Consider the following 57149-nt stretch of genomic DNA (forward strand, 5'->3'; position numbering starts at 1 on the left):
CACGACGCCAGCAATTTTGGCGGCCATGCCCGGCAGTTGCGCGCATCGCCTCGCCACCAGCCCACCCATGGAATGCGTCACCAGAATCACCTGCTGGCAATTGCGACCGTACTGGTGCATCAGCTCATCGATGCGCTTGGCCAGCCTGGACGCGGCCTGTTCGTTGGAGTCCAGCCAGTTGTAACCACAGGCATGCACCGGCATGCGGTAGCCGCCACGCGCTATCAGCTCGTCCGAAAGTATCGACGGCAACTGGCTGGCAAGGTTGGCGCCCAATCCCGGCATGGCGATGGGGATTTCAGGTTTTAACCGGGTGATGTGCGTAGGCCCAGGCTCGACGGCGACGGTGTGCAAATGCTCCGGCCGGATGTCGAATTGCGGCCATTGGTGGGGCAGGAATTGGCTGTTCAGGGTGTCTTCCAGCCAAAGCAGAAAAGCGTGATAACTGGTTTCGCTGACTTCGCCCCAGCCACGTTCTTCGTAGCGTTTGGTCAGGGCCGAGAGGGTCTTTTTTCTGTCCAATCCTGGCAGAGCGATCACCGAGCCAGCGGGGCGTTTAGGTACTGCGCCTTTGTTATCAACAGCAGTCCTTAGCGGGTGCAGCTTTTTTTGTCTAACACCCGCTGACTTTCTAATCCAGTTTGTAGCCAGCCACATATTCTTACCGAGAAATCCAGCATCCAACCTCCAGACAGGGACGCCCTCAACCTCCAGATTTTCAGTCTTACTCTTCAAATTCGACCCCATGATCCCCGGCACGAAAATCACCGGCAGCACCCCATCCGGCGGCAATATGCAGTGCACCGGGTCGGTGATATGGCTGGGCGTCAGGGTCCAGGTATGCACAGGGTTACCCCGGGCGTTGTAGGTCATCGGGGCGACGCGCGGTGTCGACGGGTTATCAGTCATCAAAGGTCTCCTTGCTCGAGCCATTCCAGTACAAGCCCTTCCAGCGTCATGCCCTGTTGCAGGGTGACGAAGCCATCACCATCGGTACGGCCTTCGAAACGTGCGCCGTCTTTACGCACCAGGGCGTAGGCACGGTTGCGGATGGGTTGACCGTCCGGGAAAAAGGTTTGGAAGCGCTCGTTGAACGAGGTGGTGGGCCAGCTATTGAATTGCACGGAGGCATGGCTTGGGTCGAGGAAGCGCTTGTTCGCAGCCTTCACCGTGAAATTGCCGGGCATGCCCAACTCGATATTGCCGCCCTGCATCTTGATATAAGCCCCACCGCACAACAGGGTGATGTGCTTGTCTGCCGCCACCAGCACATGTTGCTGGCTGGCGATGATTTCCACGCTCTGGTCGGCCTGCATCTGGATGCTGTTGTGCTGGGCCTGCAACAGCAGTTGCCCGTTATGGGCGATATGGCGCATGTCGCCCCCATGGGCGAACAGGCCGAGCTCATCGCCTGCATTGATCACCACTTTCCTGCCGGCGGTGAGTTGCTGATTTTGTTGCGCCACGCTATCGATGTGCTCGCCTGCAACCATGGCAATACTGCGGGACGTCGCGGCAGCGATGCCGGCAGGCCCACTTAACGCAATGATGGGTTGCGTGCCATTGCCGGAGCCATTGGTCTGATCATTGGCACCATGGCCCAACGCATTCACGGCATCAGTCAGGGACTGTTGCGGCTGCGAATCCTGGGCAATTCCTTGGGCATTTTCGGCAGATGCTCCCAGCTGTTTGGCCAATGTCAGGGCGGCTTGCAACACCTCGATCACCTGCTGGCGTTCCAGTTGACCCGCACCGGCCTTCAGTTGAGCTTCAGCGGTCAGCAATAAACCTTTTGCTGCGCGCAATGCGCCGTGACCATCCGTACGCAACTCAAAACCTTCCCCTCTAGGTTTACCGCCACCATAGTGGCGTGGATGAGTGAGGTAACCCAGATGCAGCGCGCTATGTTCGTGATCACTCATTAGCGCCGCGCTGATTTGCGCAGTGGTGTCGTCAATGCGCAACTCGTTGGCTCGTGTACCCTTGAACTCGCGACTTTTGGTCGTCGCTACGGTGTTGAGCTTAGGCAGTTCATAGGGCGGCAGATTGGTCTCGCGGTAGGTGCGGCCCGTGGCGATAGGCTGGTCAGGGTCGCCATCCAGGAAGCTGATGATCAGTTCCTGATTGACCCGCGGCACGGCCATGGCGCCCCAGGTCGCACCCGCCCAGCCTTGGGCCACACGAATCCAGCACGAACTCTGATCGTTGTTCTTGTCCGAACGGTCCCACGGGAACTGCACCTTGACCCGGCCCCATTCATCGCAATAAATCTCTTCCCCCGGCGGGCCGACCACGGTGGCGATCTGCGGGCCGTCGATGCAGGGTTTGTCACGTAGCGGGGCTTTCCAGTCGGAGGTCCAGCGAATGGCGCTGGCGGTCATTTCGTAAGAGGTGCCGTGGTCGCTGCCGAAGGCTTCCTCCTCCAGGCTACTGTGCTGTTTGCCTGCGTGACTGATGGCGATGGTGCGCCAACGATCATTGAAATCCTCACGCGGGTGCTCGCTGAGGTCGAAGGCCAGCCCCGGTTGCAGGCGCGCATCGTCGCCTGCCAGATGGGCCAGCTTGGCGTCGTTGCGCAGCGCGGCCAGGCGGGTCTTGGTAAAGGGCTTGCCGGCGATGTCGCGCTTGTAGCGGCCGGGATAGTCGTAACGTTCGTAGTCCTGGTGCTGGTTGTTCAGGTCCTGGTCGCCGGTGGCGGTGTGCTGCTGGTTGTAGTACGGATGGGTGAAGGTGTAGTCGCGCTGTACCTGGCGCGCAGTACGGACTTGTTCGGTGTAGTGGAAGCGGTTCAACGCCGGTTCCATGGAGTCGCCGCCAGCCATCGGTTGGTAGAGCACCGGGCAATCGGTGTGGGTGCCAATGGTGCCCAGGCCACCGACGCGGTCGGTGAGGACGAGGGTGTGGCCGTCGGCGCGGTGTTCGAAGGTGTAGAGCAGGCCTTCCTCGGCGGCGAGGCGGGCGATGAAATCGAGGTCGGTTTCACCGGCCTGCACGCAGTATTCGCGGGGTTGGTGCTCGAAGCAGATTTCAGTGCGGATGTCAGTCAGCTTCTGCTCGGCCAGTACGCTGGTGATGATGTCGGGCACGGTCTGGCCCTGGAAAATCCGCCAGTTGGAACGCAGGTCGAAACGCGCCAGGGTCGGTTCGACCACGGCGGTGTAGCGGGTGCGGCGAAAGCCGGTGTCGCCCTGGGTAAACAGGCTGACCAAACCGTGGACGTAGCGCACCGGAGTCTCGCCACGCCAGAGGGTGAACAGCCCCGCCAGATCGAGCACCCGATTGAAGTCGATGGCGGCGTTGTGGCTGACCAGTTCCAGTTCGAGTTTGAACGGCCGGGACAGGCCTTCTTCGAGGGTGAACGAGACCACGTCGAAGGGATCGCCTTTCAGGGGGGCGAAGGTGAAACGCAGGTCGCTTTGGCGGGGCATGACGGCTAGTCCTCAGTTTCATTGATAACGGCTGCCACCTTCATGTACAGCTCCGGCTCCCAGCCCTGCGCTGTGGTTTCGCGCATCAGCCGCGCAACACTGGCGTACAGGTCATCCGCCAGCCATGACAGACCGCGGGATGCGAGCAGATCGGCGGCAATCACCGTGGCGTAGCTGCGCTGGCGCGGGGCGTCATGGGTGGCGTGCAGGTCCTGCAGGCGCAGCAGCACCACTTCCACGCCTTCGGTATTGAGCTGGCTGGCCAGTTCGTCACGCAGGCCGGCGTATTCCTGCACCGGGCTGCTGGTGGTTTGCGCCTGATCGGCGCCGGTGATCCAGGCCTGGGTTTGCGCATCCACGAACGGCGTGCCGTCGCTGAAACACAACTCCAGTAGTGCCGGCAAACGGCAGACAAAACGCTCACAGGTCTGACGAATGGCTGCGGCCACTTCCTCCATCGCCAGGCGCGAGGCGACGTGGGCGGCCAGGTAACTGCCGCGCAGCCAATACGGCGAGGCGCAGACGCTTTTTTCGATACGCAGCAGCAGGTTCGGGTCAATGGCGTTGTGGTTCAGCGCGTCCTGGTAGCCGTCGACGATGTCCTTGGGCACGGCGGTCAATTCGGTGCGACGGTCGCGGGTGATGGGCGGCGCGGTGCGCAAATGCGACCACAGGCCGAAGCGTCGCAATTGGTAGCCGGTAGGGTCGTAAGGGTCTTGCTGGTTGATCTGCTCGGCCATGTTCAACACGGCGCGGCGTTGTTCGCGCTCATTGCTCGGCGCTTGCGGTTTGGGGCTGGAAAAAAAGGCTGAATCCAGAACGCTGCCGGAGGTGGCCGCACGAGTGGGCTCAATGGCGACGACTGGCTCGCTGTATTTATCCAACTGGCGTTGCAACGCATCCAGTGGCGTGGGGTCGAGCTTGGCGCTTTCGGCACAGCGTTGCAGATTGGCCAGGGCCAGTTCCGCCGCGGCTTGATAGGCCGCTTCAAAACTGCTGCGCTCCAGGGTCGGCAACACCTGCGCCAGGTCGCTCAACAGACGCTGTACCTGCTTGCGTTTGTTCAGGTAGCCGGTGGGGCCGGGCTTGGGGTAGGCACTGTCCCAATACAGTTCCACCATGCCGGCCAACAAGCCCAAGGCATCGGCCCAACGTGCCCATTGCCGGGTGCGCAGCCAGACCACATGCAGATGGGCGACGATGCGCCAGTGCTTGCACTGGATCGCCAGGTATTGACGGGAGGCTTCGTCGATATACGGCCAGTCGATATCGCTCTCGCGCAAGCCGCCGAGCTTGACCATTTCCTGGTCGATGGCCTGGTAGGTTTCGTCCTCCACATCGAAATGGCCGGCGGGTTGCTCGGGCTCGATGGGTGTCAGCAACAGCTTGACGGTGTCCGCCGGCACGTCGATTACCAGCGACATACTTGACGCTCCTGCTCGATCAGTTCGCCCAGGCCTTCGGCGTCAAACACCAAGCCGTGCAGCCTGGGATAGTCGCTCTCGAGTCGAAGGCGCTGGCCGCCGCCCATATTGCGCAACAACGAGATGGCCTGCAGACCTCGCCCGGCATCGACCACCAGGCCGGCGTCGTCCAGCACCTGCCATTGATAGGCGTCGGAGACCGGGCGCTCATCCTTGAACAACTGGATACGAATTCTGTTGGGCTTGGCTGGCTCATCCAGCACCAGTTGCAAGCGGGAGATTTTCGATTCGCAACTGATGGCCAGGTAAGGCCGAGGCGGCAACGCGCCCAACGCCGGGGCTGAGATCACCATGCGTTGTTGCTGGTCGTTGTCCGGCTCTGGGAACGACGACAGCAGGAAACGCTGATCCTCGGGTGGACGCTTGGCTTCATTGCGTTGGACCAGATCGACAATCGGCAGTGCCCGGTCAAGCGCGCGTGGTGCCGCTGGTGCGTGATGGATGGGCGTACCAGCGGCCAAATCAAAACACTCCAGGCGCTTCAAGGGGGAGACGATGGAAGGGCAATCTTGTGTCGCCGCCTGCGCGTCCATTACGGCCATAGCCGTCAGGCAGAGCCCCCATTTCCATCCTCGCCATCCGTTGCGCATCAACGCCTCCTGATATGCCTCGCCGAAATCCAAACCGGACAATCTTCTTAAGTTTTCGAACTAACGCTTTTTAACCTGCGAGTTCAACGATTAACTCTAAGAGCATCACCTTAGTTCGACGGATAGGCAATTAAAAGACGAATAACACACCACTAAAACCGAATAGGAAGAGGCATCTATCAGATATTTCCACGGAGCCTGTAGGAATAGTGGAAGTAAGTACAGCTTCCTACACCCATAACCTACGAATCGCGTCCACATCGGACTACATGACAAACCTTGCAATAGCCGGCTCTAATACGCCGACCTTACGAAAAGGATTCTTCCCATGTCGAAAACTCAGGGTTCTGTCGCCCCCAAAGAACGCGTCAACATCAAGTACGTCCCGGCCACGGGCGACCAACAGACTGAAGTTGAGCTACCTCTGAAGTTATTAATCACCGGCGACTTCAAAGGCCACGGCGAACTAACCGCCCTGGAAGACCGGCAATCCGTTCGAATAGATAAAGACACGTTCAATGAAGTACTGACCAAAGCCGAAGTTTCTCTGGTCATGGCGGTTCCGTCTGTTCTCAACAACGACCAAGACACCGACTTGAACGTGCAACTCCAATTCAAAAACATCAATGACTTCGGCCCCGACGCGCTCGCCCGCCAAGTACCGGAGCTGAACAAGTTGCTGGAACTTCGTGAAGCCTTAGTTGCGCTCAAAGGCCCTATGGGCAACGTCCCCGCCTTTCGCAAACACCTGCAGAACATGCTGACCGATGAAGCCGCTCGCCAACGCCTGGCCCGCGAGTTGAACCTGGTGCTCGAAGCGCCAACAAATTGACTTGAACGCCCTTCTCAACGGAGTACTCCCCATGCCTATGGAAAGCGCCGTCGCCCAAGTATTGGTGGCTGACGAACCAACGTCGTTGCTCGACCAACTGCTGGCCAATACCACCATTCGCCCCTCCCAGGAAGGCTACGCAGTCGCCCGCCAAGGCGTGGCTGTGTTCATCAGCGAAATCCTGCAAAGCGGCGACCATCAGCAGCCGGTCAACAAGCACCGGGTTGACCAGATGATTGCCGAAATCGACCGCGCCTTGAGCAAGCAGATGGACGTGATCCTGCATCAGCCGCAGTTCCAGCAACTGGAGTCGGCGTGGCGTGGGCTGAAGCTGCTGGTGGATCGCACGGATTTTCGCGAGAACATCAAGCTGGAAATGCTGCATGTCACCAAAGAAGAGCTGCTGGACGACTTCGACAACGCCGGCGACATCACCCGCAGCGGCCTGTACAAGCACGCCTACACCTCCGGTTACGGCCAGTTCGGTGGCGAGCCGATCGCGGCGATGATTGGCAACTACACCTTCGGCCCGTCGTCCCCGGACATGAAGCTGTTGAGCTACGTCGCCTCCGTGGGCGCCATGGCCCATGCCCCTTTCGTCATGGCGGCCGGTCCTGAGTTCTTCAACCTCAAGAGCTATCAGGACCTGCCGTCGGTCAAGGAAGTCAGCGACATTTTTGAAGGGCCCGGCCATACCAAATGGCGCAGCCTGCGTGAAATGGAAGACTCCAAGTACATCGCCGCAACACTGCCGCGCTTTCTGCTGCGCTCGCCCTACGACGGGCTGGAGAACCCGATTCGCAGCTTCTGCTACAACGAAACCGTCGACGGTAACCACGACAATTACTTGTGGGGCAACACCGCGTTCCTGATGGCCTCGCGCATCACCGACAGCTTCGCCCGCTACCGCTGGTGCCCGAACATCATCGGCCCGCAGTCCGGCGGCGCGGTGGACGATTTGCCGGTGCACCTGTACGAATCCCTCGGCCAATTACAGGCGAAGATTCCTACCGAAGTGCTGATTTCCGATCGCAAGGAATTCGAGCTGGCCGAAGCCGGTTTTATTCCCCTGACCATGCGCAAGGACAGCGACAACGCCGCGTTCTTCTCCGCCAATTCAATACAGAAACCGAAAAACTTCCCCAAGACCCGAGAAGGCCAGGAAGCCCAGACCAACTACAAGCTCGGCACCCAGTTGCCCTACCTGTTTATCGTCAATCGCCTGGCCCACTACATCAAGGTGCTGCAACGCGAGCAGATCGGCAGTTGGAAGGAACGCCAGGACCTGGAACGTGAGTTGAACACCTGGCTCAAACAGTACATCGCCGATCAGGAAAACCCGTCGTCCGATGTGCGCAGCCGTCGCCCCTTGCGCGCCGCGCAAATCGTCGTGCAGGACGTGGCGGGCGATCCAGGCTGGTACCAGGTGTCGTTGGCGGTGCGCCCGCACTTCAAGTACATGGGCGCCAACTTCGAGATCTCCCTGGTCGGTCGGCTGGACACCCAATAGGTGCGCGGCACCAGCCTGTTCGAGCGCCTGGAAGCCGACGCACCGCGCTACCGCCCCGGCAGTGCGGATGAACAAGCGCGCCAGCGTGTCGAGGCGATCAAGCGCCACCTGGAACAGGTGCTCAACTCACGCCAGGGCTGCTCGCAAAGCAGCCCTGGACTGGGCCTGCGCGATTTCAATGGGGCCACCCAGGCCAGCAGTGATTTGGTGGTGGCCATCAGCGCCGATATCCGGCGCTCGGTGGAGGCGTTTGAACCGCGCATCAAGGTCACGGGCGTGCGTTATCAGCCCGACCCGGACCTGCCGCTGGAGCTGAACTTTCGCCTCGATTGCCAGGTGCAGGTCAACCACAAGGAAGAACAGGTGCAGATCGAGGTGGCCATGCATGGCCGCGACGGCTACACCCGGGTGAAATGAGGATGCCATGGACTTGAAACAACGTTTTGCCGAGGAGTTGCGCTACCTGCGCGAGCTCGGCCGCGAGTTTGCCGAGGACAATCCACAGTTGGCGCAGTTTCTCGGCGACGAGGCCGGCGACCCAGACGTGGAGCGACTGCTGGAGGGCTTTGCCTTCCTCACGGCCAAGCTCGGCATGAAGATCGACGACGACTTGCCGGAGCTGACTCATCCGCTGTTGCAGATGCTCTGGCCCAACTACCTGCGGCCCTTGCCCAGCGCAACCATCATCCGCTTCGAGCCACGGCCCAATGCGATCAGTCAACGCAAGGTGATTCCCAAAGGGACGCGGCTGTTTGCCAAACCCGTGGACGGCATCTCCTGCGAGTTTCGCACCTGCACCGACGTCAACCTGTACCCGTTGGCTTTGGCGCACGTCAGCGATGCCCACAGCCGCGAAGCCTCGACACTGCGCATCGACCTCAATGTGTTGACCCCACAACCGCTCGACAGCCTCGAGTGCGACCAGTTGGATTTTCACCTCGGCGGCGACAATGCCACCGCACTGACCCTGTACCTGTGGCTAGCCCATTACCTCAAAAGCGTCACGCTGTACGTCAACAACGCCCCTTATCGTCTGAACCCCAGCGAGTTGGGCTTCCCCGGTTTCACCGCCGAAGAAGCACTGCTGCCCTACCCGCGCAACGTGTTCGATGGCTACCGGATCCTGCAGGAATACTTTGTGTTCCCCCAGCGGTTCCACTTTTTCAGCCTGACCCGACTAGCCAAGGTCTGGCCGGCCGTCAGCACTGGACAGATTCGCTTCGAATTTCAGTTTTCCCGGCCGATGCCGGTCAATACGCATTTGCGCACATCAGACCTTCACCTGTTCTGTGCGCCGGCGGTCAATCTGTTCCGCCACGATGCCGAGCCCATCGCGCTGGACGGACGCAGCCAGGAACGGCGTATCAGCCCCAGTGGCAACCGCCACGATGCCTTTGAGATTTTCAGTGTCGACCAGGTGGCCGGCTGGGACGCCGCCGACAAGGAGCGCAAGGGCGATCCGTTACGGCGCTTTACTCCGTTCGAGTCGTTCCAGCATGAGATCGAACATGCGCGGGGCCGCACGGCACTGTACTTCCGCACGCATATCGAGCAATCCCATGGGCGTGAGGGTTTGCGTCATCGCATCGCTTTCGTGCGCGGCGATGAAAGCCTGTACATCGGCGAACGTGAAGCAGCCTCGATTGAGCTGACCTGCACCAACCGAGACCTGCCGCAGTTGCTGGGGGTGGGTGATGTGTCGCTGTCCACCGAAGCCACACCGTCGTTTGCCACCTATACCAATCTGATTGCGCCGACCCGTTCCTACCGGCCGGTGCTGGATGCCAGCCTTCACTGGACGCTGATTTCCAACCTGTCGCTGAACTACCTGTCGTTGCTGTCGGCCGAGCCGCTCAAGGCGGTGATCCGCGCCTATGACTTCGCCGCTTTGCACGACCTGCAACAGGCCCGCGCCACGCGCAAACGCCTCAACGGTATCCAGGATGCCGTGACCACCCCCATCGACTGGCTGATGAAAGGCCTGCCCGTGCGCGGCGTGCAGACCCGTTTGCAATTGGACCAGAACGCCTTCCTCTGCGAGGGCGAGCTGTACCTGTTCGCTAGCGTGCTTTCGCACTTCTTCGCCCTCTACGCCAGCATCAACTCCTTCCACCGTTTGGAAGTGATCAATACCACCAACAACGAGTGCTATGAATGGCCACTGTTGACCGGCAGACAACCCGTGATCTAGCCGACCGGCTGCTGGCTGACGCGCGGAACTATTCGTTTCACCGTTTGCTGGAGCATTTGCACGCCTTGCATGGCGATGACCTGGAAGCGCGGCCCCTGAGTGCGGCGGCGCGCCGTCGCGTGCGCCTGCAAAGCCATGCAGGGCTGGGCTTTCCGGCCTCCGACGTGGTGTTGGCTGGCCGCGTAGAGGATGGGGGCGACGAAGTGCGCTACCGCTTGCAGACCAGCTTCTTTGGCCTGCACGGTACCGACTCGCCTCTGCCCGGTTACTACCTGGACCGCCTGGCTTACGAACAATCTCAAGAGCGCGGCATTCGTCCGGCGTTCATGGACTTTTTCAACCATCGCTTGCTGACCCTGCTGCACACCAGTTGGCGCAAGTACCGCTACTACATTCGCTTCCAGGCCGAGGCGAACGACCGTTTTTCGCGTTACGTATTCTCCATGGTCGGGCTGAACGACAACGACCTTCGCGGTACGACGTCGCTGCCGTGGGGCCGCCTGCTGAGCTTTGCCGGCTTGATCGCCAACCGCAGCCGCTCCCCCTCGGTGGTGTCCGGCATCGTCGCGCATTGCTTCGACCTGGACGGCGTACATTTCCGTGAGTTCGAGGCTCGCTCAGTGAGTTTTCCGCAACGCCAGCGCCTGGCGTTGGGCAAGGCCAACGGCACCCTGGGCAGTAACTTTGTGGTGGGTGATCGCAGCAAGACCCGCGCCAGCAAGTTCACCTTGGTGATTCCTGAATTGACTCAAGCGCGCTTTCGTCAGTTCTTGCCCAGCGGCGATCAGTTCGGGCGATTGCGCCAGTTGATGGATTTTCTGCTGCGCGATGCCACCGCCTACGACCTGGAACTGGGGCTGCGCGAAGAAGACGTACCGCCGTTCAACCTGCAACGCACCGGCGGCAGCCACCTGGGTTGGACCAGTTTCATCGAGCATCAGCAACATCGTAATCCCGCCGTGGTGCGGATTCGGGGGCGCGCATGAAGCTGAACCTGGTTATCAGCAATCCTGCACAGTTGCTGCACGGCTATCTGCCCGGTCATCAATTTGGCCCACAGGGCGGAAGCATCGGCAGTGCCGCGGTGGACTGGCGCCTGGAAGATCGCCACAACAGCGTGCGGCCCAACCACTGCGACATCCGCGTCATCGAAGGGCGGTTCTGCGTGATCGACCGCAGTGGTAGAACCTACGTCAACGGTCACGATCTGCCGCTTGAGCGTCATATTGCGATCAGCCTCAACGACGGTGATCGGTTGCAGATTGGTGCGTATCAGGTCGCGGTGCAATTGGGCGAGCACGCCCCAGGGCAGCGTTCGCTGGATGAGCTGCTCGGCGACCACCCTGAGGGCATGCACGTGTGGCACCAGGAAGACCTGCCGAGTAGGCCACTGGCTGATAGGCGACCTGCCACTTGCCCGGAATTCGAGCGCCTTTGCCGGCTCGTGGATTTGGCCGAGCAAGGCGACCCGCTGCGAGCGATGAATGAAGCGCCGCCACCAAAGCCGCTGGCTGATATTTACGCGACCGCACCCCAGCGCACCGTTTGCCTGTTCAGCAACCTGCGTCTGGCCACCTTGTTGCTCGCCTGCCTGACCCTGGGCGGCTGCACCATGCTCGGCAAGGTCGGCCAAGTGATCTGGACCCCATCGATTTCGGTCGGCGGCCCCGACAATCAGCCCAGCCGCTACTCCCTGAGCCTGTACGCCAGCGACGACGTCAACCCGCGCCTGATCAGCACCGGCACGGCACCGGGCGAGGACGCGAGCCGTTCGCCTTACACCCTCAACGTGCAGGCCACCAGCCCGCAGGCCCTGACGGATAAAGTACAAACGCTGCTCAGCCACCTTTACGAAAGCGTGCCGGCCCAGTCGCCACTGAGTTTGGAGCCAGCGCCCGTCGTGCCGATGTCGCCCATCGAAGACGCGCTGCTGGGTGACTACGACGCTCAGGGGGTCAGCCTGACCACCCCGTGGGGCAACCCGGCCATGCAGCACGTCGCCACGCCGATCGCTTTCAAGGTGTTGCAACTGACCGACGACTCGCTGCTGGTCAACGCCAGCCCTCAGGCCTTGGCCGACGACCTGAAAAAGACCCTGGGCAGCACCTATATCCGCGCCGACGACTACCTGCTCAACCCAGGCCAATTCAAATTCATCGACCTGCGCGCGCTTGATGAAGACACCCGTTTCATCGCGGTGATCGCCAACTACCACAGCAGCGATATCGGACAGTGGAAACAGCGCCTGCGCGTCGAGCCCAGAGGCCGGCAGTACGCGGTGCTGGTGCAGTTGAACGCCGCCCAGGTCAGCCTCAAAGGAGAAACCCGATGACGCCCTTTTCAGCCGCTTTTGCCCCGAGTAATTACCGATGAGCTCACGCAACCCCGTCATCTGGCATGAAGGTTTGTTCGTCAAACCCCAGCACTTCCAGCAACAGGCCCGAGCCGCCGAGGCCGCCGTGCATCAGCGCCTGCACAGCCTCAACGACGCGCTCTATGGCTTCAGCGAGCTGACGCTGAACAGCGAGTACCTGAGCTTCGGCAAGGTTGCCATTACCCAGGCGCGCGGGGTCATGCCCGACGGCAGTGTCTTCGATATTCCCCACGACCTGGCGCCGCCCTCCCCGCTGGAAATCGCCGACAGCAGCGCAGTCAACCAGATTGTCTATCTGGCCCTGCCGCTGCGCTCCAACGGCGCTCTCGAAGTGCGCTGGCCCGACCAGTACGGCAACAGCCGCTACATCGCCCGCCGTGAAGAAATCCGCGATACCCACAGCGATGACGGCGATCAGGTCGGCATGAACCTGGCCGTGCCCAACCTGCAACTGATGCTCGAACGCAGCGACCGCAGTGCCTTCACCGGCATCGCCTTGGGCAGGATCAAAGACAAGCGCCCGGACGGCAGCCTGGTAATGGACGAGCATTTCTATCCCACCAGCCTGTCCCTGCAAGCGGTGCCGGCGCTGCACCGCTACCTCGGTGAGGTGGCCGGGCTGATGCGCGAGCGCGCCAAAAACCTGGCCCAGCGTATCGGTTCACCGGGGCAGTCGGGGGTGGCAGATGTCACCGACTTCAACCTGCTGCAAACCCTCAACCGCTTGTTCCCGCTGTTCCAACACCTGGCTCGCCAGCGCCAAGTCCACCCGGAACGGCTGTACATCGCCCTGGCCCAGGCCTGCGGCGAACTGGTGACTTTTACCGATGAAGGCCACCTGCCCCAGGAATACCCGGCCTACCAGCACGACAACCTGCGCGAGTGGTTCCAGATTCTGGAGCACACCTTGCGCCGCGCCTTGGGCACGGTGCTGCAACCGCGTGCGGTGTCGTTGCCGATTGTCGAGCAGCGGTACGGCGTGCGCAGCGCCGCATTGAACGACAAACGCCTGCTGGACAACGCTGAATTCATCCTCGCCGTGCGCGCCGAACTGCCCGCGGAAACCCTGCGTCAGCAACTGCCCAAGCAGATCAAGATCACCTCCACCGAAGGCCTGGAGCAACTGGTCAGCCTGCAACTGCCGGGTATTCCACTGCGGCCGCTGCCGGTGGCGCCGCGGCACCTGCCGTTCCATGCCGGTTTCAGCTACTTCGAACTCGACCGCCATCACCCCGCCTGGCAAAGCCTGAGCAGTGGCAGCGGGTTTGGTTTCCATATTGCCGGTGAATTCCCGAAGCTGGAATTGCAGTTCTGGGCGATCAGGAGTGAAAAAGATGATTAAAACGACACCCGACTCATGGCGTCACGAGGAGATCTCCGGCGCCATCGACTTTGACGGCGAAACGATCACTGCCAGCGGCCAAACACACTTGGCCGACCCTGAATTCGACATGCGCGGCCTGGCCTGGAACCCGCTGTGCGATGCCGCCACGCCGCTGATCGGCCTGGTCATTCGTCTACGCCGCCTGGACCAGCACGATGACGTACCTGCGCTGTACCTGAGCGTCAGCAACCAGATCACCACGATCATGGAAGAAGTCAGCCAGCTCGACTACGACGCCGGCATGCTCAAGGCCTACTCCTACAGCCTGTGCCTGTTGCTCGACGAAGTGGTCATGAGCACTTCCTGGGGCAAGTCTTCCACATGGAGCGCACGCTCGCTGCTAAGCAAGTTTCATCAAGAAACCTGGGGCGGCGAAAAATTCTTCACCGTGATGAACAACATGATCCCCGAAGCGGCCAGGTACCAGCATGTGCTGGAGTTCATGTACCAGTGCCTGATCTCCGGTCTCAAAGGCAAATACGGCGCCCATATCAAGGGCGATGACGAAATACAGAAGATCATCACCCAACTGCACGGCCTGTTGCGCCCCTTGCGCGGCGAGACACCCAAGCGCCTGACCGACCCGCTGAAAAACGTCGCCCCGCGCAACTACCGGATCAAACGCGCCTGGCCGTTGTGGACGCCGTGGGCCATGGCCGCCGTCGTGCTGACGGTCGCCTACACGATCTACTCGATCCGCCTGAACGCCATCACCCAGCAAGTGCTGGAGTCCCTGGAGCGGGTGCTGCACCTGTAACCGATTTTCAGCGCGCTCATCCCGAGCGCCTGCAAAGCCATGGCCGTGTCGGCCATAACCTGCGGCCCCCAGGGGCCGTTCACTTGATCGCGACAAGGAGCTTGTCATGCCAACACCCGCGTACATCAGCATCCACGGCAAAACCCAGGGCCACATCACCAAGGGCGCGTTCACTGCTGACTCGGTGGGCAACGTTTATGTGGAAGGCCACGAAGACGAAATCCTCGCCCAGGAAGTCGACCACCAAATCGCCGCGCCCACCGACCCACAAAGCGGCCAGCCCGCGGGCCAGCGCGTGCATAAACCACTGACCTTCACCAGCGCACTGAACAAAGCCTCACCGATGCTCTATCAAGCCCTGGCCACCGGCGAAATGCTGCCGACCGTCGAGGTCAGGTGGTTCCGCACCTCGGGCGACGGCAAGCAGGAGCACTTCTTCACCACCAAGCTGGAAGACGCCACCGTCGTCGGGATCCACACCGTACTGCCCCACGCCCAGGACAGCGAAAACAAAAACTACACCCAACTGATCAAGACCAGCCTGTCTTATCGCAAGGTCAGCTGGACCCATGTGGTGTCCGGCACCGAAGCCTCGGATGACTGGCGTAAACCGGCAGAAGCCGGCTAAGCGCGGGCCCCGTTCCGTCGCTGCGGTGCGTGCAGCGGCGGAGCCTTCACTGACTCAATACTTATCAGGAGGCTCTATGCCAGCCGTCGTTCTGGTCGGACACGACCATGATTGCCCTTTGTGTGGCCCCACCACCGTCGACAGCGGTACGCGCAACGTGACCGTAAACGGCCGCGCCGTCGCCCGTGTCGGCGACACCCTCGGATGCGGCGCCGTCATCACCAGCGGCTCGCCCTCGATGACCGTCAACGGACAGCCAGTAGCCCGTGTCGGCGATACCACCGATCACGATGGAAAATTGGAAAACGGTGATAGCAGCTGGTTGATCGACTGACATTCACACTCTCGACAAGGAGGCCCCATGCCCCGCCAAAGCGACCTGCGTTTCACCTTCGAGCCCTTGAAAGGCGATCCCTTCGAGGTGGTCTCATTCACCCTCGAAGAAGGCCTGTCCCGACCGTTCAAACTCGAACTGGAACTGGCCAGCCACAACGCCGCTATCGACTTCAATCGGGTGCTCGATCTGGCGGGGCTGTTCACCCTATGGCGTGGCGACACCCCGGTGCGCTACGTCCACGGTTCGGTCAGCCTGTTCACCCAGGGTGACACCGGCTTTCGCCGCACCCGCTACACCGCCGTGGTCGAACCGACGCTGGCGCGCTTCGACCTGCGCTCCAACTGGCGCATCTTCCAGGGCCAGACCGTGCCCGACATCATCACCCGCGTGCTCACCGAGCAACAGCTCACCGATATCCGCAGCGAAATCTGCTACGAACACCAACCCCGCGAATACTGCGTACAAGCCGGCGAAACCGACCTCGACTTCATCGCCCGCCTCGCCGCCGAAGAAGGCCTGCTCTACACCTTCGAACACCGCGCCGACGGCCACACCCTCGTCCTCACCGACCGCGTCGGCGGCCTCGGCACCATCGGCACCCACAGCGATTGCCCGGTGCTGTATCAACCGATGGCCGGCGGCGACTCCATGGAACCGGCGTTGACCCGCTTCCACTACACCGAACAAGTGCGCACTGCGCGCCAGGTGCAGCGCGACTACACCTTCACCCACCCGTACTACAACCAGCAGCACACCGCCACTGGCGACCAGGACCTGAACAACCAGCACAAGGACTACGAACGCTTCGACTATCCCGGCCGCTACAAGCGCGACATCGCGGGCAAGCCCTTCACCAAGACCCGCCTGGCCGCCCTGCGCAACGATGCCAAACTGGCGCACCTCAAAGGCGACGATGCACGCCTGCAACCGGGGCTGGCGTTCGACCTCAGCGAGCACCCGCGTGAGGATTTCAATGATCGCTGGCGCACCATCGCCATCCAGCACGCAGGCAAACAGCACAGTAGCCTGGAGGAGGAAGCCTTCGGCAGTGACCACGGCACCTCTTACGAAATGACCGCCAGCGCCATCCGCTGGACCTCTGATTGGAAAGCCCCGCTGCGTGACAAACCCTGCATCGACGGCCCCCAGATCGCCACCGTGGTCGGGCCGCCGGGGGAAGAGATTTATTGCGACGAATGGGGCCGGGTCAAGGTGCAGTTCCCGTGGGACCGCGCGGACAAAAACAACGATCAGAGTTCGTGCTGGATTCGTGTGGCCCAGGGCTGGGCCGGTGCGACCTGGGGCGCCATGGCCGTGCCGCGGGTCAATCAGGAACTGATCATCAGCTTTTTGGATGGAGATCCTGACCAGCCGATCGCCACAGGCCGCACCTACCGCGAGACCAACCTGCCGCCGTACGAGCTGCCCAAGCACAAGACGCGGATGACCATCAAGAGCCGGACCCATAAGGGCGAGGGTTTCAATGAGCTGCGTTTTGAGGATGAGCTGGGGCAGGAAGAGGTGTACATCCACGCCGAAAAGGACAAGAACGTCCATATCAAACATGACAACACAACGTTTGTGGGCAATGACCGCAGTGAGAAAGTCGGGCATGACGAGCAGATAGAGGTAGGCCACGACCGCAAGGAACAGGTTGGCAATGACGAACGGATAAGCATTGGTCAGGATCAATATCACAGTGTGGGTCGGGATCGAATGCAGAGCTTCGGACGCGACCACCAGATCACCATTGGCAAAGACCGGGTCGAGACCATTGGCAATGATCGACACGACACGATTGCAGTCAATCACCGCATGGAAATTGGCGGTAACGCCGAACAGGTCATTCAGGGTTCCCAACATATCTCTGCCGCGCAAGGCATAGGCACCAAAACCACGACCTATCAGCTGCAAACCAGCGACAGCCTCGTTCTACAAGGCCCCGGCGGTAGCATTACCCTGGATGCCAATGGCATCACCCTCAGCGGGATTGCCATCTACCTGAATGGGCCGACGCAACTTAACGCTAAAGGCGCAGGACACTCACTCATCCTTAGTGGCGTGCCGACAACCGGCGAACCGATCTGTGTTGGCTGCTGGCTCAAGGCCGCCCGTGAGCGTAAAGCCCTCGTGAAGGTGGACGCATGATTCCCGGTGAACTGCTGACGGCACTGACCAACGACCTTTACGCACACGACGTCCCCCGTCCGCGATATCTCGTCGCGTTGATCGATATGGCGACATTACCTCAGGAAACCCGGCAAAAACTGACGGACCATCCAGGCTTTGATCTGCAACCACTGCTTCTGGCTCCCGGCCTGGAACAGCTCAGGCCATTGGGCCCGCACTTGGCATGTCCACGTGAGGCCACTCGCAAGGGCCATGGCGCACTGATCGACAGTCTTGCGCGCTATGACAGCAATACCATCGTCGCATGGATTACCAGCACTGTGAGCGCCGATGTGCTGGCCCGACATCTGAGTCAGGCCACGTTTGTCGACACGCAAGACAGCGAGCGTTACTTGTTGCGCTACTACGACAGCCGTGTCACGCCGAAGCTCTTGCGCCATGCGCCCGAGCAGTGGAGAGAGTGGCTGCTCGCACCCGTTGTGTCCTGGTGGTGCCGTGGGGCCACTCCAAGCCAGGAACAGTGGCATCGAATCCGCGGAGGAGCACGGTCAATCCCGATCGTTGCCGCCCCGCGATTGGTGATGGACGCCGCGTTATGGCAAGCATTGGAAAGTGACCCCCTGCCTTTCCGGCTACTGGAAACACTCAACGAAACCTCACCCACTTTATTCAGTAGCCCGTGCCATGGAGTGCGTCTGGCGCTGATCGAGTCGCTGCTCAGCCAAGGAAAGAGCCTGGGATTGATTGACCATCACAACCTGACCGATTTCATCATCCTCACCCTCCAACACCCCCCCCAACGCTTGCAAGGCACTGCCCACTGGCATGCCGCGCTGCAGCGTAGCGCCCGGGGCGAAGGACGCCTGGGCCAATTGTTTCTCCAGGGAGCACGACCATGACCGCCTCGACCGACCTGTTCAACTTCGTCGCCCGGCAAACGTTCAGCACCGAAGGCAACAGTCCCTGCGTCAGCTGTAAACGCTCGGTGTCCCTGCTGCCGCTGCGCTATGCCGTGATCGGGCACACCGAATCGGCCCTGCCTCCTGCCCTGGCCCAGGCGGAGCCCCTCGCCAGCCTGCCCCTGACCGCCGCGCGCTACACCGTGCGCGCACTGCGCGAGGGGTATCTTTATGTGTTCATCCACCGCACCGCGACCGACTGGGTATGCGAGGGCGCCTATCAAACCTACAGCAGCGGCTTGTGCAAGGCCGTGTGGCCCGCCACCCCGGACGACCTGGGGCTGGGCGGCCTGCCGGACTTCGGCGATCGGGTCATCCAGGTCAGCGATCCTGAAGACGTCAACGAAGCCCGGCTGCTGTTCACCCCGGACCTGCTGACGCCGCGCCTGCTCGCCGAGATCCGCACGCAACCGCGGCTGCGCAACACCCTGCGCAAGGTCGATATCCGCCAACTGATCCAAAGCTGCAGCCACACCGCACACATCATCGAGGCCCAGGCGCTGGACAGTAGCGTCGCCGACCTGCTCGGGCCGACCTCCCCGCCCTTGATGGCCCACCTTGGCGAGCAACTGTTTGCGCCCCCGGCCGGCTACTCGGCCCTGGCGGGTGTGGCTACGCGGCTTGGCGCAACGGCGACCCAGGCGCAGGGTTTTGCCGTGGTGTTGGACGACCCGATCGGCATCACCCAGGAGCTCAATGCCTGGCGCAATCAGAGCGTGGAGACGCTCGAAACCTTCATGCGCAAAACCGACGGCGAAGGCATCGACAACCAGCGCAAACACACCATCGCCTTCGGCCTCGAAAACCTCAAGCTCACCCTCGCCGAACAAGCCGAGCAACGCTACGTCAACCACGCCAACGCGCTTGGCGTGAGGTACACCGACCGCGAGTACGCCAGCAGCAACGTCCACATGGTCACGGCGTCGATGGGCAGCTACCGCAGTTTCCGCAACCCCGCCGACCAACAGCGCCAGGAGCGCGACGACATCGAGCACGCGCGCCACGACAGCTGGGCGAAACGCTACGCGCCGTCGGTCGACGAAGCGCGGCTGCAGGCCTTCATGGCGGAGTTTGATGCGGCCGTCGCCCAAGCCGATGCGATCAAGGACCAGCGCGCCGCCGATCATTTGCAGTGGCTCAACAGCACCGCGTTGCTCGAGGCTTTTGCCTATTACGATGCCAAAGACAGCGGCAACGGCCTGGCGTTCGAAGCGCAACTGGGCGTGGCCGTTGCCGGCATGAACAGTACCGCCCTGGGCGAGGCGCAAATCGACAGCTGGAGCGCCCTCGACGGCACGACGCCGAACAACTGGTTTTGGCGCGGGCTTGCCCAGAATCAGACCCAGGCCATCGAACAGATCAATCTGTTGCTCGCCCAACGCTCGCAACTGCCAACCCTGGACGGCGCTCAGCTGCAAGCCTTGAGCAAGTCGCTGGTCGATATCTACGCCAAAGCCCACGCGCTGGTCGGCGAGGTCAGCCTCAATACGCCACCCTCTGCCATCCGACTCAGCGGCGCGGTGCTGCTGACCAACACCTTCGGTACCCGCCTGCTGCAAAGCAGCGCGGCGTCCAGGCTGGACGGCCCGCTCAACACCGCGCTGGCCCTGGTGTTCAAGGCGAGGCTGGGCCATTTGGGAGAGCAACTGCATTTCGAAAGCAGGACCATGCCGCTCAGCCAGGGGGTCAGGGCGAAAATAGGCCTGGCCGCCCACAAGAGCTTCGGCGACACGCTGGCCGCGGGTGCCGCCGGGCCCATGCTGGAAGTGCGCCTGGGCAGCACCCTGGCCTTGCTGGAGGTCTGGAACCTGAAGCTGAAGGCAGAAAAGGCGGACAAAGGCACGCGCGAGTACATCGAGCTGACGGCCGCCATGCTCGCGGTGTCGGCGGTCGGGCTGGAGTTGGGGGCGGTGGCGGTGGGGTTGGCCGAGCGCAGTCATAACACGGCGATTCGTCAGGCCGGGCGGGTGATGGGGAGTCAGTTGAAGTTGATGGCGGGGGTGTTGGCGGGGGTAGCGGCAGCAGCCGGGATGGTTTTTGATTTATCCGACGCCAAAAAAGCCCATCTTCGAGAAAACCACTCTTTATCCCTAGTATATTTCATGCGTGCTGCTGCCCAAGCTGGATCCGCCCTCTTTTCAATAGCCATCGGATTGGCAGCTGCTGCCCCGTATTTGGAACGACTAATCCAGATACATGGACGAAATCGTTTTTTGGTATATGCCCATCAGACGTCCACACAACTCGCATTGAAAATGGCTTTTATGCTGCGTTGGTGCATACGAATCAACCTGGTGATTTTCGCAGCTTCCGTCGCGTTAGAAATGCTGCTCCCAAATGAGCTTCAGAATTACTTGAACCACTGTACTTTTCGAAAAGATCGAGACAATGGAACCCCCAAATCCGTAGAGCAAGAACTAAAAAACTTCCACAAAGCTATCGAGGCAACCCTCTAATGTATTTTTTTGAATGGCTCATGTATGACGGACGTGCGACGACTGATTACGAAGCATTAGGAAGAGAAGCCGATCTACAAAAAGAGACCAATGAAAAGCTGCCTCCCATTCGTGTCACACAAACAATTTCGAAAGCTATTACAGATAATGAGTCACTGTATAATTACAATCCAACTTACATTGATGCCCGCACTCCAAACGATGAGAAGCGCGGACTGATAACCTTAATAGTGGGCGGAGTCGGCGCAGGACTACTATGGATGTTCTTCCTTGCATTTTATTTCCTCGCCACGTATTACTATAACGAACACAAAGGTTCCGAGAGTACTCCGCTTAGCATTATTGATTTTATTTCGCTGCATATCACTCCATTAATCCCTATAACTTCTCTGTATCTTTACATAAAATACGTCTTTCGCTACTTACGACTCGAAGCATTCACCGCCCGGCGCCTGATCGTCCGCTTCAACCGCGTCACCCGCAAGATCTACCTGCTTCGCCCCAAACACCTGGGAGGCATTGTCGCCTTGGACTGGGACACCGCCGAAGTCTGCATCAACCCGAAGATGTCCGAACTGGACGGCACCGGAGGCTTCGTCATGCTGGGATGGGACAAAGAAACCCACTCCGTCCGTGACGCCGACGGCCATCTCAAGGACGACTTCGAAATCACCTTCGTGGGCAAGCCAACCCGTAACGCCTCCGAACTCTTGGCGTTCTGGGAATACATTCGGCGCTACATGGAAGAGGGGCCGGAAGCGGCGCCCAAACCCAAAAAACTCATCGGCAAATTTCCCTGGCCGTGGCGCTCTTTCATGGCCGTGTGGCAACTGGACAGCCGGTTCGTGAAAATCCCTCAGCTGTGGATCTTCGTGCCGATCTATGGCCTGTTACTGCCGTTGATCCTTGTGCATGCCTGTGGCCATTGGGTGTCCCTGCTGTTGTGTTACGAGCCAAGGTTTCCTCGTTCCATTGAGGATGCAGGCCGCTGAGCCCATGAAATCCGATTCAGCGAGTACTGGGCCATGGCTCAACTGTTCATGCAACAAGGCCCGCAAGCCCTGCCCACCTTCCCCCGCCCGCCCCGCGACTGGAACAACGAAGACGTGACCTTCAACCTCGCGCGCCGTTTGGCGCCCAAGGTGCGGTGGCCGACGGAAATAGACCTGGAGTCACGCTCCGCACCCTAATGTCGCCGTAGCAGGGCGGACAATGCGGACTTGTGATCAGTTCCGAGTCTTCCCGAAAGGGAATAGCTGCCATGATGCGCCGCTCGTAGGAAAAAACGCCCCGTCCGCCGGCAACCACGGACAAGCATGAACGTCCATTGAATGGCGCACATCGTTTGATGGTCGATTTGATAGTCGCGTGACTTTTCAGCAGGCAAAAAAAATCCCGCAGAGCGTCTAACTCGCGGGATTTCTTTGGTATTTATGGCGGAGAGATAGGGATTCGAACCCTAGGTACCGGTGAAGGTACAACGGATTTCGAATCCGTCCCATTCGGCCACTCTGGCATCTCTCCAACGGCGCGCATCATAACAACACTTTCGCAGGAAGCGAACCCCCTAAGCGAAATATTTCTGTGCTATCAGATGCTTGCGTCGGTTAAAGCGGTACGCCAAGACGATTGGCGACTTCTTCGTAGGCTTCGATAACGTCACCGAGGCCCTGACGGAAGCGGTCCTTGTCCATTTTCTTGCCGGTGGCCTTGTCCCACAGACGGCAGCCGTCCGGGCTGAATTCGTCGCCCAGCACGATGGAGCCATCGTGGAACACGCCGAATTCCAGCTTGAAGTCGACCAGCAGCAGGCCGGCGTCGTCGAACAGTTTGCTCAGGACTTCGTTGACCTTGAGCGACAGTTCTTTCATGCGAACCAGTTGCTCGGCGGTGCCCCAACCAAAGGCCACGACGTGGGATTCGTTGATGAACGGGTCGCCCTTGGCGTCGTCCTTCAGGAACAGTTCGAAGGTGTAAGGGTTGAGCTTCATGCCCTCTTCGACACCCAGACGCTTGACCAGGCTGCCGGCGGCGTAGTTACGCACGACGCACTCGACCGGGATCATGTCGAGCTTCTTCACCAGGCATTCGTTGTCGCCCAGCAATTTGTCGAATTGGGTCGGCACGCCCGCAGCTTCGAGCTTCTGCATGATGAAGGCGTTGAACTTGTTGTTCACCATGCCTTTGCGGTCGAGCTGCTCGATGCGCTTGCCATCGAACGCCGAGGTGTCGTTGCGAAACAGCAGGATCAAACGGTTAGCGTCGTCGGTCTTGTAAACCGACTTGGCTTTGCCGCGGTAGAGTTCTTCACGTTTTTCCATGATGGGCTCCGCTTGCTAAGTAGATGGGCTAGGCGATGTGGCGCCAGTCGAGCCCTGAATCTTGATCGGCCAGTTGCAGCCAGTCCGGGTCGCACCCGAGGGTGTCGACAAAACATTGCCGGGCCAGCCGCGGCAGGTTGTTCTTGCTGCTCAGATGGGCCAGGACCAGGTGTTGCAGGTCTTTCCAGCCCAACTCGGCCACCAGGAATGCCGCCTGATGGTTATTCAAATGTCCCAGTTCACCGCCCACCCGTTGCTTGAGAAAGTACGGGTAATGACCGCGAGCCAGCATGTCACGGCAGTGATTGGACTCGATCATCAACGCATCGAGGTCCCGATAGCCGTCCAGCACCTTGTCGCAATACGAACCCAGGTCGGTCAACAGGCCGAAGCGCCGCTCACCGTCACTGAAGACATACTGCGTCGGCTCCTGTGCATCGTGGGCCACGGCAATGACACCGATGCTCAAGTTGCCGATTTGCAGTTGCTCGCCGCCAGCCAGAAAGCCTGCGGGTTCAATCGGTTTGCGCATCCCGCGCAAGGTCCCGCGACTGAGGTAGACAGGCAGATTGTAGCGCCGAGACAGCAAACCCACGCCATGCACGTGGTCGGCATGTTCGTGGGTCACGAGTATCGCGCTCAGCTGCGCAGGGTTCACACCCAGGCGCAGCAGGCGCTTTTCGGTTTCCCGCAGGGAAAAACCACAATCCACCAACACGTACGTATCAGCGCTGGCTATCAGCGTGCCATTCCCTTGACTGCCGCTGCCGAGAACGGCAAAACGCATAGGATCAGCCCAGGTTGTCCTGAATCTTGCTCAACACTTTACGCGCTACCTCTGGCGGCGCCACGGTGTTGATGTTTTTCTCGACGGTGACCTGGACGTTCTCGCCAACCTTGCTCAGGCGAACCTGATAACGCTCGGCGCGGGCATCCAGCTCTTCCTTGCTCGGCGCGCTGCCGAACAGGCTGCTCAAGAAGCCTGGCTTGTCGTCTTTCTTCTCGGCTTTTTCGGCCAGGTTGATGTAGTACAGGCCCAGACTGCGGTTGATGTCTTCAACACGCCATTCACCTTGTTCCAGCGCACGACCGACGCTCGACCAGGCACGATCCAGGTCGGTACCGACGTTGAGCACAGGGTTGCCGCTGCCGTCTTCGCTCAGGCTGACACGGCTAGGCGCGTCAAAATCACGTGAAGCCAACATGGAAACCGAACCGCCCTTCTCCGAGATACGGCTCATGCTCGCAAGCATGTCGTCGACCAGTGCCGCGTCCAGGCCAGTGTTGACCGAACGGTTGGTGAAAGCCACGTCAGCGGTGCTGCCGGCAGGACGCTCGGCGCTGACCACATAGACTTCACTGGTGTTGCGCTGCACACCCGGCTCGATGCGCACCCGCACGCGGGTTTCGCTGTCCGTGCTGACGCCGGCCGCGCTCAGGCGCTTGCCCATGGCGGCGGACAGTTCATCGGAGTGCTGCCAGGTCGTGGTGAACTCACCGGTTTGCGGACGCTGTTCATCCAGACGGAAGCCGTTGTCCTGGAAGAACTGAACGGCCACTGGCCAGATTTCAGCCGGTGGATTCTGCGCCAGGATGGAGCTGGAGCCGCCGCTCTTCTGCAGGGAATAGGGGCTGGCGTCCGCAGCCGCCGTCAGTGGCTGCGGACGAGGCACTACGTACTCGCCCTTCTCAGTGTCATCAGCCACGTTGCGCGGGATCGGCAACAGCGGATCCAGACGCTTGGCGTCATGGATATCCTGCGGTATTTGCATCGGCGCAGTCTGTTGCGCTTGCAGGTAATCGCTACCACGGTCACGGAAATAACCTTCCGGGCCCCAGACCCATCCACAGCCACTGGTGCTGGAGATAATCAAGGCAAGTGCGGAAAGTCCGGCCATTCGCTTCATGCGTTGTACTTCCTCAATTAAACCAGGACGCCGCACTGGCGCAGGGCCGTGCGCAGCGTTTCGTGACAAGGTGTGCTCAGCCAGGTCAACGGCAGGCGAATGCCTTCGTGCATCAGGCCCATTTCAACCAAAGCCCACTTCACCGGAATCGGGTTGGCTTCGATGAACAAGTCCTTGTGCAGCGGCATCAGTTTTTCGTTGATTGTCCGTGCGGTCTCGGCATCCCCCTTGAGGGCGGCCTCGCACAGATCGGCCATTTCCCGCGGCGCGACGTTGGCGGTGACGGAGATATTGCCCTTGCCGCCCATCAGGATCAGCTCGACCGCGGTCGGATCATCGCCGGAGAGGACGATGAAGTCCTTGCTTACGCCGTCAAGGATGGCCTTGGCGCGCTTGAGGTCGCCGGTCGCTTCCTTGATACCGATGATGTTCGGCACGGTGGACAGGCGGATCACGGTCTCGGCCTGCATGTCGCAGGAGGTGCGGCCGGGAACGTTGTAGAGAATCTGCGGGATGTCGACCGCTTCGGCGATGTGCTTGAAGTGCAGGTACAGGCCTTCCTGGGTCGGCTTGTTATAGTACGGCACGACCAGCAGGCAGGCGTCGGCGCCGGCTTCCTTGGCATTGCGGGTCAATTCGACGGCTTCGCGGGTCGAATTGGCGCCGGTACCGGCGATCACCGGAATGCGACCGTTGACCTGCTTGACCACGGCGCGGATGACTGCGATGTGCTCGTTGACGTCGAGGGTTGCCGATTCGCCGGTGGTACCGACGGCGACAATGGCATGGGTGCCGTTTTCAAGGTGGAAGTCCACGAGTTTGCTGAGGCTGTCCCAGTCAAGACGCCCCTGTGCATCCATGGGTGTGACCAGTGCCACCATACTGCCCGCAATCATGAAACCGCTCCTGCCGGAAAAAGAGAGCCGTAATGGTACTGGCGCCAAGATGCTTGCACAAGCGAAGTACTGTGCTGCCGCCATTCCCCTTGGCGCCGGTTTTCGCTACCCTTCAGACTTTGATCGAGACAGACAAGCTCGTCCGTCGGGTTTCAGCCTCCATTTTCGGCATCACAAGCCCTGATCCAGCGTTGTCACGCCTCGCTCCCGCCCTGCCGGAGCACGTCGCAACCTGTCACTCGGGGCTTTTTGAGTTCGCATCCGCAGGCTCGCTCCCGGTAAATCGGCCCTTTGACGTATCGACCGCTCATCGCTTTAGGAATGCTGCATGTCCACCCCCACAGTTCGCGAACAATTCCTTGTCATCAGTGCCCTCGGCGCCAACCCCATGGAGCTGACCAACGTCCTGTGCCGCGCCAGCCATGAAAACCGCTGCGCCGTTGTCACCTCTCGCCTGACCCGTCATGGCGAATGCAGCGCGCTGGTGCTGGAGATATCCGGCAGCTGGGATGCCCTGGCACGCCTGGAAGGCAGCCTGCCAGTACTGGCCAAACGACATGCATTCACGGTCAACGTGGTGCGCAGCGCCGCCCTGGAAAACCGCCCCCAGGCCCTGCCGTACGTCGCCTATGTCAGCTCGGCCTACCGCTCGGACATCATCAACGAGCTGTGCCAGTTCTTCATGGACCACAATGTCGAGCTGGAAAACCTGACCTGCGACACCTATCAGGCTCCGCAGACCGGCGGCACCATGCTCAACGCCACGTTTACCGTGACCTTGCCGGCCGGTGTGCAGATCAGCTGGCTGCGCGATCAGTTCCTGGATTTTGCCGACGCGCTGAACCTCGATGCCCTGATCGAACCCTGGCGCCCACAGAACCCAATGTAAGGAAGCTTTCATGGCCGTTGCCATCGACCAACCGGTTGCCGATTTCCAAGCGCCCGCCACCAGCGGGCACACCGTCAGCCTCGCTGATCTGAAAGGCAAGCAGGTGGTGATCTACTTCTACCCCAAGGACAGCACGCCGGGTTGCACCACCGAAGGGCAAGGCTTTCGTGATCAGTACGCCGCGTTCAAGGCTGCCAATACCGAAGTGTTCGGTGTGTCTCGCGACAGCCTGAAATCCCACGAGAACTTCAAGTGCAAGCAGCAATTCCCCTTTGAGCTGATCAGCGACAAGGACGAAGCCATCTGCCAGCTGTTCGACGTGATCAAGCTGAAAAAGCTCTACGGCAAGGAATACATGGGCGTGGATCGCAGCACCTTCCTGATCGACGCCAAAGGCGTGTTGCGCCAGGAATGGCGCGGCGTGAAGGTGCCGGGGCATGTTGATGCGGTAATGGCTGCGGCTCAGGCCCTGAATAAAGCCTGATTCATAGGGCGTCTGCTCAGAGGCCTTCGCGGGCAAGCCCGCTCCTACAAGGACTGCGCTGCCCCTGTAGGAGCGGGTTTGCCCGCGAATGGGACTTCAGCCCCGCTGAAAAACCTGAATCACACGTTAAAGCAGCGGCGATACCACCGGCTCCTTGCGCGGCCACGCATCCAGCACCGCCTTGAACAGCGTCGCCAGAGGAATTGCGAAGAACACCCCCCAGAAGCCCCACAGCCCGCCAAACAGCAGCACAGCGCAGATGATCGCCACCGGGTGCAGGTTGACCGCCTCCGAGAACAGCAATGGCACCAGTACGTTGCCATCCAGCGTCTGGATGATCCCGTAGACCGCCATCAAGTAAATGAACTGATCGCTCCAGCCCCACTGGAACAGCGCAATCAGAAACACGGGCACAGTCACCACCACGGCACCGACATAAGGCACCACCACCGAGATCCCCACCAGCAGTGCCAGCAGCGCCGCGTAATTGAGCTCAAGAACAACAAAGGCGATGTAGGTCACGCCACCGCAAATGAAGATTTCGATGACCTTGCCGCGAATGTAGTTGGCGATCTGCCGGTTCATGTCATGGGCGACCCGAGTGATCAACGCCCGCTCACGGGGCAGGTAACCGCGCACCCACTGGCCGATCATGGCCCGATCCTTGAGGAAAAAAAACACCAGGATCGGCACCAGCACCAGGTAGATCATGATGTTCACAAGCAGTGGCAGGCTCGACAGCGAGAACGTCAGTGCCCACTGACCAAACTTGCCGATCTCGCCCCGCGCCACCTCGATGGCCCGCAACACTTGCTCATCGGATACCAGGTGCGGATAACGCTCGGGCAGCAGCAGCAACAGCGACTGCCACTTGGCAAGCATGCCGGGCAACTCGTTGAACAACGTGATCAATTGGTGCCAGAGCAACGGCACGACAACCACGATGAATACCAGCAACAACCCCATGAATAACGCAAAGACCAGCCCCACCGCGGCCCAACCCGGCACGCGCAGGCGCTCGAGGGCCACCACCAGCCCCTGCATCAGGTACGCCAGCACCATCCCGGCGAGCACCGGCGCCAGCATACCGCCCAAGGTCAGTACGACGGTGAATGCCAGAAACAGCAGGACAGCCAGCACCACCGCTTCTTCATCGGAAAAATAGCGCTGAATCCAGTCGCGTAACACTTTGAACATCAATAATCCTTAAGAACAAACGCAGCCGATTTCAGGCTTTTTTCAACCAGTAGCGGTAAACACCCGCGTCATCTTCTTCACGAAGCAGGGTATGACCGGCCAATCGGGCAAAGGTGCGAAAGTCGCGCTGCGAACCCGCATCGGTGGCGATGACCTTGAGCACCGCACCACTGGCCAGCCGGTTGAGCTCCATCTTGGCCTTGAGCAACGGCAACGGGCAATTCAGGCCGCTGGCGTCCAGTTCAACGTCATGCTCTACAGCGTCGGTCATTGCATCACTCCGGGTCAGATGGTTGAGTTGCCTAGAATATCTGGTCGCAACGCCGGTGTCCGGCTACAGTAAGGTCTTTGTCGACTAAGGCTTTGTGCATGACATTTTTGCGCCCTACCCTGCTGACGCTCGCTTGCCTGCTCGCCTCACCGGGCTTCGCCGACGACCTGCCGTCACTCGGCGACGCCAGTTCTGCCATTGTCTCGCCGCAACAGGAATACCAGCTCGGCCGCGCCTGGCTGGCCATGTTGCGCAGTCAGGTTCCACAGCTCAACGATCCGCAACTCAAGAATTACGTGGAATCCAGCGTCTACCGGCTGGTGGAGACCAGCCAGGTCACTGACCGGCGCCTGGAGTTCATCCTGATCAACAGCCCGCAGCTCAACGCCTTTGCGGCACCCGGCGGGATCGTCGGGGTCAACGGTGGCTTGTTCCTCTACGCCCAGACCGAAGGCGAATACGCTTCGGTACTGGCGCACGAACTGGCTCACTTGTCGCAACGCCACTTTGCCCGGGGCGTCGAAGCGCAGCAACGCATGCAAGTACCGATGATGGCTGCATTGCTGGCCGGCATCGTGGTTGCAGCCGCAGGTGGCGGTAACGCCGGGATTGCAGCCATTGCCGGCACACAGGCCGCAGCCATCCAGGAACAGCGGCGATTCTCCCGCCAGAACGAACAGGAAGCCGACCGTATCGGCATCCTCAATCTGGAAAAGGCCGGTTACGATCCCCGCTCGATGCCCAGCATGTTCGAGCGCCTGGGGCGTCAGTACCGCTACGATGCCAAGCCACCGGAATTTCTGCTGACTCACCCGGTCACCGAGTCGCGTATCGCCGACACCCGCAACCGCGCCGAACAGTTTCCAGCGGGAGGTATCGAAGACAGCATGCGCTACCAACTGATCCGCGCACGCGTCCAACTGATCTATGAAGAAACCCCGGGGCTTGGCGCCAAGCGCTTCCGCGCCCAGCTCGAGGAGAACCCGAAAAACGACGTGGCACGCTACGGCCTGGCGATTGCCCAGATCAAGGGCGGCCAACTGAACGAAGCACGGGAAAACCTCAAGCAATTGCTGGTCAAGGCACCCAACGAAATCATCTACAACCTGGCTCAGGTCGATCTGGACATCACCAACAATCGCCTGGCGGATGCCCAGTCCCGGGTGGACCGGTTGATGGGCCAATACGCTGGCAACTACCCGCTGAACCAGATTCGAGTCGACCTGCTACTCAAGCAGAACCGTACTGCGGATGCGGAAAAAGCCCTCGAAGGCCTGCTCAAGTCCCGCCCGGATGATCCGGACGTGTGGTATCAGGTTGCCGAGACACGCGGCCTGTCGGGCAATATCATCGGCCTGCATCAGGCTCGCGCCGAATACTTTGCACTGGTCGGGGACTATAAACAGGCCATTCAGCAACTGGACTTCGCCAAACGCAAGGCCGGCACGAACTTCCCGCTGTCTTCGCGGATCGACGCACGGCAACGTGAGCTGATGGAACAAGAGCGCATGATCAAGGACATGATGGGCTGACGCCCCCCCCGCCCCCGGAAACAAAAAGTCCGGACACAAAAAAACCGCCCCTTAGGAGGCGGTTTTTTATTCAGCGGGCTACCGGATTACTCAGCCAGCTTGAAGGTGATGAAGCTCGCTCGACCCTGACGCAGTACCCGCATCGACACCGAGCGGTTCTTTGGCAGCGCCTTGGCGATGTCCGCGAACTCCTTGGTGGAACCAATGGCCTGGTTGTTCAGGTGGGTGATCACATCACCCGGCTGCAGGCCGATCATGGCGGCAGGACCATCCTGCACATCCTTGATCATCACACCGCCTTTGAGGTCATAGGTTTTCTTCTGCTCGTCAGTCAACTCGACCACAGAAACACCGAGGCGATTGCTGCTGCGCTCGATGCTGGATTTTGGTTCGGCATCCAGCTCTTTGGCTTCTTCCGGAATTGCACCGACGGTCAGCTCGACTTTCTTGCGCTTGCCGTCACGAATCACTTCCAGATTGGCTTTTGCACCCGCCTTCAACGCACCAACGAGATGCGGCAAGTCGGCCGACATGACGATTGGCTGACCGTTCATGCTCAGGATCACGTCGCCGACTTGCAGGCCACCTTTGGCAGCCGGGCCATCATCCTGGATCTGGGCAACCAGCGCACCCGCCGGCTTCTCCAGACCGAACGACTCGGCCAGGTCCTTGCTCACTTCCTGAATCACGACACCCAGCCAGCCACGGCTGACTTTTCCACCGGATTTCAGCTGATTGGAAACATCCATGGCCACGTCGATCGGGATCGCAAACGACACCCCCATGAAGCCACCGGAGCGGGTGTAGATCTGCGAGTTGATCCCGACCACCTCACCGTTCAGGTTGAACAGCGGGCCGCCCGAGTTACCCGGGTTGATCGGCACGTCGGTCTGGATGAACGGTACATAGTTTTCGTTCGGCAGACTGCGACCGACGGCACTGACGATGCCTTGGGTCACCGTGTGGTCAAAGCCGAATGGCGAACCAATCGCGACAACCCATTGGCCGGCCTTCAGGTCCTGGGATTTACCGAGCTTCAGCACTGGCAGATCCTTGCCTTCGATTTTCAGCAGCGCCACGTCGGAACGTGGATCGGTTCCGATCAGCTTGGCTTTCATTTCGCTGCGATCAGCCAGGCGGACGAGGATTTCGTCAGCATCGGCGATCACGTGGTTGTTGGTCAGGATATAGCCATCGGTAGAGATGATGAAACCCGACCCCAGGGAAGTTGCCTCGCGCTGACGGTCGCGAGGTGAACGCGATTGCGGCGGCATGCCTCGCTCGAAGAATTCGCGCAGCATTGGCGGCAAGCCTTCGAGGTCGGGCATTTGCTGGCTGACTTGGCGATCCGGCAGCTTTTGCGTGGTACTGATGTTCACGACTGCAGGCGAGGCCTGTTCGACCAGTTGCGTAAAGTCAGGCAATTCGACCGCTTGGGCGGTGACCGCCTGACCGAGCACCAGTACGGTGGCAATAATGGAAAGGTAGGACTTCAAGCGTGGTATCGACATACGGCTCCCGTTACGACGAGCATGGTTAAGCGATATGGAGCAAGGAACACCGGGAACAATACGCCGGTATTTTTGTTCCGGGAACAACAAACAAGGCCAGAGCCGAGGGACTCTGACCTATATGAAATTTACGGGATTTTAGCAAATTGAAATGCTCACGAAACATTTCGAATCCAGCTCACTGCTTGGTTGCAGCGGCGTCTGTGGTACGCATCGAAAGCGCTATCCGCTCAGCAGTACCGACCGGGATCTCACCGACGACGGTCACCATCATCTCACCCTGTGCCGTGGTCAAGCGCCGGGAAACCGCAACGGTCGGCCCCAACTGAGTACGGGTGTCGGTGACTGTTGCGCCATTCAACGGCTCGAGGAATACCGAAAAGCGCGTCAGGCCATCGTCATACATCAGGCTATTGACCTGGGTTTTGGTCTCCGGATCCTTGCGAGCGGTGCTGCTGGTCAGCTCGAAGCCGGGCGGCAGCCAGTCGGAGCGCCAGACCTGGGCAGACTTGACGGCAGAAGCCTTGTCACTTTCGAGATTGACGGGCTTGCAATCATTACTGGCCTGCAGGTCTTTTTCGGAAGGAACGTCAGCGGTATCCAGTCGCGTAAACTGGAAGCGCTCCAACAACCGTCCCTTGTCGTCCAATAACAAAGACTTCAGAGGCAGGCCGGTTTCTTTATCAAGATGCAGTTCAAAACCGTAGCGGTGTTGATCGCGGGGTGTCAGCGATACGATCACCGCGGAACGCCCGGCGACACGCGACTTGCCGATGACAGCGAGGTCATACCAATTCTTGAGCTTTTGAGGATCGAGTGCACGGGCCGCGGAGTTCGGGGAGTCCCCAAGCCCTGCTATCAGCGTGCCACTGACGCATTGGGTTTGCCCATCAATGCGAACGACTTCCTGAGCGGGACCGTCGAGCTGGATCAAACGCTCGCGGACCTTTCCATCCTGGACACGGTGCCAGATGTTATGGGTAGAAAAACTACCGTTACGCTCGTAGACGAAAGTACCCTGAAAGCTTTGCTGTTGCTCTGCCTGGCCCAGGCGGGTCAACCAGTCCTGGGCATCATCGGCTTGGGCTGGAACGATGAACCAGCCGCTGAGCAGAAGCGAAAGTAGAGGTATGGCGCGCATGGTCCTCCTTAACGGTTTTCCAGACTTGCGGCACGAGCGTACGGCAGAGCGCTCTCAGTGCCTTTCAGTGCAGCCTGTTGAGCATGTTGGCGCAAATAGCCTGGCAGACGCTGATCGTGCCAGCCTGGCTGACCTTGCAATACACCGCTGGCCATGGGCCCAGTAGCTTCCGAACCCTCATTGTAGCCTGCCAGAACAGCAGGGCCTTTTACTTGAGGAGCGGCCAGTGCGGGTTGACTGGATTGCTGGGCCAGTTCGACGCCGGCGATCTCATCCTGGTTGTACAGACGCACACCGGCCAGCACCGCCAGGGTCACGGAAGCTGCGACCGCCAGACGCCCAAGGCTGCGCCATGGACCACGGGAAGGTTTTGCCGGTACGGCTTCATCAGCCAGGGCAGCAGAAACAGCCGCAGCGATGTCCAGACGAGGAAGCAGCAGATCCTTGTGCATCACTGCCCGAGCGATCTGATAACGAGCCCAGGTTTCACGGGTTTCAACATCGTCGCAGGCATTCAATACCCGACGCAATTCCAATTCGTCCGCTTCGTTATCCATCACTGCGGACAGCGATTCCTGCAGGGCTTCACGACTCATGGCGTTCCTCTCTTGGCTGTCGCCGCTGTCTTCAGTTTTCCTGCAACAACGGCTGCAGGGCTTTGTCGATGGCCTCCCGGGCGCGGAAGATCCGGGAGCGCACGGTGCCTACCGGACATTGCATGACGCTCGCAATGTCCTCGTAACTCAGACCATCAAATTCACGTAAAGTTAAAGCCGTACGCAAATCTTCCGGCAGTTGCTGAATGGTTCGATGGACGGTGCCTTCAATCTCATCCCGCAGCAAAGCCCGTTCTGGCGACTCGAGATCCTTGAGGCCATGATCGCCATCGTAGAACTCTGCATCCTCGGAACTGACATCGCTATCCGGCGGCCGACGGCCGCGTGAAACCAGATAATTTTTCGCCGTGTTGATGGCGATGCGGTAAAGCCACGTATAAAACGCGCTGTCTCCGCGAAAGTTTCCAAGTGCACGGTACGCCTTGATAAAGGCTTCTTGTGCCACATCCTGGGCTTCATGGGTGTCGTGCACGAAACGCACGATCAACCCGAGAATTTTGTGCTGGTATTTCAGCACTAGCAGATCGAAAGCACGCTTGTCGCCGCGCTGAACGCGCTCGACCAGTTGCTGATCCTCTTCCTGGGTTAGCATGAACACTCCTCGATGAGCTCGGAGGAGGCTTGCAGAAGTAAACCACCAGACTTGCAAACATAGACTCGGGCTTTTCGCAAAAGTTCTCCCCCTCCAGGCAAGTTTCCTGCGGGCGCTGATTTGGCACGCACGAAAAGCGCAGCACGAGTTGACCCGGCTGCGCGGATAATCTTGTCATCGGACTCTTCGGCAAGGATCGCACCGCAATCCCGCACTGAAGCCGACACTGTCCCTTGTTTCGGGCAACCGTCTATTGATCTTGGCCCGCTGGCAAAAGTTCCAAATATTTATAGCTGTACCGACCCGACATTGTGCAACTGTGAAGGGAAAAAGACTGTTAAATCGGCGATACAGTCATTCTCGCGCTCAACGGGCAGAAAAACATCCGACGAAGCGACCGATATTTTCCGTCACACTAGTTTCACAATGCCATGCCAGCTCGGGTATTGTGCCGCTCCCCCCCTCTATATACTAGTGGGCGTGCGGCTGCTTTGACTCGCCAGTCCAGCTGCGCCACCCCCGACCCGGGTCGCTTTGAGCGGAATCCTGAAATGAGCCAACAGTTTCAACACGATGTTCTGGTAATTGGCAGCGGTGCTGCCGGCTTGAGCCTTGCGCTGACCTTGCCCGGTCATTTGCGCATTGCCGTTCTGAGCAAGGGCAACCTCGCCAATGGCTCGACGTTCTGGGCCCAGGGCGGCGTTGCGGCCGTCCTGGATGATACCGATACCGTTGAATCCCATGTCGATGACACGCTCAATGCCGGCGGCGGCCTGTGCCATGAGGACGCTGTGCGCTTTACCGTCGAGCACAGCAAGGAAGCCATTCAGTGGCTGATCGACCAGGGCGTGCCCTTTACCCGCGATGAACAGTCGGGCAACGAAGATGGCGGCTTCGAGTTCCACCTGACCCGCGAGGGCGGCCACAGCCATCGGCGCATCATCCACGCCGCCGATGCCACGGGTGCAGCCATTTTCACAACCCTGCTCGATCAGGCCAGGAAACGGCCGAACATCGAACTGCTGGAACAGCGGGTGGCGGTTGACCTGATCACGGAGAAACGCCTGGGCCTGGAAGGTGATCGCTGCCTCGGTGCTTATGTGCTCAATCGCGGTACCGGCGAAGTCGACACCTATGGCGCCCGTTTTGTGATTCTCGCCTCCGGTGGTGCGGCCAAGGTTTACCTGTACACCAGTAACCCCGACGGCGCCTGCGGCGATGGCATCGCCATGGCCTGGCGCTCGGGCTGCCGGGTGGCGAACCTGGAGTTCAATCAGTTCCACCCCACTTGCCTGTATCACCCGCAAGCCAAGAGCTTCCTGATCACCGAAGCCCTGCGAGGCGAAGGCGCCCACCTGAAGCTGCCCAACGGTGAGCGCTTCATGCAACGCTTCGATCCACGGGCAGAGTTGGCGCCACGGGACATCGTCGCCCGGGCCATCGACCATGAAATGAAGCGCCTGGGCGTCGATTGCGTCTATCTGGACATCAGCCACAAGCCCGAAGCTTTCATCAAGACGCACTTCCCGACGGTGTACGAACGCTGCCTGGAATTTTCCATCGACATCACCAGGCAACCGATTCCGGTGGTCCCGGCAGCGCACTACACCTGCGGTGGTGTGATGGTCGATCAACAGGGCCGCACCGACGTGCCGGGTCTGTACGCCATTGGCGAAACCAGTTTCACCGGCCTGCACGGCGCCAACCGCATGGCCAGCAACTCGCTGCTTGAATGTTTCGTTTATGCCCGCTCGGCGGCCGCAGACATTCTCGAACAGCTGCCCCGAATTTCGATGCCCGCCCCCCTTCCCGCCTGGGATGCGAGCCAGGTCACCGATTCCGATGAAGACGTGATCATTGCGCACAACTGGGATGAATTGCGGCGATTCATGTGGGACTACGTCGGCATCGTGCGCACCAACAAGCGTCTGCAACGGGCGCAACACCGCGTGCAATTGCTGCTGGATGAAATCGACGAGTTCTACAGTAACTACAAGGTCAGCCGGGATTTGATCGAGCTGCGCAACCTGGCGCAAGTGGCCGAGCTGATGATTCTGTCAGCCATGGAGCGCAAGGAAAGCCGTGGCCTGCATTACACCCTCGACTACCCGAACCTGTTGCCGGTCGCGCTGGACACTATTCTGGTGCCGCCCACCTACGTCGGCTGAATTTGAGCCGGACCCGCAGGCGTCGGTGTACATCCGCCGCCTGCGCATCCCGGGGCACGCAAATGGCCCGGACCCGGCGCTCACCACGTAGTCGAAAACGCAGTACCACCACCAACGGCAGCGCCAGGCTGTCCGGTCTCAGTTGCACGGGCTGCCAACCCTTGGCCCGACTCCACAATTGCCAGCCATCGGCATCACGGCGCAAGCCGCAAAAGGCCTGCGGGTGCGTCAACAAGATTTGCCGGGGCAACAGCCAGACTCCGTGAGCCGCGCACAGCGCAACGCCGAGCAAACTGGCCCAGAGCGGAATTGACAGTAAACACAACGAGCCCAACGCGAACAGCTGGGCCAGAAGATACGCCGCCAGCAACTGCCGAGAGGCATGCCAGCGGCATTCGAACGAATTACTTGGGCTGGACACGATCCAGGATCATGCGAACCATGCGTTGCAGCTCAGGATCTTCGGATTCGTTGCGTTCCATGAACCAACCGAACATGTCCTGATCTTCGCATTCGAGCAACCTGACGTAGCAGGCGCGATCAACCTCGTTGAGGTGCTGGTAAACCTCTTTCACAAACGGTACCAGCAGCACGTCAAGCTCAAGCATGCCGCGGCGGCTGTGCCAGTAGAGGCGGTTCAGTTCAACATCTTCGACCATGGAGCGCTCCTCAAATAGGCCGCAAGTATACAGGCCCGCGCCCCGTCGAACAGTCGGCTTTGGTCGGGCACTGGTGATCCTTTGTGAACTACCCATTTCGAAGGCGCCCCCTTATGATGTCCGCCAGACTCTTTACCCTGCGATGACCCATGGCCGATTCTGCTTTTTTCTGCACCCTTTCACATGAAGGTGTTCTCGCGGTCCGCGGCGCGGACGCCAGCAAATTCCTGCAAGGCCAACTGACCTGCAATCTCAACTACCTGAGCGATTCCCGGGCCAGCCTCGGTGCACGCTGCACCCAGAAAGGCCGGATGCAATCGAGTTTCCGCATCCTGCTCGAGAGTGACGGCGTGGTCCTGGCCATGGCCACCGAATTGCTCGAACCGCAATTGGCGGACCTGAAAAAATACGCGGTGTTTTCCAAGTCGAAACTGACCGACGAAAGTGCCGCCTGGGTCCGCTTCGGCGTCGACCATGGCGACGCTGCACTGGTCAGCCTCGGTCTGGACCTGCCGGCAGAAACCGACAGCGTCGTGCGCAACGATGGGCTGATCGCCATCCGTGTCTCGCCGCAACGCGCCGAGTTGTGGGTTACCGCCGGTCAAGCCGATGTGGTCAAAGGCAAGCTATCGGCGGTGCTGAGCGAAGGCGATCTGAATCAATGGCTGCTGGGCCAGGTCCGCGCAGGGATCGGCCAGGTCATGCCCGGCACCCGCGAGTTGTTCATCCCGCAGATGCTCAACCTGCAAGCGGTCGGTGGCGTGAGTTTCAAGAAAGGTTGCTACACCGGGCAGGAAATCGTCGCGCGCATGCAATACCTGGGCAAACTCAAGCGCCGTTTGTATCGCCTGCAACTGACGGCCAGCGAACTGCCTGAACCGGGTACCGCGCTGTTTTCCCCGACCCACGGCAGTTCCATTGGCGAAGTGGTGCTGGCTGCCCGCGCCGGGCAGAACATTGAGCTCCTGGCGGTGTTGCAAGCCGAAGCAGCAGACAGTGGAGACATCCACCTGGGCGCGCTCGAAGGGCCGTCCCTGCAGCTGCTCGACCTGCCTTATGAACTGGACCGCGATCGCGAAATCCAGCAATAACGGCAGCACTTGGCGCGACACCTAGAGAGACTAAATGAGCGAACTGGCGGAAAAGGTCCAAAAGGATTTGGTTGAGGCCATCAATAACGATGACCTGGTTCTGCCAACGTTACCGGAAGTGGCCCTGCAGATTCGCAAGGCCGCAGAAAACCCGGAAGTCAGCGTCAGCACCCTGAGCAAAGTGATCGGCCGCGATACCGCGCTGTCGGCACGCCTGATCAAAGTGGTCAACAGCCCACTGTTGCGCGCGACCCAGGAAGTGACCGATCTGCATACCGCGATCACCCGCCTGGGCATCAACTACAGCTGCAATCTGGCGATCGGCCTGGTCATGGAGCAGATTTTCCATGCCCGCTCCGACGTGGTCGAACAGAAGATGCGCGATGTCTGGCGTAAAAGCCTGGAAATCGCCGGCGTCAGCTACGCCTTGTGCCGCCGCCATACCCGACTCAAGCCCGATCAGGCGGCCCTTGGCGGGCTGGTGCATCAGATCGGCGTGCTGCCGATCCTGACCTACGCCGAAGATCACTACGAACTGCTGTCCGACCCGGTCAGCCTCAACCATGTGATCGACCAGATTCATCCGCTGATCGGCGAAAAACTGCTCAGGGTCTGGGAATTTCCCGACATGCTGGTGCAAGTGCCGCAGCTGTACCTGAATTTCAAACGCCAGTCTGCGCAGGTCGATTATGTGGATCTGGTGCAGGTGGCCAGTCTGTATTGCCACAAAGACACTGACCATCTGATCTCGCGCATCGATCCCTTCAGCGTGCCCGCTTTCGTCAAGCTAGGGATCGATCCGGACGACAAGGCGATGTGTGCCGATCTGGAAGAAATGCGCTCGATGCTTTACTGATCATTGTGGCGAGGGGGCTTGTCGGAATGCCGCACCACCCCGTTCGGCTGCGCAGCAGTCGTAAATCATGACTATGCGGTGTGCCTGGCTTACACGGTCGCAGGTTTTGGGGCAGCTTCGCAGCCCAACGGGGGCAAGCCCCCTCGCCACAGTGGGAATATTCATTCCCCCGCAACAAAACTCACCCGCACCTTCAACCCTGCGTGCTCGCCATCATGCAGGCTGATCTGCGCCAGATGCGCGCGGCAGATCTCACCGACAATCGCCAACCCCAACCCTGAACCGGCCACTTGCTGATTGCGTCGGTAAAACCGCTCGAATACCCGATCGCGCTCCTCAAGAGGAATGCCGGGGCCATCGTCTTCGACTTCCAGCACGGCGGGCGCCGAAACGCGCAAAATCACGTTGCCACCCGGCGGCGTGTGAGCCAGTGCGTTATCCACCAGATTGCTCAGCAGTTCGTTCAATAATGTCGGCTCGCCCCGCAACCAGACGGGTTCATCCGCTTCCAGCGCCAGCGCGATGCCGCGCTTGTGGGCCAGCGGCGCCATGGCCATGCCCAGGTCCCGAGCCAACTGACTGAGGTCGAGTAACTGTGCGCCGCCCTCGGCAATCGCCCGGGCGCCATTTTCGACCCGTGCCATGGAAAGCAACTGATTGGCCAGATGGGTCAAGCGATCAGTGCCTTGGGCGGCGGTTTCCAGCGTGCTGCGCCAGGTTTCGGGCTCGACTGAGCGCATGCCCAGTTCCAGTCGTGCCTTGAGCGCCGCCAGCGGTGTGCGCAGTTCGTGGGCGGCATCGGCGATGAATTGCGCCTGTTTCTCGAACTGCCCGCGCAAGCGCTCGGTAAAGTGATTGAGGGCGCGCACCAGCGGCCACAATTCGCGCTGCACTTCCACCAATGGCAAGGGCCGCAGATCGTCCGGTTGACGCTCCTCCACTGCCGTGCGCAAGCGCTCCAGCGGGCGCAACGCGGCACTCACCGCGAACCACACCAACATCAAGGCCCCACCCGCCAGCATGCCCAGGCGCAGCAAAGTATCTGTCGCCAGACTGCGGGCCATGCTGACACGCGCTTCATCGGTTTCCGCCACGCGGATTTCCGCCATGCCGTTCATGTTCGGCTCGCTCACGGGCTTGAGCAGGCTCACCACGCGCACATTCTGCCCGCGGTACTGGGCGTTGTAGAAACGTGCCAGTGCCGGGTAGTCATCGGTGCGCGGCGTTCCCGGCGGCGGCGCGGGCAGGTTTTCGTAACCGGAAATCAGCTTCTGATTGATGTCGTTGACCAGGTAGAAAATCCGCCCGGCGCTGTCGTAGGCGAAGGTATCGAGGGCGACATAAGGCACGTCGAGGCTGAGGCTCCCATCGTGCTCGGACAGGCCTGCGGCAATGGTCCGCGCCGAGGCGAGCAAAGTCCGGTCATAGGCCGTGTCGGCCGCTTCACGACCGTTCCAGTAGGCGCTCAAACCACTGGCCAGCATCAATACCACCAGCAACAGCGCCAGGTTCCACAACAACCGCCAGCGCAGGCTGCTGGGCTTATGCATCGCGGCTTTCCAGCAAGTAACCGAGGCCGCGGAAGGTCACGATGGCAACCGGCTGGCCATCGAGTTTCTTGCGCAGCCGGTGCACGTAGATTTCGATCGCATCGGGGCTGGCCTCTTCATCGAGACCGAACACTTGCGACGCCAATTGCTCCTTGCTCATCACCCGACCGGGGCGCGCGATCAGGGCTTCGAGTACGGCTTGCTCGCGGGAAGTCAGGGTCAGCAATTCTTCGCCGAGGGTGAAGCGACGGGTTTCCAAGTCATAGGCCAGCACTCCGCAACGCTGAATGCGTTCACCGCCCAGCACGCTGCGGCGCAACAAGGCTTTGACCCGGGCTTCGAGTTCGGTCAGCTCGAACGGCTTGGCCAGGTAGTCGTCGGCGCCGAGGTTCAGGCCGTGGACCCGGTCCTTGACGTCGCTGCGGGCGGTCAGCATCAACACCGGCAGGTTCTTGCCCCGCGCCCGCAATCGCGCCAGCACTTCGAAGCCATCCATGCGCGGCAAGCCGACGTCGAGGATCGCCATGGCGTACTCCTCGCTGCCCAGCGCCAGGTCGGCTGCCACGCCATCGTGCAGAACGTCCACGGTCAGCCCGGTGCTCTTGAGCGCCTGGGCGACACTTTCGGCGAGCTGCAGATGGTCTTCGACGAGCAGGACACGCATGAATCTTTACCTCATTCAGGGATGGTCGACGCCATTCTTTGGCGCGGAGTTTACAGCGGCATCCGTCGCTGTGAAGCCCGAAAAATCGTGAAAGTCTTCTGAAAGGTTAGCGAAAGGTTAGCCCGTTAGAGTCGGACCACGGACAGTTTCGACTGCCGTCGCTGCAGCCACACAGCGATACGAAAAACGCCTCGAAGCGTTTTCGACAAATAAGAACAATAAACGGAGTAAGTCATCCATGCAGTCCCTGCAGACCCAGGCTATCGCGCCTGCCCGCCTCTCCCGTTTCAGCCACACCGCGCTTGCCAGCGCTGCCGCCCTTGCCGGTTTTTCACCGTTGAGCCAGGCCGCATTCTTCGACGACAGCTCGGCGACTTTCGAAACCCGCAACATGTACTTCAATCGCGATTATCGCGACGGCACCAGTGCCCAACAGTCCAAGCGTGATGAGTGGGCCCAGGGCTTCATGCTCAATCTTAAATCAGGCTACACCGACGGCACCGTGGGGTTCGGTGTCGATGCGCTGGGCATGCTGGGGGTCAAGCTCGATTCGAGCCCGGACCGTACCGGTACCGGCCTGCTGCCGACCGACGATGGGCGAGCCGTGGACGAATACTCCAAACTCGGCCTGACCGGCAAAGTGAAAATCTCCGCCAGCGAGCTGAAGATCGGCACCCTGATTCCGGAACTGCCGATCCTCAAGCCCAACGACGGACGCATCCTGCCGCAGACCTTTGAAGGTGGCATGCTGACCTCCAAGGAGATCAAGAACCTGACCTTCACCGGCGGGCGTCTGGACAAGGCCAAGGATCGCGACAGCACCGACTTCGAGGACATTGCCCTCAACAACAAGAACGGCCGTTTCGCTGGCACCGTGGCCGGCAAGCACTTCGACTTTGGCGGCGTGGACTACAAGCTCACCGACAAAATCACCGGCAGCTACCACTTCGCGCAACTCGATGAAGTCTACAACCAGCATTATCTCGGGCTGGTTGCTTCGCAGCCGTTCGGCCCTGGCACCTTTGCCAGCGACCTGCGATTTGCCATCAGTGATGACCAGGGCGAGGCCCGTGGCGGCCCGATCGACAACAAGTCCCTCAACGGCCTGGTGAGTTACGCCTTGAGCGGGCACAAGTTCAGCGCGGGCTACCAGCACATGTCCGGCGACAGCGCGTTCCCCTATGTGGATGGCAGCGACCCGTACCTGGTGAACTTCGTGCAGATCAACGACTTTGCCGGCGCCCAGGAGCGCTCCTGGCAAGCGCGTTATGACTTCGACTTCGTCACTCTCGGCGTCCCCGGCCTGACCTTCATGAGCCGTTACGTGAGCGGTGACAACATCAAGCTCAAGAACGGTGACGAAGGCAAAGAGTGGGAACGCGACAGCGAAATTAAATATGTTGTACAAAGCGGCGCGCTCAAGGATGTCGCCGTGCGCCTGCGCAATGCCACCTACCGTTCCAACTACTCCGCTCGCGATGCCGATGAAGTGCGTCTGCTGGTGAGCTATAGCGTTGCCCTTTGGTAATTCAGTACGTCAATAACAACAACTCCCTAGGAGACTTGAATGAACCTGTCAATGCGTAAACTAGCCCTCGCCGCCAGCGTCCTGCTGCTCACCGGCCAAGCGCTCGCCGAACCCAAACGTCCGGAATGCATCGCCCCGGCCTCGCCCGGCGGTGGTTTCGACCTGACCTGCAAACTGGCGCAAAGCGCGCTGGTCAACGAAAAACTGCTGACCAAACCGATGCGCGTGACCTACATGCCCGGTGGTGTCGGCGCGGTGGCGTACAACGCGGTGGTCGCCCAGCGTCCGGCCGATGCCGGCACCCTGGTGGCCTGGTCCAGCGGTTCGCTGCTGAACCTGGCCCAAGGCAAGTTCGGTCGTTTCGATGAAACCAACGTTCGCTGGCTGGCCGCCGTTGGCACCAGCTATGGCGCCATCGCGGTTAAAAGCGATTCGCCTTACAAGACTCTGGACGACCTCGTTCAGGCACTGAAGAAAGATCCGAGCAAAGTGGTGATCGGTTCCGGCGGCACTGTCGGCAGTCAGGACTGGATGCAGACCGCGCTGATCGCCAAGGCTGCCGGGATCAACCCGCGTGACCTGCGTTACGTCGCCCTCGAAGGCGGCGGTGAAATCGCCACCGCCCTGCTCGGTGGGCACATCCAGGTCGGCAGCACCGACATCTCCGACTCCATGCCGCACATCCAGAGCGGTGACATGCGATTGTTGGCAGTGTTCTCCGACAAGCGTCTGGACGAGCCGGAAATGAAGGACATCCCGACAGCACGTGAGCAAGGCTACGACATCGTCTGGCCAGTGGTGCGCGGCTTCTACCTCGGGCCAAAAGTCAGCGACGAAGACTATGCCTGGTGGAAAGCGGCCTTCGACAAACTGCTGGCCTCCGAAGACTTCGCCAAACTGCGCGATCAGCGCGAGCTCTTCCCGTTCGCCATGACCGGCCCGGAACTGGACACCTACGTGAAGAAGCAGGTTGCGGACTACAAAGTGCTGGCCAAAGAGTTCGGCCTGATCCAGTGATCGTCTCTGTCTAGCGGTTGCGGCTTCTTTTTGGCGGGCCGCAGCCCAGGAGTTCCCCATGCTCTTACAACGCATTTTCGCCTCGGTGCTGTTGCTGGCCTGTGTCGGCCTGGCACTGATGGCGTGGCCGTATCAAGCGGCTTTTTCCTACGAACCGGTGGGGCCTCGGGCCTTCCCGTTGTTGATGCTCGGCCTGATGGGCTCGGCACTGTTGTACATGGTATTTCGCCCTGCGCCGATCAAGCACAGTGATGACGAGCCGCCGCTGGACCGCGAAACCCTGACCAAGATCGGCATCTGCGTGGTGCTGTTGCTGGTGTTCGCCGGCACCTTCGAGCCGCTGGGTTTCATCGTCGCCAGCATCCTGATCGGCGTACCCATGGCCCGTCTGTATGGCGGTCGCTGGGTACCCAGCATCGTGATCATCAGCCTGATGGCCGTCGGCCTCTACCTGCTGTTCGACCACGTGATGGACGTACCGCTGCCCCTCGGCCTGCTCGACGTTCTGGAGAACTGATATGGATACTCTTGGCTATTTGGGTCAGGGCTTCGGCGTCGCGCTGAGCCCGTACAACCTGGTGACCGCACTGTGCGGCACCCTGATCGGCACCGTGGTCGGCCTGTTGCCGGGCCTGGGGCCGATCAACGGCGTGGCACTGCTGATCCCGATCGCATTCGCCCTCGGCCTGCCACCGGAGTCGGCACTGATCCTGCTGGCGGCGGTGTATCTGGGTTGCGAATACGGCGGCCGGATCAGCTCGATCCTGCTGAACATTCCGGGCGAAGCCTCTACCGTGATGACTACTCTCGATGGCTACCCGATGGCCCGCCAGGGCCTGGCCGGTGTCGCGCTGTCGCTGTCGGCATGGAGCTCATTCATCGGTGCCTTTATCGCGACCTGCGGCATGGTGCTGTTCGCCCCGCTGCTGGCGAAATGGGCGATTGCCTTCGGGCCGGCGGAATACTTTGTACTGATGGTGTTTGCAATTGTCTGTCTTGGCGGCATGGCCGGTGACCGTCCGTTGAAAACGTTCATCGCGGCGCTGATCGGCCTGTTCCTGTCGACCGTCGGCATCGACGCCAACAGCGGCGTGTATCGCTTCACCGGGGACAACATCCACTTGACCGACGGCATCCAGTTCGTCGTGCTGGTGCTCGGTCTGTTCTCCATCAGCGAAATCCTTCTGCTGCTGGAGAAAACCCATCACGGCCAGGAAGCGGTGAAAGCCACCGGGCGCATGATGTTCAACTTCAAGGAAGCGGCGTCGGTGTTCACGGTGAACATTCGTTGCGGCGTACTGGGTTTCATCATGGGCGTGTTGCCGGGTGCCGGCGCGACCCTGGCCAGTGCCGTGGCCTACATGACCGAGAAACGCATCGCCGGTGCCAGCGGTAAATTCGGTCAAGGTGACAAGCGCGGCCTCGCCGCCCCGGAAACCGCCATCGGTGGCGCGGCTTGCGGTGCGCTGGTGCCGATGCTGACCCTCGGCGTTCCAGGCTCCGGCACAACGGCGGTGATGATCGGCGCCCTGTCGCTGTACAACATCACCCCGGGCCCGTTGCTGTTCCAGGAACAACCCGACATCGTCTGGGGCCTGATCGCTTCGTTGTTCATCGCCAACGTGATGCTGGTGATCCTCAACATCCCGATGATCCGCGTGTTCACCCGCATCCTCGCGGTGCCGAACTGGGCACTGGTGCCGGTGATTGCGATCATTACCGGGATCGGCGTCTACGCCGTGCACGCCACCACCTTCGACCTGTTCCTGATGATCGGCATCGGCATCTTCGGCTACATCCTGCGCAAGCTGGACTTCCCGCTGTCGCCGGTATTGCTGGGCTTCATTCTCGGCGGCCTGATGGAACAGAACCTGCGCCGCGCCCTGTCGATTTCCAACGGTGCGCTGGAAATCCTCTGGTCGAGCCCGATCACCTTCGGTGTCTGGGTACTGACGGCGATCATGCTGTTGATGCCGATCCTGCGCATCTGGCGCAAACGTTCGGCCACGCAGCGCGCTATCGCCGATGTCTGATCGGTCCCCCTTCACACTCTGGTGGGGAACCCCGCTGGTCGGCCTGCTTGGCGGCTACCTCGCCAGCCAGGTCGGCTGGCCTTTGCCGTGGATGGTCGGCTCGTTGCTGGCGATCATCCTCGTGCGCTGCCTGACACCCTGGCAATTGGCCGAAATCCCTGGCGGCCGCAAGTGCGGCCAATGGATCGTCGGCATCGGTATCGGCCTGCACTTCACCCCGCTGGTGATGGAGCAGGTGCTGAGTCATTTCGGTCTGATCTTCTTCGGTGCGCTGGTCACCAGCCTGTCTGCCGTGGTCGGCGTGTGGCTGATGCGCCGCACCGGTGAAGACCGCGCCACGGCGTTCTTTTCCAGCATGCCCGGTGGTTCCGGGGAGATGGTCAACCTCGGCGCCCGCAATGGTGCGGTGCTTAGCCGTGTGGCGGCAGGCCAGAGTTTGCGGGTGTTGGTGGTGGTTCTGTGCGTACCGGCTGCCTTCAAGTATCTGTTGGGCGACGGAGCGCCGATTTCCCATGTTGGCAGCATCGATTGGCGCTGGTTGGCGGTATTGTTTCCTGCTGGCGCGTTGGCCGCCTGGATCTGGGAACGCCTGCATCAACCCAACCCCTGGCTGTTCGGGCCGTTGCTGGTCAGCGCGGCAGTCAGCATCGGCTGGGATCTGCACATCGGTTTGCCCAACGGCGGTAGCCAGATCGGCCAATGGTTGATCGGCAGCGGTCTGGGCTGTCACTTCAACCGGCAGTTTTTCCGGCGTGCGCCATCGTTCATGGGCCGCACCTTGATCGGTACGGCGTTGACCATGCTGATCGCCACGGTGGCGGCATTGGGCTTGAGCGCGCTGACCCATCTGGACCTGCGTTCGCTGACGCTGGGCATGATGCCGGGCGGGATTGCGGAGATGAGCCTTACGGCGGAGACCCTGCAACTGTCGGTGCCGCTGGTGACGGCGATGCAGGTAATGCGGCTGTTGTTTGTGCTGTTTCTGGCGGAGCCGTTGTTCAAGTACTGGAACCGGAATCCGGATTCAGTCTGATGGACCGAGCTGCCTTCATCGCGAGCAGGCTCACTCCTACAGGGGAATGCATTTTCCTGTAGGAGTGAGCCTGCTCGCGATGGGGCCGGTCCAGTCAGCACATCAAACCGGTGGCAACCGCCACTCGATCGGCGTCTCGCCGTTCTGTTCCAGAAACTTGTTGGTCCGGCTGAAGTGCCCGCAACCGAGGAAGCCGCGATAGGCCGACAGCGGTGACGGGTGCACCGAGGTCAACACCAGATGCTTGGTGGCATCGATCAACTTCTGCTTGCTCTGGGCATGGGCGCCCCACAGCATGAATACCAGGTGCGGTTGCTGTTGGCTGACCACTTCAATGACCCGATCGGTGAAAAGCTGCCAGCCCTTGTCCTTGTGCGCATTGGCGTTGGCGCGCTCGACGGTCATGGTGGTGTTGAGCATCAGTACGCCCTGATCGGCCCAGCTCTGCAGGTAGCCATGGTTGGGGATGTCGATGTTCAGGTCGCGCTTGAGCTCTTTGTAGATGTTCACCAGCGACGGCGGCGCCGGCACGCCGGGTTGCACCGAAAAGCACAAACCATGGGCCTGGCCCGGGCCGTGATAAGGATCCTGACCGAGGATCACCACCTTGACCTTGTCCAGCGGCGTGGAATTGAGCGCATTGAAGATCATCGGCCCCGGCGGATAGATCTCCTTGCCAGCCGCCCGCTCCTGTTGCAGGAAGTTTCGCAATTCTGCCATGTAGGGCTGGTCGAATTCGGCACGCAGTGCCTCCTTCCAGCCCGGTTCGAGTTTGATACGGTCGTCAGCAGTCATGGTTACATCCGGCAAAAACAATGGGGCGAACCCTAGGAAAGCGCACCACGATTGTCAATTGATCTGACGCAGATCCGGCACTTTCCCATACTGCGATCATACTTAACCTTCAAATTCCCGATCGAGGTCACGATGAATCTGCACTTCGAAGAACTCACCGGCACGGACGGCGCCCGCATCGGCATCGCCAGTCTGGATGCCGAAAATTCCCTCAACGCCCTGTCCCTGCCGATGATCAACGCCCTGCGCGACCGCATGGAGGCCTGGGCCAAGGACTCGCAGATCGTCTGCGTGCTGTTGCGCGGCAATGGCGCCAAGGCTTTTTGCGCCGGCGGCGAAGTGCGCAGCCTGGTGCAAGCCTGTCGCGTCCATCCGGGTGAAGTACCGCCACTGGCTGCGCAGTTTTTTGCGGCGGAGTATCGCCTGGACTTCAAACTGCACACCTACCCCAAGCCGTTGATCTGTTGGGGCCACGGCTATGTGCTCGGCGGCGGCATGGGACTGTTGCAAGGGGCAGGCATCCGTATTGTCACGCCGAGCAGCCGGTTGGCCATGCCGGAAATCAGCATCGGCCTGTACCCGGACGTTGGCGCCAGTTGGTTTCTGTCGCGCCTGCCCGGCAAGCTCGGGTTGTTCCTGGGCCTGACCGGTGCGCACATGAACGGCCGCGATGCCATCGACCTGGACCTGGCGGATCGTTTCCTGCTCGATGAGCAGCAGCCGAAGTTGATCGAAGGTCTGCTGCAATTGAACTGGCAGGAACAGACACCGATGCAGCTCAACAGCCTGCTCAAGGCCCTGCAGCAGGAAGCCGTGGCGCAGATGCCCGAAGCCCAGTGGCTGCCGCGCCGTCAGCAGATCGACGAACTGCTGGATGTCAGCGACGTGCGTTGCGCCTGGAAGGCCATCAGCGCCTTGCGCGATCACAGGGATCTGTTGCTGAACCGCGCGGCCAGGACCCTGAGCGAAGGCGCACCGCTGACCGCTCATCTGGTGTGGGAGCAGATCATCCGTGCCCGGCACCTGTCGCTGGCCGAAGTCTTTCAGATGGAATACACCCTGAGCCTCAACTGCTGTCGTCATCCGGAATTCAGCGAAGGCGTACGTGCCCGGTTGATCGACAAGGATCAGAAGCCACACTGGCACTGGCCGGACATCAACAACGTGCCGAACGCGGTGGTAGAGGCGCATTTTCACAAGGCGTGGGAAGGTCGGCATCCGTTGGCGGATTTATCCGAATACTGAAATCCGGGCATAAAAAATGTGGGAGCAAGCCTGCTCGCGAAGAGGGTCTGTCAGTTGACGTTATAGCTGTCTGACACACCGCCTTCGCGAGCAGGCTCGCTCCCACAGGATTTGTATTTAGTTTAATGATTAGCGGTGGTTACCCCGCCAGTCGTGATCGCCACGCCCGCTGCGATAACCGCGCCCGTCGTGACCGCGATAGTCGTTGTTCCCGCGGCTACGGCCGTCCCAGCCATGGTTCTGATGCATGCGGTAGTCGCCCCGCGGTGGCTGATAGTAACGAGGGGCCGACTGGTAATAGCGTGGGGACGGTTGATACATCCGCGGCTGCGAGTAATAACGCGGTGTCGGCCGGTAATACCGCGCTGGCGGCACGTAATACCGGGGTGGCGGTGTGTAATAACCATTGGAATAGTAAGAACGCCCCCCGGTGTAATAGGTTGGCGCAGGCGAGGTATAGACCTCGGAACTGTAGTAACTGCCTCCTTCGTCGTAGTAAGGCGCGCACCCACCAAGGGATAATCCCAATACAGCTAGCAGAAGTATTCGACAGAGCATGGCGGCCTCCTGGACCGCGGGTAAGCCACACCAGCGACGCTGGCAGGCGACAGTCAAATGTTCGGTGACTGTCGAAAGATCAGACACCGAATTCGGAATCTGGTGCGTCCATGAAACAAGTAGAAACATCTGGCCGATGAAAGGTTTTTCATCCCTTCACGCCCTGGTTAATGGTGGCCACCGCGATATCCACCGCCGTGATAGCCGTGGCCACGGTAGTAACCATGCCCTCCGTAGTAATAGGAGCGATAACCGCCGTAATAACGTGGGCCGTAATAGCCGCCGTGGTAATAAGGCGAGTAGTAACCGGGATAGTAATAAGGTGCCGCGTAGACATCGGCAGGACCGTCGTAGTAGTAGCAGCCAGACAATCCAAGGCCGAGTACTGCACCAAACAACAATCGACGTAACATGGCGGCCTCCGTAAAGACCTGCGACAGCAGTGACACTTGTTTTGACTGGCAATCCCCTGCCAAGTGCGACGTTGCATCCATCTTCTGATCAGCGGCGGACAGGTTCCAATGCGGTGCACCAGCGCACCATCACAAGGCAGTGCGCCTTTCCAACCAACACCGCCGACCTCCCTGGCCCCCACGCTAGAGCCCTCGGCCCGACTTGGCACGCCTCTCGCTTTAGCGCACTTGTTCCAAAAAAAGTGCAGGCGTCATCACAGGTTCGCGGCACCACAATTTGCAAATGGCTGACTAGGGTTCCGGCTCGCAATCGCGAGTGACTGGTCCGAGAGTTGGCGACCTCCAGTTGAGGTTACACGGCGGGATAAAAGCCCGGGAGACAAGCCACCGTCAGCGGTGCCGCTGCCTTCCTGTCCGTCCTTGATCAACTGGAGAACCACCATGTCCCAGCTTCGTTTACCCGCCCTGCTCGCCGCTGCGTTCGCAGCCCTCGTGAGCCTCTCGTCCCAGGCCGCCCAGAAAGATCACTTCAGCGTGTGCTGGACGATCTACGCCGGCTGGATGCCGTGGGAATATGCCGGCAGCCAGGGCATCGTCGACAAATGGGCGAAAAAGTACGGCATCAAGATTGATGTGGTGCAGCTCAACGACTACGTCGAATCCATCAACCAATACACCGCCGGCCAGTTCGACGGCTGCACCATGACCAACATGGACGCGCTCACCATTCCGGCTGCCGGCGGCGTCGACAGCACTGCGCTGATCGTCAGCGATTTCTCCAATGGCAACGACGGCATCGTGCTCAAGGGCGAAGGCAAAAAAGTCGCCGACCTCAAGGGCATGGACGTCAACCTCGTGGAGCTGTCGGTGTCCCATTACCTGCTGGCCCGGGCCCTGGATTCGGTGGACCTCACCGAGAAAGACCTGAAAGTGGTCAACACCTCCGACGCCGATATCTCGGCCGCCTTCAACACCGATCAGGTCAACGCCGTTACCACCTGGAACCCGATGCTCTCGGACATCAAGGCCAAGCCTGCGGTGACCGAGGTGTTCAACTCCAGCCAGATCCCCGGCGAAATCATGGACATGATGGTGGTCAACAGCGCCACCCTCAAAGACAACCCGGCCCTGGGCAAGGCACTGACTGGCGCCTGGTTCGAAGTGGTCGAGTTGATGAGCGCGAAAAACGCCGCCAGCAAAGCCGCCCTGGAACACATGGCCAAGGCCTCTGGCACTGACCTGGCGGGTTTCCAGGCGCAACTGGACACCACCCAATTGTTCGCCACCCCGAAAGAAGCGCTGGCGTTTTCCACCAGCAAGCAACTGCCGGAAACCATGCGCAAGGTCGCCGAATTCTCCTTCCAGCACGGCTTGCTGGGTGAAGGCGCCAAGGACACCAGCGCGGTCGGCATGGCCTTCGCCAACGGCGTGACCAGCGGCGACAAAGGCAACCTCAAGCTGCGTTTCGACCCGAGTTACGTGCAGATGGCCGCCGACGCCAAGCTGTAATCAGGAGAACTGGCCATGCGCCTGATCAACCGTCACCCGGACCGCCCGAGTCGCCTGTTGCTGGTGATCCTGCCGTTCGCCCTGGTGCTGTTCGCCTATTTCATGGGCTCGGCCGAGCGACTGGCGGACAACCCCAACGACAAGCTGCTGCCCAGTGCCGTGCAGATGACCGACGCGGTGAAACGCCTGGCGTTCGTGGCCGACAGCCGCACCGGCGAATTCCTGCTCTGGCAGGACACAGCGTCCAGCCTGCGGCGTCTGGCCATCGGCCTGGGCATCAGCGCCCTGGCCGGGCTGTGCCTGGGCATCGCCGCCGGGACGTTGCCGCTGTTTGGCGCACCGTTGTCGCCGGTACTCACCGTGCTGTCGATGGTGCCGCCGCTGGCGATCCTGCCGATTCTGTTCATCGTGTTCGGGCTGGGAGAGTTATCGAAAGTGATGCTGGTCGTGATCGGTATCACCCCGTGCCTGGCCCGCGATCTGGAACAGCGCGCCCGGGAAATTCCCGTGGAGCTGCTGATCAAGGCCCAGACCCTCGGCGCATCGACCTGGACCCTGATGCTGCGGGTGGTGTTGCCGCAACTGTTGCCCCGCTTGTTGATCTCACTGCGCTTGATGCTCGGTTCGGCGTGGCTGTTCCTGATCGCCGCCGAGGCCATCGCCTCCACCGACGGCCTCGGCTACCGGATTTTCCTGGTGCGCCGCTACCTGGCGATGGACGTGATTTTGCCCTACGTGGTGTGGATCACCCTGCTCGCCTGGCTGATGGATTGGGGCCTCAAGCACCTCACCCGCGGCGCTTTTCCCTGGTATGAAGGGGCTGCCAAATGAGCTTCATCACCGTTAAGAACGTCTGGCAGCAATACGCCGATCAGGTGGTGCTCGAAGGCCTCAACCTGAACGTCAACGAAGGTGAGTTCTGCACCCTCGTGGGTGCCTCCGGTTGCGGTAAATCGACCTTCCTGCGCCTGCTGCTCGGCCAGGAACGCGCCAGTCGCGGCCAGATCCTGCTCGACGGCCAGCCGCTGGCCGCTGAACCGGATGCCAGCCGTGGCGTGGTGTTCCAGCGCTACTCGGTGTTCCCGCACTTGAGCGTGCTGGACAACGTCGCCCTTGGCCTTGAACTGCCCCGCTCGCCGCTACTCGGACGCCTGTTCGGCAGCGCGAAAAAAGCGGCTCGCGAACAGGCTTCGGTATTGCTGCACAAAGTCGGCCTCGGTCACTCGCTGGACAAGTACCCGGCGCAGCTTTCCGGCGGCATGCAGCAACGGCTGGCCATTGCCCAGGCGCTGATCATGAAGCCACGCGTGCTGCTGCTCGACGAACCGTTCGGCGCCCTCGACCCGGGCATCCGCAAAGACATGCACGCCTTGCTCCTGGAGCTGTGGCGCGAGACCCGACTGACGGTGTTCATGGTCACTCATGACCTGTCCGAAGGCTTCAGCCTCGGCACACGCCTGCTGGTGTTCGACAAGATCCGTCTCGACCCGCATGCACCTGGCCGCTATGGCGCACGCATCACCTACGACATCCCTTTGAACAGCGACCGGCGCACCCATCGTGCCACCGTCGACGCCTTGCCGGCTCCTTTGGCAGGCACGCTTCGTATCGCTTAGAGGAATTTTGCAAATGACTGATTCGACCCAACTGTTCCCGCCCTTCGCCGAAGAAATACTCCCCGGCGGCGGCCATCGCTCCTTCGTCTTGAAACGCGGACAACTGCTGCGCCTGACCGACCTGCGCGGCGGCGCCAACGTCAGCCTGACAATGCTCAACGCCAATGAAAAAACCGAGCGCCTGAACCTGCCCGACAGCCTCAAATGCCAACACACCGCCAAGCTCACCGCCGGCCATTGCCTGTACTCGGACATGGGCCGCGTGCTGGCCGCCATCACCGCCGACACCTGCGGCTGGAGCGATAGCCTCGGCGGCGTGCTCAGCGCTGAAGAAGTGGCAGAAAAATACGGCGCCGGCCGCTATCAGGAGTTGCGCAACGGCTTCTTGCGCAACGGTACCGACAACCTGTTGGTGGAACTGGGCAAGTGGGGGCTGGGCCTGTCCGACCTGCTGATGACCCTCAACCTGTTCAGCCGCGTGAACGTCGATGACGGCGGGCGTTTCCACTTCGTCGAAGGCAACTCCAAGGCCGGCGACTACATCGAGCTGTACGCGCCGATGGACACGTTGGTGGTGCTCACCGCCCTGCAACATCCAATGGACCCGTCGCCGCAATACGCACCGAAGCCCTTGAAGCTCATCTGGATGAACGCCGACGCCAGCGTCGCCGAACACTGCCGCACCTCGCGCCCGGAAAACGAGCGCGGCTTCATCAACACCGACCGTTTGTTCGCCTGAGGATCGCTGCCATGTCACTCGCAATCGCCACCGCTCCACAGTCGCCTGAAACGGCCGTCTACCGCGCCACCATCCCCGCCGGCGAGCCCTGGCTGAAGGAGGTCAAGGCCGGCCAGACTTTGCGCATCCTTGACCTGGAGGGTAACCAGGCTGTCGACACCCTGTTCTACAGCGTTGCCAACCCGAAGGAACGCTACGACGTACAGCGCACCCTGCGCCGGCAGAACAGCGTGTACCTGAGTACCGGCAGCGTGCTGTATTCCAACCTCGGCAAGCCGATGCTGACCATCGTCGCCGACACCTGCGGGCGTCACGACACCCTGGGCGGCGCCTGTGCGCAAGAGAGCAACACCGTGCGCTATGCCCTGGAAAAACGCTACATGCACAGCTGCCGCGACAACTACCTGCGCGCCTGCGTTCACGATGGCCGACTGGGCAAGGGCGACATCGGGCCAAATATCAACTTCTTCATGAACGTGCCGGTCACTGCTGATGGCGGCCTGACCTTCGAAGACGGCATCTCGGCACCGGGCAAGTACGTCGACCTGCGGGCCGAGATGGACGTGATCGTGCTGATCTCCAACTGCCCGCAACTGAACAACCCCTGTAACGCCTACAACCCCACCCCTGCGGAGCTGCTGGTATGGAATTGAAACTCTCGCGATTGCGCCGCTGGTTGTTTGCCTTGTGCCAGGCCCGATCAGGGCAGTGCCTGAAAAAGTAAAAACACTGAATAACCCTGTGGGAGCGAGCTTGCTCGCGATAGCGGTGGGTCAGCCAACACAAGTGGTGAAGGTACTGACGCCATCGCGAGCAAGCTCGCTCCCACAGGGGATCGGCGGTGTTGCGAAGTGAACTGATTTTTCACCGGGGACGGCCCAGGTGTATCAAAAAAAACTGCGGGACGGCCCGCATCCCAGTCGAGGCTGATGCGCTATCGCCTCCGGGGGTTATGCCATGTTCGAAAAAGTCCTGATTGCCAACCGCGGCGCCATTGCCTGCCGCATCCTGCGGACCCTGCGTGAACTACAAGTGCAGGGCGTTGCCGTGTACTGCGAAGCGGATGCCGCCAGCCTGCACATCCTGCAAGCCGATGAGGCCCATAGCCTCGGTGAGGGTGCAGCGGCTGGAACTTACCTGGCAGTCGATAAAATCCTCGCCATCGCCAAAACCGCTGGCGCCACCGCGATCCATCCCGGCTACGGCTTTCTCTCGGAAAACGCCGCGTTCGCCGAAGCCTGCGAGGCCGCCAACATCGCCTTCATTGGCCCAACGCCCGAACAACTGCGGGTGTTCGGCCTCAAGCACACCGCCCGCGCCCTGGCCAAACAACACGGCGTGCCCATGCTCGAAGGCACCGAACTGCTCGACAGCCTCGACGCCGCATTGATCGCCGGCGAACAGGTCGGCTATCCGGTGATGCTCAAAAGCACCGCCGGCGGTGGCGGCATTGGCATGCGCGTGTGCCGCAGCGCGACCGAGTTGAGCGAGTCCTTCGAAGCGGTCAAACGCCTGGGTCAGAACAACTTCAGCGACGCCGGAGTGTTCATCGAGAAGTACATCCAGCGCGCCCGCCATCTGGAAGTGCAGGTGTTCGGCGACGGTCGCGGCGAGGTGATCGCCCTCGGCGTGCGTGATTGCTCGGTGCAGCGGCGCAATCAGAAAGTCCTCGAGGAAACCCCGGCGCCGAACCTGCCCGACGGCATGGCCGATGAACTGTGCGCGGCAGCGATCAAACTGGCCAAGGCAGTGAATTACCGCAGCGCCGGCACCGTGGAGTTCGTCTTCGACAGCGAGGCCCAACGCTTCTACTTCCTGGAAGTGAACACCCGTTTGCAGGTGGAGCACGGCGTCACTGAGCAAGTTTGGGGTGTCGACCTGGTGCGCTGGATGGTGCAACTGGCGGCCGGTGACCTGCCGCCGCTGAGCGATCTGGTACAGGGTTTGAAACCGCAGGGTCATGCGATTCAGGCGCGGTTATACGCGGAGGATCCGGGTCGGGATTTTCAACCGAGCCCCGGTTTGCTCACCGCGGTGAATTTCCCCGCCACCGATGGCAAACAGCTGCGCATCGACACCTGGGTCGAGGCTGGCTGCGAGATCCCGCCCTACTTCGACCCGATGATCGCCAAGATCATCAGTTGGGCGCCGACTCGCGAAGAAGCCACTGCGGACCTGCATCAGGCGCTGGGTGCCAGCCTGCTCTACGGCGTGGAAACCAACCGCGACTACCTGCGGCAGATTCTGCTCGATGCGCCTTTCGCCAGCGGCCAGCCATGGACCCGTTGCCTGGAAAACCTGGTGTATCAGGCCAACACGTTCGAGGTACTCAGTGCTGGCACCCAGACCAGCGTGCAGGACTATCCCGGTCGCCTCGGTTACTGGGCGGTGGGTGTACCGCCGTCGGGGCCGATGGACAGTCGCGCGCTGCGCTTGGGCAACCGTTTGCTGGGCAACGAAGAAGGCGCCGCGGCGCTGGAAATCACCATGAGCGGGCCGTTGCTGCGCTTCAATTGCGAGGCGGTAGTAGCCGTGACCGGCGCGGTGATTCCATTGCTGCTCAATGGCGCAAGCGTACCGATGAACGCTGCGTTGAGGGCTCCGGCAGGCGCCACCCTGAGCCTCGGCACCATTGCCGGAGCCGGTGCCCGCAGCTATCTGTGCCTGCGTGGCGGCCTGCGAGTACCGGACTATCTGGGCAGTAAAAGTACCTTCACCCTGGGTCAGTTTGGTGGACACGGTGGTCGCGCCTTGCGAGCCGGTGATGTGTTGCACCTGCCGGCCCTGAATGACCACAGCGCCGGTCAGCAACTGGCTGAAGATCAGCTCACCGAACTGCCTGCGATTCGGCGAATCCGAGTGATCTACGGCCCCCACGGCGCCCCGGAGTACTTCACGGAAAACTACATCGGCACCTTCTTCGCCACGCAGTGGGAAGTGCATTTCAACTCCAGCCGCACGGGCGTGCGCCTGATCGGGCCAAAGCCGGAATGGGTGCGGGCCGACGGTGGCGAGGCCGGTTTGCATCCGTCGAACATCCACGACAATCCGTACGCGATCGGTGCGGTGGATTTTACCGGTGACATGCCGGTGATCCTCGGCCCGGATGGCCCGAGCCTCGGCGGGTTCGTGTGCCCGGTGACGGTGATCGAGGCGGATCTTTGGCAACTGGGGCAGCTCAAGGCGGGGGATAGGGTGCAGTTCATTCCTGTCGACCTCAAGACAGCCCGAAGCCTCGCCTTGAAATGGGATCACTG

At 60.6% G+C, this 57149-nt stretch carries 54 protein-coding genes, 1 tRNA gene and 1 riboswitch (1 of these 56 running past the window's edge); of the genes, 33 read left to right on the forward strand and 22 right to left on the reverse strand.

Annotated elements, in window-relative coordinates; translation table 11 throughout:
- The 4 genes from ACM6IK_RS07515 to vasI form a co-directional block, all read right to left on the reverse strand.
- The coding region (locus tag ACM6IK_RS07515; RefSeq protein ID WP_414873810.1) for an esterase/lipase family protein at window positions 1-873 on the reverse strand (873 nt) is incomplete at its 3' end.
- Between the two features lie 35 nt (window positions 874-908).
- Entirely contained in the window at window positions 909-3428 is a 2520-nt protein-coding gene (locus ACM6IK_RS07520; protein ID WP_414873811.1) for a type VI secretion system Vgr family protein, read from the reverse strand.
- A 5-nt stretch (window positions 3429-3433) separates the two neighbouring features.
- The gene (tssA, locus tag ACM6IK_RS07525; protein WP_414873812.1) at window positions 3434-4852 is read right to left on the reverse strand and encodes a type VI secretion system protein TssA; all 1419 of its coding nucleotides are present in this window, start codon (window positions 4850-4852) and stop codon (window positions 3434-3436) included.
- Window positions 4840-5502: a type VI secretion system-associated protein VasI gene (gene vasI / locus ACM6IK_RS07530; protein WP_223530715.1), complete on the reverse strand. Its 663-nt coding sequence runs from the start codon at window positions 5500-5502 to the stop codon at window positions 4840-4842. Before vasI ends, tssA begins: the two co-directional genes overlap by 13 nt.
- 328 nt (window positions 5503-5830) lie before the next feature.
- Between vasI and tssB the strand changes: the two genes are divergently transcribed.
- The 15 genes from tssB to ACM6IK_RS07605 all read left to right on the forward strand — a co-directional run bounded on the left by tssB (window position 5831) and on the right by ACM6IK_RS07605 (window position 22250).
- Window positions 5831-6334, forward strand: coding sequence for a type VI secretion system contractile sheath small subunit (tssB, locus tag ACM6IK_RS07535; RefSeq protein ID WP_414873813.1), 504 nt, complete (start codon window positions 5831-5833; stop codon window positions 6332-6334).
- A gap of 37 nt (window positions 6335-6371) precedes the next feature.
- The gene (gene tssC, locus ACM6IK_RS07540) at window positions 6372-7844 is read left to right on the forward strand and encodes a type VI secretion system contractile sheath large subunit (protein ID WP_414874303.1); all 1473 of its coding nucleotides are present in this window, start codon (window positions 6372-6374) and stop codon (window positions 7842-7844) included.
- Complete coding sequence (gene tssE, locus ACM6IK_RS07545; protein ID WP_414873814.1) at window positions 7845-8261, forward strand: type VI secretion system baseplate subunit TssE; 417 nt, start codon at window positions 7845-7847, stop codon at window positions 8259-8261.
- A 7-nt stretch (window positions 8262-8268) separates the two neighbouring features.
- On the forward strand, window positions 8269-10035 hold the full coding sequence (gene tssF, locus ACM6IK_RS07550) for a type VI secretion system baseplate subunit TssF (protein WP_414873815.1): 1767 nt from the start codon (window positions 8269-8271) through the stop codon (window positions 10033-10035).
- Window positions 9999-11021: a type VI secretion system baseplate subunit TssG gene (gene tssG, locus ACM6IK_RS07555; RefSeq protein WP_414873816.1), complete on the forward strand. Its 1023-nt coding sequence runs from the start codon at window positions 9999-10001 to the stop codon at window positions 11019-11021. Before tssF ends, tssG begins: the two co-directional genes overlap by 37 nt.
- Entirely contained in the window at window positions 11018-12367 is a 1350-nt protein-coding gene (gene tssJ / locus ACM6IK_RS07560; RefSeq protein ID WP_414873817.1) for a type VI secretion system lipoprotein TssJ, read from the forward strand. The genes tssG and tssJ overlap by 4 nt, the downstream gene beginning before the upstream one ends.
- A 37-nt stretch (window positions 12368-12404) precedes the next feature.
- Window positions 12405-13751 (forward strand): type VI secretion system baseplate subunit TssK, encoded by a 1347-nt coding sequence (tssK, locus tag ACM6IK_RS07565; protein WP_414873818.1) that lies wholly within the window; start codon window positions 12405-12407, stop codon window positions 13749-13751.
- Window positions 13744-14550, forward strand: a complete 807-nt coding sequence (gene icmH, locus ACM6IK_RS07570; protein ID WP_414873819.1) for a type IVB secretion system protein IcmH/DotU — start codon at window positions 13744-13746, stop codon at window positions 14548-14550. The genes tssK and icmH overlap by 8 nt, the downstream gene beginning before the upstream one ends.
- A gap of 106 nt (window positions 14551-14656) precedes the next feature.
- Window positions 14657-15178 (forward strand): Hcp family type VI secretion system effector, encoded by a 522-nt coding sequence (locus tag ACM6IK_RS07575; RefSeq protein ID WP_414873820.1) that lies wholly within the window; start codon window positions 14657-14659, stop codon window positions 15176-15178.
- Between the two features lie 76 nt (window positions 15179-15254).
- Window positions 15255-15512, forward strand: coding sequence for a PAAR domain-containing protein (locus ACM6IK_RS07580; protein WP_108216844.1), 258 nt, complete (start codon window positions 15255-15257; stop codon window positions 15510-15512).
- Window positions 15513-15539: 27 nt separating this feature from the next.
- Complete coding sequence (locus ACM6IK_RS07585) at window positions 15540-17663, forward strand: type VI secretion system Vgr family protein (protein WP_414873821.1); 2124 nt, start codon at window positions 15540-15542, stop codon at window positions 17661-17663.
- Window positions 17660-18544, forward strand: a complete 885-nt coding sequence (locus tag ACM6IK_RS07590; protein ID WP_414873822.1) for a DUF4123 domain-containing protein — start codon at window positions 17660-17662, stop codon at window positions 18542-18544. The genes ACM6IK_RS07585 and ACM6IK_RS07590 overlap by 4 nt, the downstream gene beginning before the upstream one ends.
- Entirely contained in the window at window positions 18541-21060 is a 2520-nt protein-coding gene (locus ACM6IK_RS07595) for a T6SS effector BTH_I2691 family protein (protein ID WP_414873823.1), read from the forward strand. The genes ACM6IK_RS07590 and ACM6IK_RS07595 overlap by 4 nt, the downstream gene beginning before the upstream one ends.
- Window positions 21060-22052 carry a DUF6708 domain-containing protein gene (locus ACM6IK_RS07600; RefSeq protein ID WP_414873824.1) on the forward strand — a complete coding sequence of 331 codons (993 nt, stop codon included), beginning with the start codon at window positions 21060-21062 and terminating at the stop codon, window positions 22050-22052. Before ACM6IK_RS07595 ends, ACM6IK_RS07600 begins: the two co-directional genes overlap by 1 nt.
- 33 nt (window positions 22053-22085) lie before the next feature.
- Window positions 22086-22250 (forward strand): hypothetical protein, encoded by a 165-nt coding sequence (locus tag ACM6IK_RS07605; RefSeq protein WP_414873825.1) that lies wholly within the window; start codon window positions 22086-22088, stop codon window positions 22248-22250.
- A gap of 244 nt (window positions 22251-22494) precedes the next feature.
- Here ACM6IK_RS07605 and ACM6IK_RS07610 read toward each other — a convergent pair.
- The 5 genes from ACM6IK_RS07610 to dapA form a co-directional block, all read right to left on the reverse strand.
- A tRNA-Ser gene (locus ACM6IK_RS07610) sits at window positions 22495-22584 on the reverse strand.
- A gap of 83 nt (window positions 22585-22667) precedes the next feature.
- Window positions 22668-23381, reverse strand: coding sequence for a phosphoribosylaminoimidazolesuccinocarboxamide synthase (gene purC, locus ACM6IK_RS07615; RefSeq protein WP_007944067.1), 714 nt, complete (start codon window positions 23379-23381; stop codon window positions 22668-22670).
- Between the two features lie 28 nt (window positions 23382-23409).
- A complete protein-coding gene (locus tag ACM6IK_RS07620; protein ID WP_108216837.1) occupies window positions 23410-24168 on the reverse strand; it encodes an MBL fold metallo-hydrolase in 759 nt (252 codons plus the stop codon).
- A gap of 4 nt (window positions 24169-24172) precedes the next feature.
- Window positions 24173-25288: an outer membrane protein assembly factor BamC gene (gene bamC / locus ACM6IK_RS07625; RefSeq protein ID WP_414873826.1), complete on the reverse strand. Its 1116-nt coding sequence runs from the start codon at window positions 25286-25288 to the stop codon at window positions 24173-24175.
- A 17-nt stretch (window positions 25289-25305) separates the two neighbouring features.
- Complete coding sequence (dapA, locus tag ACM6IK_RS07630; protein ID WP_414873827.1) at window positions 25306-26184, reverse strand: 4-hydroxy-tetrahydrodipicolinate synthase; 879 nt, start codon at window positions 26182-26184, stop codon at window positions 25306-25308.
- A gap of 328 nt (window positions 26185-26512) precedes the next feature.
- Between dapA and ACM6IK_RS07635 the strand changes: the two genes are divergently transcribed.
- Together ACM6IK_RS07635 and ACM6IK_RS07640 are read left to right on the forward strand one after the other, a co-directional pair.
- Window positions 26513-27073: a glycine cleavage system protein R gene (locus ACM6IK_RS07635; protein WP_007979776.1), complete on the forward strand. Its 561-nt coding sequence runs from the start codon at window positions 26513-26515 to the stop codon at window positions 27071-27073.
- 10 nt (window positions 27074-27083) lie between these two features.
- Window positions 27084-27557, forward strand: coding sequence for a peroxiredoxin (locus tag ACM6IK_RS07640; protein WP_414873828.1), 474 nt, complete (start codon window positions 27084-27086; stop codon window positions 27555-27557).
- A 126-nt stretch (window positions 27558-27683) separates the two neighbouring features.
- Here the strand turns inward: ACM6IK_RS07640 and ACM6IK_RS07645 are convergent, their stop codons facing one another.
- Both ACM6IK_RS07645 and ACM6IK_RS07650 read right to left on the reverse strand, forming a co-directional pair.
- Complete coding sequence (locus ACM6IK_RS07645; protein ID WP_414873829.1) at window positions 27684-28754, reverse strand: AI-2E family transporter; 1071 nt, start codon at window positions 28752-28754, stop codon at window positions 27684-27686.
- 31 nt (window positions 28755-28785) lie between these two features.
- Complete coding sequence (locus tag ACM6IK_RS07650; protein WP_007996208.1) at window positions 28786-29025, reverse strand: sulfurtransferase TusA family protein; 240 nt, start codon at window positions 29023-29025, stop codon at window positions 28786-28788.
- A gap of 98 nt (window positions 29026-29123) precedes the next feature.
- On the opposite strand from ACM6IK_RS07650, the gene ACM6IK_RS07655 reads away from it, so the two are divergent.
- On the forward strand, window positions 29124-30557 hold the full coding sequence (locus tag ACM6IK_RS07655) for a M48 family metalloprotease (RefSeq protein ID WP_414873830.1): 1434 nt from the start codon (window positions 29124-29126) through the stop codon (window positions 30555-30557).
- Window positions 30558-30643: 86 nt separating this feature from the next.
- On the opposite strand, the gene ACM6IK_RS07660 is transcribed toward ACM6IK_RS07655, so the two are convergent.
- The 4 genes from ACM6IK_RS07660 to rpoE all read right to left on the reverse strand — a co-directional run bounded on the left by ACM6IK_RS07660 (window position 30644) and on the right by rpoE (window position 34418).
- Window positions 30644-32068: a DegQ family serine endoprotease gene (locus ACM6IK_RS07660; RefSeq protein WP_414873831.1), complete on the reverse strand. Its 1425-nt coding sequence runs from the start codon at window positions 32066-32068 to the stop codon at window positions 30644-30646.
- Between the two features lie 178 nt (window positions 32069-32246).
- Window positions 32247-33209: a MucB/RseB C-terminal domain-containing protein gene (locus ACM6IK_RS07665; protein ID WP_414873832.1), complete on the reverse strand. Its 963-nt coding sequence runs from the start codon at window positions 33207-33209 to the stop codon at window positions 32247-32249.
- An 8-nt stretch (window positions 33210-33217) separates the two neighbouring features.
- Complete coding sequence (locus ACM6IK_RS07670) at window positions 33218-33805, reverse strand: sigma-E factor negative regulatory protein (protein WP_414873833.1); 588 nt, start codon at window positions 33803-33805, stop codon at window positions 33218-33220.
- 31 nt (window positions 33806-33836) lie between these two features.
- Window positions 33837-34418 carry an RNA polymerase sigma factor RpoE gene (rpoE, locus tag ACM6IK_RS07675; protein ID WP_003172477.1) on the reverse strand — a complete coding sequence of 194 codons (582 nt, stop codon included), beginning with the start codon at window positions 34416-34418 and terminating at the stop codon, window positions 33837-33839.
- 551 nt (window positions 34419-34969) lie between these two features.
- Here rpoE and nadB point away from each other — a divergent pair.
- The gene (gene nadB, locus ACM6IK_RS07680) at window positions 34970-36586 is read left to right on the forward strand and encodes an L-aspartate oxidase (RefSeq protein WP_414873834.1); all 1617 of its coding nucleotides are present in this window, start codon (window positions 34970-34972) and stop codon (window positions 36584-36586) included.
- Here nadB and ACM6IK_RS07685 read toward each other — a convergent pair.
- Window positions 36555-37007, reverse strand: a complete 453-nt coding sequence (locus ACM6IK_RS07685) for a protein YgfX (RefSeq protein ID WP_414873835.1) — start codon at window positions 37005-37007, stop codon at window positions 36555-36557. The genes nadB and ACM6IK_RS07685 overlap by 32 nt on opposite strands.
- The gene (locus ACM6IK_RS07690; RefSeq protein WP_108216825.1) at window positions 36991-37245 is read right to left on the reverse strand and encodes a succinate dehydrogenase assembly factor 2; all 255 of its coding nucleotides are present in this window, start codon (window positions 37243-37245) and stop codon (window positions 36991-36993) included. Before ACM6IK_RS07690 ends, ACM6IK_RS07685 begins: the two co-directional genes overlap by 17 nt.
- Before the next feature lie 149 nt (window positions 37246-37394).
- Here ACM6IK_RS07690 and ACM6IK_RS07695 point away from each other — a divergent pair, with 149 nt between their 5' ends.
- Window positions 37395-38336 (forward strand): YgfZ/GcvT domain-containing protein, encoded by a 942-nt coding sequence (locus ACM6IK_RS07695; RefSeq protein ID WP_414873836.1) that lies wholly within the window; start codon window positions 37395-37397, stop codon window positions 38334-38336.
- Window positions 38337-38370: 34 nt separating this feature from the next.
- Window positions 38371-39192: an HDOD domain-containing protein gene (locus tag ACM6IK_RS07700; protein ID WP_414873837.1), complete on the forward strand. Its 822-nt coding sequence runs from the start codon at window positions 38371-38373 to the stop codon at window positions 39190-39192.
- 161 nt (window positions 39193-39353) lie between these two features.
- Here the strand turns inward: ACM6IK_RS07700 and ACM6IK_RS07705 are convergent, their stop codons facing one another.
- Both ACM6IK_RS07705 and ACM6IK_RS07710 read right to left on the reverse strand, forming a co-directional pair.
- Window positions 39354-40742, reverse strand: a complete 1389-nt coding sequence (locus tag ACM6IK_RS07705; RefSeq protein ID WP_414873838.1) for a sensor histidine kinase N-terminal domain-containing protein — start codon at window positions 40740-40742, stop codon at window positions 39354-39356.
- Window positions 40735-41406: a response regulator gene (locus ACM6IK_RS07710; protein ID WP_007979804.1), complete on the reverse strand. Its 672-nt coding sequence runs from the start codon at window positions 41404-41406 to the stop codon at window positions 40735-40737. Before ACM6IK_RS07710 ends, ACM6IK_RS07705 begins: the two co-directional genes overlap by 8 nt.
- 238 nt (window positions 41407-41644) lie before the next feature.
- Between ACM6IK_RS07710 and ACM6IK_RS07715 the strand changes: the two genes are divergently transcribed.
- Genes ACM6IK_RS07715 through ACM6IK_RS07735 form a run of 5 tightly spaced genes read left to right on the forward strand, consistent with a single transcriptional unit; the run spans window position 41645 to window position 47017 of the window.
- Window positions 41645-42934, forward strand: a complete 1290-nt coding sequence (locus tag ACM6IK_RS07715) for an OprD family porin (RefSeq protein WP_108216821.1) — start codon at window positions 41645-41647, stop codon at window positions 42932-42934.
- 39 nt (window positions 42935-42973) lie between these two features.
- Window positions 42974-43951, forward strand: coding sequence for a Bug family tripartite tricarboxylate transporter substrate binding protein (locus tag ACM6IK_RS07720; RefSeq protein ID WP_218430373.1), 978 nt, complete (start codon window positions 42974-42976; stop codon window positions 43949-43951).
- A 58-nt stretch (window positions 43952-44009) separates the two neighbouring features.
- The gene (locus tag ACM6IK_RS07725) at window positions 44010-44468 is read left to right on the forward strand and encodes a tripartite tricarboxylate transporter TctB family protein (RefSeq protein ID WP_414873839.1); all 459 of its coding nucleotides are present in this window, start codon (window positions 44010-44012) and stop codon (window positions 44466-44468) included.
- Between the two features lies 1 nt (window position 44469).
- A complete protein-coding gene (locus tag ACM6IK_RS07730) occupies window positions 44470-45984 on the forward strand; it encodes a tripartite tricarboxylate transporter permease (protein ID WP_414873840.1) in 1515 nt (504 codons plus the stop codon).
- On the forward strand, window positions 45977-47017 hold the full coding sequence (locus ACM6IK_RS07735) for an AbrB family transcriptional regulator (protein ID WP_414873841.1): 1041 nt from the start codon (window positions 45977-45979) through the stop codon (window positions 47015-47017). Before ACM6IK_RS07730 ends, ACM6IK_RS07735 begins: the two co-directional genes overlap by 8 nt.
- Window positions 47018-47119: 102 nt before the next feature.
- Here the strand turns inward: ACM6IK_RS07735 and ung are convergent, their stop codons facing one another.
- Entirely contained in the window at window positions 47120-47812 is a 693-nt protein-coding gene (gene ung, locus ACM6IK_RS07740; RefSeq protein ID WP_414873842.1) for a uracil-DNA glycosylase, read from the reverse strand.
- Between the two features lie 132 nt (window positions 47813-47944).
- Between ung and ACM6IK_RS07745 the strand changes: the two genes are divergently transcribed.
- Entirely contained in the window at window positions 47945-49057 is a 1113-nt protein-coding gene (locus tag ACM6IK_RS07745; protein WP_108216815.1) for an enoyl-CoA hydratase/isomerase family protein, read from the forward strand.
- Window positions 49058-49186: 129 nt separating this feature from the next.
- Here the strand turns inward: ACM6IK_RS07745 and ACM6IK_RS07750 are convergent, their stop codons facing one another.
- Both ACM6IK_RS07750 and ACM6IK_RS07755 read right to left on the reverse strand, forming a co-directional pair.
- Window positions 49187-49615 carry a hypothetical protein gene (locus ACM6IK_RS07750; protein ID WP_414873843.1) on the reverse strand — a complete coding sequence of 143 codons (429 nt, stop codon included), beginning with the start codon at window positions 49613-49615 and terminating at the stop codon, window positions 49187-49189.
- A 167-nt stretch (window positions 49616-49782) separates the two neighbouring features.
- On the reverse strand, window positions 49783-50028 hold the full coding sequence (locus ACM6IK_RS07755) for a hypothetical protein (RefSeq protein ID WP_414873844.1): 246 nt from the start codon (window positions 50026-50028) through the stop codon (window positions 49783-49785).
- Window positions 50029-50308: 280 nt separating this feature from the next.
- Window positions 50309-50409: riboswitch (guanidine-I (ykkC/yxkD leader) on the forward strand.
- 60 nt (window positions 50410-50469) lie between these two features.
- Here ACM6IK_RS07755 and ACM6IK_RS07760 point away from each other — a divergent pair.
- The 6 genes from ACM6IK_RS07760 to uca form a co-directional block, all read left to right on the forward strand.
- Window positions 50470-51537, forward strand: coding sequence for a putative urea ABC transporter substrate-binding protein (locus ACM6IK_RS07760; protein ID WP_414873845.1), 1068 nt, complete (start codon window positions 50470-50472; stop codon window positions 51535-51537).
- Window positions 51538-51552: 15 nt separating this feature from the next.
- Window positions 51553-52368, forward strand: a complete 816-nt coding sequence (locus ACM6IK_RS07765; protein ID WP_414873846.1) for an ABC transporter permease — start codon at window positions 51553-51555, stop codon at window positions 52366-52368.
- A complete protein-coding gene (locus ACM6IK_RS07770) occupies window positions 52365-53153 on the forward strand; it encodes an ABC transporter ATP-binding protein (RefSeq protein ID WP_414873847.1) in 789 nt (262 codons plus the stop codon). The genes ACM6IK_RS07765 and ACM6IK_RS07770 overlap by 4 nt, the downstream gene beginning before the upstream one ends.
- A 13-nt stretch (window positions 53154-53166) precedes the next feature.
- Window positions 53167-53892: an urea amidolyase associated protein UAAP1 gene (locus tag ACM6IK_RS07775; protein WP_414873848.1), complete on the forward strand. Its 726-nt coding sequence runs from the start codon at window positions 53167-53169 to the stop codon at window positions 53890-53892.
- Window positions 53893-53903: 11 nt separating this feature from the next.
- The gene (locus ACM6IK_RS07780) at window positions 53904-54545 is read left to right on the forward strand and encodes an urea amidolyase associated protein UAAP2 (RefSeq protein ID WP_414873849.1); all 642 of its coding nucleotides are present in this window, start codon (window positions 53904-53906) and stop codon (window positions 54543-54545) included.
- 304 nt (window positions 54546-54849) lie between these two features.
- Window positions 54850-57149, forward strand: partial view of an urea carboxylase gene (gene uca / locus ACM6IK_RS07785; RefSeq protein ID WP_414873850.1) — the 5' portion only. The gene runs 1345 nt beyond the window's last position; only the first 2300 of its 3645 coding nucleotides appear in the window; the start codon lies at window positions 54850-54852; its stop codon lies off the right edge, out of view.

Origin of the sequence: Pseudomonas sp. IT-196MI5 (genome assembly GCF_949767415.1) — a bacterium.
Classification (GTDB): Bacteria; Pseudomonadota; Gammaproteobacteria; order Pseudomonadales; family Pseudomonadaceae; genus Aquipseudomonas.

Coding starts and splice junctions, on each gene's coding strand:
- ACM6IK_RS07520 (WP_414873811.1), bottom strand. CDS start 3,428: ATGCCCCGCCAAAGCGACCTGCGTTTCACCTTCGCCCCCCTGAAAGGC.
- tssA (WP_414873812.1), bottom strand. CDS start 4,852: ATGTCGCTGGTAATCGACGTGCCGGCGGACACCGTCAAGCTGTTGCTG.
- vasI (WP_223530715.1), bottom strand. CDS start 5,502: ATGCGCAACGGATGGCGAGGATGGAAATGGGGGCTCTGCCTGACGGCT.
- tssB (WP_414873813.1), top strand. CDS start 5,831: ATGTCGAAAACTCAGGGTTCTGTCGCCCCCAAAGAACGCGTCAACATC.
- tssC (WP_414874303.1), top strand. CDS start 6,372: ATGGAAAGCGCCGTCGCCCAAGTATTGGTGGCTGACGAACCAACGTCG.
- tssF (WP_414873815.1), top strand. CDS start 8,269: ATGGACTTGAAACAACGTTTTGCCGAGGAGTTGCGCTACCTGCGCGAG.
- tssG (WP_414873816.1), top strand. CDS start 9,999: ATGGCCACTGTTGACCGGCAGACAACCCGTGATCTAGCCGACCGGCTG.
- tssJ (WP_414873817.1), top strand. CDS start 11,018: ATGAAGCTGAACCTGGTTATCAGCAATCCTGCACAGTTGCTGCACGGC.
- tssK (WP_414873818.1), top strand. CDS start 12,405: ATGAGCTCACGCAACCCCGTCATCTGGCATGAAGGTTTGTTCGTCAAA.
- icmH (WP_414873819.1), top strand. CDS start 13,744: ATGATTAAAACGACACCCGACTCATGGCGTCACGAGGAGATCTCCGGC.
- ACM6IK_RS07575 (WP_414873820.1), top strand. CDS start 14,657: ATGCCAACACCCGCGTACATCAGCATCCACGGCAAAACCCAGGGCCAC.
- ACM6IK_RS07580 (WP_108216844.1), top strand. CDS start 15,255: ATGCCAGCCGTCGTTCTGGTCGGACACGACCATGATTGCCCTTTGTGT.
- ACM6IK_RS07585 (WP_414873821.1), top strand. CDS start 15,540: ATGCCCCGCCAAAGCGACCTGCGTTTCACCTTCGAGCCCTTGAAAGGC.
- ACM6IK_RS07590 (WP_414873822.1), top strand. CDS start 17,660: ATGATTCCCGGTGAACTGCTGACGGCACTGACCAACGACCTTTACGCA.
- ACM6IK_RS07595 (WP_414873823.1), top strand. CDS start 18,541: ATGACCGCCTCGACCGACCTGTTCAACTTCGTCGCCCGGCAAACGTTC.
- ACM6IK_RS07600 (WP_414873824.1), top strand. CDS start 21,060: ATGTATTTTTTTGAATGGCTCATGTATGACGGACGTGCGACGACTGAT.
- ACM6IK_RS07605 (WP_414873825.1), top strand. CDS start 22,086: ATGGCTCAACTGTTCATGCAACAAGGCCCGCAAGCCCTGCCCACCTTC.
- purC (WP_007944067.1), bottom strand. CDS start 23,381: ATGGAAAAACGTGAAGAACTCTACCGCGGCAAAGCCAAGTCGGTTTAC.
- ACM6IK_RS07620 (WP_108216837.1), bottom strand. CDS start 24,168: ATGCGTTTTGCCGTTCTCGGCAGCGGCAGTCAAGGGAATGGCACGCTG.
- bamC (WP_414873826.1), bottom strand. CDS start 25,288: ATGAAGCGAATGGCCGGACTTTCCGCACTTGCCTTGATTATCTCCAGC.
- dapA (WP_414873827.1), bottom strand. CDS start 26,184: ATGATTGCGGGCAGTATGGTGGCACTGGTCACACCCATGGATGCACAG.
- ACM6IK_RS07635 (WP_007979776.1), top strand. CDS start 26,513: ATGTCCACCCCCACAGTTCGCGAACAATTCCTTGTCATCAGTGCCCTC.
- ACM6IK_RS07640 (WP_414873828.1), top strand. CDS start 27,084: ATGGCCGTTGCCATCGACCAACCGGTTGCCGATTTCCAAGCGCCCGCC.
- ACM6IK_RS07645 (WP_414873829.1), bottom strand. CDS start 28,754: ATGTTCAAAGTGTTACGCGACTGGATTCAGCGCTATTTTTCCGATGAA.
- ACM6IK_RS07650 (WP_007996208.1), bottom strand. CDS start 29,025: ATGACCGACGCTGTAGAGCATGACGTTGAACTGGACGCCAGCGGCCTG.
- ACM6IK_RS07655 (WP_414873830.1), top strand. CDS start 29,124: ATGACATTTTTGCGCCCTACCCTGCTGACGCTCGCTTGCCTGCTCGCC.
- ACM6IK_RS07660 (WP_414873831.1), bottom strand. CDS start 32,068: ATGTCGATACCACGCTTGAAGTCCTACCTTTCCATTATTGCCACCGTA.
- ACM6IK_RS07665 (WP_414873832.1), bottom strand. CDS start 33,209: ATGCGCGCCATACCTCTACTTTCGCTTCTGCTCAGCGGCTGGTTCATC.
- ACM6IK_RS07670 (WP_414873833.1), bottom strand. CDS start 33,805: ATGAGTCGTGAAGCCCTGCAGGAATCGCTGTCCGCAGTGATGGATAAC.
- rpoE (WP_003172477.1), bottom strand. CDS start 34,418: ATGCTAACCCAGGAAGAGGATCAGCAACTGGTCGAGCGCGTTCAGCGC.
- nadB (WP_414873834.1), top strand. CDS start 34,970: ATGAGCCAACAGTTTCAACACGATGTTCTGGTAATTGGCAGCGGTGCT.
- ACM6IK_RS07690 (WP_108216825.1), bottom strand. CDS start 37,245: ATGGTCGAAGATGTTGAACTGAACCGCCTCTACTGGCACAGCCGCCGC.
- ACM6IK_RS07695 (WP_414873836.1), top strand. CDS start 37,395: ATGGCCGATTCTGCTTTTTTCTGCACCCTTTCACATGAAGGTGTTCTC.
- ACM6IK_RS07700 (WP_414873837.1), top strand. CDS start 38,371: ATGAGCGAACTGGCGGAAAAGGTCCAAAAGGATTTGGTTGAGGCCATC.
- ACM6IK_RS07705 (WP_414873838.1), bottom strand. CDS start 40,742: ATGCATAAGCCCAGCAGCCTGCGCTGGCGGTTGTTGTGGAACCTGGCG.
- ACM6IK_RS07710 (WP_007979804.1), bottom strand. CDS start 41,406: ATGCGTGTCCTGCTCGTCGAAGACCATCTGCAGCTCGCCGAAAGTGTC.
- ACM6IK_RS07715 (WP_108216821.1), top strand. CDS start 41,645: ATGCAGTCCCTGCAGACCCAGGCTATCGCGCCTGCCCGCCTCTCCCGT.
- ACM6IK_RS07720 (WP_218430373.1), top strand. CDS start 42,974: ATGAACCTGTCAATGCGTAAACTAGCCCTCGCCGCCAGCGTCCTGCTG.
- ACM6IK_RS07725 (WP_414873839.1), top strand. CDS start 44,010: ATGCTCTTACAACGCATTTTCGCCTCGGTGCTGTTGCTGGCCTGTGTC.
- ACM6IK_RS07730 (WP_414873840.1), top strand. CDS start 44,470: ATGGATACTCTTGGCTATTTGGGTCAGGGCTTCGGCGTCGCGCTGAGC.
- ACM6IK_RS07735 (WP_414873841.1), top strand. CDS start 45,977: ATGTCTGATCGGTCCCCCTTCACACTCTGGTGGGGAACCCCGCTGGTC.
- ung (WP_414873842.1), bottom strand. CDS start 47,812: ATGACTGCTGACGACCGTATCAAACTCGAACCGGGCTGGAAGGAGGCA.
- ACM6IK_RS07745 (WP_108216815.1), top strand. CDS start 47,945: ATGAATCTGCACTTCGAAGAACTCACCGGCACGGACGGCGCCCGCATC.
- ACM6IK_RS07750 (WP_414873843.1), bottom strand. CDS start 49,615: ATGCTCTGTCGAATACTTCTGCTAGCTGTATTGGGATTATCCCTTGGT.
- ACM6IK_RS07755 (WP_414873844.1), bottom strand. CDS start 50,028: ATGTTACGTCGATTGTTGTTTGGTGCAGTACTCGGCCTTGGATTGTCT.
- ACM6IK_RS07760 (WP_414873845.1), top strand. CDS start 50,470: ATGTCCCAGCTTCGTTTACCCGCCCTGCTCGCCGCTGCGTTCGCAGCC.
- ACM6IK_RS07765 (WP_414873846.1), top strand. CDS start 51,553: ATGCGCCTGATCAACCGTCACCCGGACCGCCCGAGTCGCCTGTTGCTG.
- ACM6IK_RS07770 (WP_414873847.1), top strand. CDS start 52,365: ATGAGCTTCATCACCGTTAAGAACGTCTGGCAGCAATACGCCGATCAG.
- ACM6IK_RS07775 (WP_414873848.1), top strand. CDS start 53,167: ATGACTGATTCGACCCAACTGTTCCCGCCCTTCGCCGAAGAAATACTC.
- ACM6IK_RS07780 (WP_414873849.1), top strand. CDS start 53,904: ATGTCACTCGCAATCGCCACCGCTCCACAGTCGCCTGAAACGGCCGTC.